The 56607-nt window shown below is 55.3% G+C and carries 55 protein-coding genes (1 of these 55 only partly in view); 29 read left to right on the plus strand and 26 right to left on the minus strand.

Features of this window, described 5'->3' with window-relative positions:
- Positions 1–194: 194 nt before the first annotated feature.
- A complete protein-coding gene (gene mobB / locus ABLU73_RS24015) occupies positions 195–701 on the minus strand; it encodes a molybdopterin-guanine dinucleotide biosynthesis protein MobB (RefSeq protein ID WP_032455444.1) in 507 nt (168 codons plus the stop codon).
- The gene (mobA, locus tag ABLU73_RS24020; protein WP_264924727.1) at positions 698–1279 is read right to left on the minus strand and encodes a molybdenum cofactor guanylyltransferase MobA; all 582 of its coding nucleotides are present in this window, start codon (positions 1277–1279) and stop codon (positions 698–700) included. The genes mobB and mobA overlap by 4 nt, the downstream gene beginning before the upstream one ends.
- A gap of 71 nt (positions 1280–1350) precedes the next feature.
- On the opposite strand from mobA, the gene ABLU73_RS24025 reads away from it, so the two are divergent.
- From ABLU73_RS24025 to dsbA, 3 genes are all read left to right on the plus strand, one after another.
- The gene (locus tag ABLU73_RS24025) at positions 1351–1620 is read left to right on the plus strand and encodes a YihD family protein (RefSeq protein ID WP_002882612.1); all 270 of its coding nucleotides are present in this window, start codon (positions 1351–1353) and stop codon (positions 1618–1620) included.
- A gap of 75 nt (positions 1621–1695) precedes the next feature.
- Entirely contained in the window at positions 1696–2682 is a 987-nt protein-coding gene (locus ABLU73_RS24030; RefSeq protein ID WP_048326146.1) for a serine/threonine protein kinase, read from the plus strand.
- Positions 2683–2709: 27 nt separating this feature from the next.
- Positions 2710–3333, plus strand: coding sequence for a thiol:disulfide interchange protein DsbA (gene dsbA / locus ABLU73_RS24035; protein WP_004203613.1), 624 nt, complete (start codon positions 2710–2712; stop codon positions 3331–3333).
- A gap of 30 nt (positions 3334–3363) precedes the next feature.
- On the opposite strand, the gene ABLU73_RS24040 is transcribed toward dsbA, so the two are convergent.
- Complete coding sequence (locus tag ABLU73_RS24040) at positions 3364–4281, minus strand: acyltransferase (protein WP_017899843.1); 918 nt, start codon at positions 4279–4281, stop codon at positions 3364–3366.
- Between the two features lie 396 nt (positions 4282–4677).
- Here ABLU73_RS24040 and polA point away from each other — a divergent pair, with 396 nt between their 5' ends.
- A complete protein-coding gene (gene polA / locus ABLU73_RS24045) occupies positions 4678–7470 on the plus strand; it encodes a DNA polymerase I (RefSeq protein ID WP_264924726.1) in 2793 nt (930 codons plus the stop codon).
- A 359-nt stretch (positions 7471–7829) separates the two neighbouring features.
- Here polA and yihA read toward each other — a convergent pair whose 3' ends face one another.
- On the minus strand, positions 7830–8465 hold the full coding sequence (gene yihA, locus ABLU73_RS24050) for a ribosome biogenesis GTP-binding protein YihA/YsxC (RefSeq protein WP_004203619.1): 636 nt from the start codon (positions 8463–8465) through the stop codon (positions 7830–7832).
- 585 nt (positions 8466–9050) lie between these two features.
- Here yihA and yihI point away from each other — a divergent pair.
- Both yihI and hemN read left to right on the plus strand, forming a co-directional pair.
- Entirely contained in the window at positions 9051–9557 is a 507-nt protein-coding gene (yihI, locus tag ABLU73_RS24055; RefSeq protein ID WP_002882743.1) for a Der GTPase-activating protein YihI, read from the plus strand.
- A gap of 188 nt (positions 9558–9745) precedes the next feature.
- Positions 9746–11119: an oxygen-independent coproporphyrinogen III oxidase gene (hemN, locus tag ABLU73_RS24060; protein ID WP_004203620.1), complete on the plus strand. Its 1374-nt coding sequence runs from the start codon at positions 9746–9748 to the stop codon at positions 11117–11119.
- Between the two features lie 35 nt (positions 11120–11154).
- On the opposite strand, the gene ABLU73_RS24065 is transcribed toward hemN, so the two are convergent.
- From ABLU73_RS24065 to glnA, 4 genes are all read right to left on the minus strand, one after another.
- Positions 11155–11265, minus strand: a complete 111-nt coding sequence (locus ABLU73_RS24065) for a YshB family small membrane protein (RefSeq protein ID WP_004152951.1) — start codon at positions 11263–11265, stop codon at positions 11155–11157.
- A 110-nt stretch (positions 11266–11375) separates the two neighbouring features.
- Entirely contained in the window at positions 11376–12785 is a 1410-nt protein-coding gene (gene glnG, locus ABLU73_RS24070; RefSeq protein WP_002882749.1) for a nitrogen regulation protein NR(I), read from the minus strand.
- Positions 12786–12793: 8 nt separating this feature from the next.
- Positions 12794–13843, minus strand: coding sequence for a nitrogen regulation protein NR(II) (gene glnL, locus ABLU73_RS24075; protein ID WP_004203621.1), 1050 nt, complete (start codon positions 13841–13843; stop codon positions 12794–12796).
- A 188-nt stretch (positions 13844–14031) separates the two neighbouring features.
- Entirely contained in the window at positions 14032–15441 is a 1410-nt protein-coding gene (gene glnA, locus ABLU73_RS24080; RefSeq protein WP_004203622.1) for a glutamate--ammonia ligase, read from the minus strand.
- A 378-nt stretch (positions 15442–15819) separates the two neighbouring features.
- Between glnA and typA the strand changes: the two genes are divergently transcribed.
- From typA to fabY, 8 genes are all read left to right on the plus strand, one after another.
- Positions 15820–17643 carry a ribosome-dependent GTPase TypA gene (gene typA / locus ABLU73_RS24085; RefSeq protein ID WP_002882755.1) on the plus strand — a complete coding sequence of 608 codons (1824 nt, stop codon included), beginning with the start codon at positions 15820–15822 and terminating at the stop codon, positions 17641–17643.
- Positions 17644–17842: 199 nt separating this feature from the next.
- The gene (locus ABLU73_RS24090; protein WP_017899841.1) at positions 17843–18553 is read left to right on the plus strand and encodes a GntR family transcriptional regulator; all 711 of its coding nucleotides are present in this window, start codon (positions 17843–17845) and stop codon (positions 18551–18553) included.
- Positions 18554–18560: 7 nt separating this feature from the next.
- On the plus strand, positions 18561–19541 hold the full coding sequence (locus ABLU73_RS24095) for a TIM barrel protein (RefSeq protein ID WP_053810899.1): 981 nt from the start codon (positions 18561–18563) through the stop codon (positions 19539–19541).
- A gap of 100 nt (positions 19542–19641) precedes the next feature.
- Positions 19642–20904, plus strand: coding sequence for an MFS transporter (locus tag ABLU73_RS24100; protein WP_048293950.1), 1263 nt, complete (start codon positions 19642–19644; stop codon positions 20902–20904).
- A 138-nt stretch (positions 20905–21042) separates the two neighbouring features.
- Positions 21043–21642, plus strand: coding sequence for a glucose-1-phosphatase (gene yihX, locus ABLU73_RS24105; RefSeq protein ID WP_004203624.1), 600 nt, complete (start codon positions 21043–21045; stop codon positions 21640–21642).
- Positions 21636–22496: a virulence factor BrkB family protein gene (locus ABLU73_RS24110; protein ID WP_004203625.1), complete on the plus strand. Its 861-nt coding sequence runs from the start codon at positions 21636–21638 to the stop codon at positions 22494–22496. Before yihX ends, ABLU73_RS24110 begins: the two co-directional genes overlap by 7 nt.
- The gene (gene dtd / locus ABLU73_RS24115) at positions 22493–22930 is read left to right on the plus strand and encodes a D-aminoacyl-tRNA deacylase (protein WP_004203627.1); all 438 of its coding nucleotides are present in this window, start codon (positions 22493–22495) and stop codon (positions 22928–22930) included. Before ABLU73_RS24110 ends, dtd begins: the two co-directional genes overlap by 4 nt.
- Positions 22931–22974: 44 nt before the next feature.
- On the plus strand, positions 22975–23916 hold the full coding sequence (gene fabY / locus ABLU73_RS24120; protein ID WP_025999202.1) for a fatty acid biosynthesis protein FabY: 942 nt from the start codon (positions 22975–22977) through the stop codon (positions 23914–23916).
- A gap of 11 nt (positions 23917–23927) precedes the next feature.
- Here fabY and ABLU73_RS24125 read toward each other — a convergent pair whose 3' ends face one another.
- The 5 genes from ABLU73_RS24125 to fdnG all read right to left on the minus strand — a co-directional run bounded on the left by ABLU73_RS24125 (position 23928) and on the right by fdnG (position 30693).
- Positions 23928–24845 carry an alpha/beta hydrolase gene (locus ABLU73_RS24125; RefSeq protein ID WP_135730636.1) on the minus strand — a complete coding sequence of 306 codons (918 nt, stop codon included), beginning with the start codon at positions 24843–24845 and terminating at the stop codon, positions 23928–23930.
- Positions 24846–25169: 324 nt separating this feature from the next.
- The gene (gene fdhE, locus ABLU73_RS24130; RefSeq protein WP_004203631.1) at positions 25170–26099 is read right to left on the minus strand and encodes a formate dehydrogenase accessory protein FdhE; all 930 of its coding nucleotides are present in this window, start codon (positions 26097–26099) and stop codon (positions 25170–25172) included.
- Positions 26096–26731: a formate dehydrogenase cytochrome b556 subunit gene (gene fdoI / locus ABLU73_RS24135; protein WP_004203632.1), complete on the minus strand. Its 636-nt coding sequence runs from the start codon at positions 26729–26731 to the stop codon at positions 26096–26098. Before fdoI ends, fdhE begins: the two co-directional genes overlap by 4 nt.
- Positions 26728–27630, minus strand: coding sequence for a formate dehydrogenase subunit beta (gene fdxH, locus ABLU73_RS24140; RefSeq protein WP_002882822.1), 903 nt, complete (start codon positions 27628–27630; stop codon positions 26728–26730). Before fdxH ends, fdoI begins: the two co-directional genes overlap by 4 nt.
- Before the next feature lie 12 nt (positions 27631–27642).
- Positions 27643–30693 carry a formate dehydrogenase-N subunit alpha gene (fdnG, locus tag ABLU73_RS24145; protein ID WP_264924724.1) on the minus strand — a complete coding sequence of 1017 codons (3051 nt, stop codon included), beginning with the start codon at positions 30691–30693 and terminating at the stop codon, positions 27643–27645.
- 156 nt (positions 30694–30849) lie between these two features.
- Between fdnG and fdhD the strand changes: the two genes are divergently transcribed.
- From fdhD to ABLU73_RS24160, 3 genes are all read left to right on the plus strand, one after another.
- Positions 30850–31686: a formate dehydrogenase accessory sulfurtransferase FdhD gene (gene fdhD, locus ABLU73_RS24150; RefSeq protein WP_348850470.1), complete on the plus strand. Its 837-nt coding sequence runs from the start codon at positions 30850–30852 to the stop codon at positions 31684–31686.
- Positions 31687–31814: 128 nt separating this feature from the next.
- The gene (locus tag ABLU73_RS24155; RefSeq protein WP_004203637.1) at positions 31815–32027 is read left to right on the plus strand and encodes a YdgH/BhsA/McbA-like domain containing protein; all 213 of its coding nucleotides are present in this window, start codon (positions 31815–31817) and stop codon (positions 32025–32027) included.
- 144 nt (positions 32028–32171) lie between these two features.
- On the plus strand, positions 32172–33683 hold the full coding sequence (locus ABLU73_RS24160; RefSeq protein WP_060657113.1) for a glycoside hydrolase 43 family protein: 1512 nt from the start codon (positions 32172–32174) through the stop codon (positions 33681–33683).
- Positions 33684–33729: 46 nt separating this feature from the next.
- Here the strand turns inward: ABLU73_RS24160 and ABLU73_RS24165 are convergent, their stop codons facing one another.
- The 7 genes from ABLU73_RS24165 to ABLU73_RS24195 all read right to left on the minus strand — a co-directional run bounded on the left by ABLU73_RS24165 (position 33730) and on the right by ABLU73_RS24195 (position 41246).
- Positions 33730–34428 carry an oligogalacturonate-specific porin KdgM family protein gene (locus ABLU73_RS24165; RefSeq protein WP_072422463.1) on the minus strand — a complete coding sequence of 233 codons (699 nt, stop codon included), beginning with the start codon at positions 34426–34428 and terminating at the stop codon, positions 33730–33732.
- A 222-nt stretch (positions 34429–34650) separates the two neighbouring features.
- Complete coding sequence (locus tag ABLU73_RS24170; RefSeq protein ID WP_014837003.1) at positions 34651–35493, minus strand: PTS system mannose/fructose/sorbose family transporter subunit IID; 843 nt, start codon at positions 35491–35493, stop codon at positions 34651–34653.
- Positions 35486–36289 (minus strand): PTS sugar transporter subunit IIC, encoded by an 804-nt coding sequence (locus ABLU73_RS24175; RefSeq protein ID WP_101855885.1) that lies wholly within the window; start codon positions 36287–36289, stop codon positions 35486–35488. Before ABLU73_RS24175 ends, ABLU73_RS24170 begins: the two co-directional genes overlap by 8 nt.
- An 11-nt stretch (positions 36290–36300) precedes the next feature.
- Positions 36301–36798 (minus strand): PTS sugar transporter subunit IIB, encoded by a 498-nt coding sequence (locus ABLU73_RS24180; RefSeq protein ID WP_014837005.1) that lies wholly within the window; start codon positions 36796–36798, stop codon positions 36301–36303.
- Positions 36799–36811: 13 nt separating this feature from the next.
- On the minus strand, positions 36812–37990 hold the full coding sequence (locus ABLU73_RS24185) for a glycoside hydrolase family 88 protein (RefSeq protein ID WP_146410899.1): 1179 nt from the start codon (positions 37988–37990) through the stop codon (positions 36812–36814).
- The gene (locus ABLU73_RS24190) at positions 37987–38469 is read right to left on the minus strand and encodes a PTS fructose transporter subunit IIA (RefSeq protein ID WP_264924722.1); all 483 of its coding nucleotides are present in this window, start codon (positions 38467–38469) and stop codon (positions 37987–37989) included. The genes ABLU73_RS24185 and ABLU73_RS24190 overlap by 4 nt, the downstream gene beginning before the upstream one ends.
- 173 nt (positions 38470–38642) lie before the next feature.
- A complete protein-coding gene (locus ABLU73_RS24195) occupies positions 38643–41246 on the minus strand; it encodes a sigma 54-interacting transcriptional regulator (RefSeq protein WP_146410900.1) in 2604 nt (867 codons plus the stop codon).
- Positions 41247–41778: 532 nt separating this feature from the next.
- Here ABLU73_RS24195 and ABLU73_RS24200 point away from each other — a divergent pair.
- From ABLU73_RS24200 to ABLU73_RS24230, 7 genes are read left to right on the plus strand one after another with little or no spacing between them, the layout of a single operon-like run.
- Positions 41779–42759, plus strand: coding sequence for a 6-phosphofructokinase (locus tag ABLU73_RS24200; RefSeq protein WP_243827321.1), 981 nt, complete (start codon positions 41779–41781; stop codon positions 42757–42759).
- Between the two features lie 11 nt (positions 42760–42770).
- Positions 42771–43085: a PTS sugar transporter subunit IIB gene (locus ABLU73_RS24205; protein ID WP_004203640.1), complete on the plus strand. Its 315-nt coding sequence runs from the start codon at positions 42771–42773 to the stop codon at positions 43083–43085.
- Positions 43078–44445 carry a PTS sugar transporter subunit IIC gene (locus ABLU73_RS24210; RefSeq protein ID WP_108433430.1) on the plus strand — a complete coding sequence of 456 codons (1368 nt, stop codon included), beginning with the start codon at positions 43078–43080 and terminating at the stop codon, positions 44443–44445. Before ABLU73_RS24205 ends, ABLU73_RS24210 begins: the two co-directional genes overlap by 8 nt.
- On the plus strand, positions 44432–45274 hold the full coding sequence (locus tag ABLU73_RS24215; RefSeq protein ID WP_025999201.1) for a class II fructose-bisphosphate aldolase: 843 nt from the start codon (positions 44432–44434) through the stop codon (positions 45272–45274). The genes ABLU73_RS24210 and ABLU73_RS24215 overlap by 14 nt, the downstream gene beginning before the upstream one ends.
- A gap of 59 nt (positions 45275–45333) precedes the next feature.
- Positions 45334–45603, plus strand: a complete 270-nt coding sequence (locus tag ABLU73_RS24220) for a hypothetical protein (protein ID WP_004203644.1) — start codon at positions 45334–45336, stop codon at positions 45601–45603.
- A 9-nt stretch (positions 45604–45612) separates the two neighbouring features.
- A complete protein-coding gene (locus tag ABLU73_RS24225) occupies positions 45613–46050 on the plus strand; it encodes a PTS sugar transporter subunit IIA (protein ID WP_264924720.1) in 438 nt (145 codons plus the stop codon).
- Positions 46047–46640 carry an ATPase AAA gene (locus ABLU73_RS24230; RefSeq protein WP_032455454.1) on the plus strand — a complete coding sequence of 198 codons (594 nt, stop codon included), beginning with the start codon at positions 46047–46049 and terminating at the stop codon, positions 46638–46640. Before ABLU73_RS24225 ends, ABLU73_RS24230 begins: the two co-directional genes overlap by 4 nt.
- On the opposite strand, the gene ABLU73_RS24235 is transcribed toward ABLU73_RS24230, so the two are convergent.
- Positions 46637–46960, minus strand: coding sequence for an AzlD domain-containing protein (locus tag ABLU73_RS24235; RefSeq protein WP_032455455.1), 324 nt, complete (start codon positions 46958–46960; stop codon positions 46637–46639). The genes ABLU73_RS24230 and ABLU73_RS24235 overlap by 4 nt on opposite strands.
- Positions 46960–47619, minus strand: coding sequence for an AzlC family ABC transporter permease (locus tag ABLU73_RS24240; RefSeq protein WP_348850475.1), 660 nt, complete (start codon positions 47617–47619; stop codon positions 46960–46962). The genes ABLU73_RS24235 and ABLU73_RS24240 overlap by 1 nt, the downstream gene beginning before the upstream one ends.
- A gap of 99 nt (positions 47620–47718) precedes the next feature.
- Between ABLU73_RS24240 and ABLU73_RS24245 the strand changes: the two genes are divergently transcribed.
- The 5 genes from ABLU73_RS24245 (at position 47719) to ABLU73_RS24265 (ending at position 53543) form a co-directional block, all read left to right on the plus strand.
- Positions 47719–48267, plus strand: a complete 549-nt coding sequence (locus tag ABLU73_RS24245) for a helix-turn-helix domain-containing protein (RefSeq protein WP_002882865.1) — start codon at positions 47719–47721, stop codon at positions 48265–48267.
- A 90-nt stretch (positions 48268–48357) separates the two neighbouring features.
- Entirely contained in the window at positions 48358–49353 is a 996-nt protein-coding gene (locus ABLU73_RS24250; RefSeq protein WP_032455457.1) for a substrate-binding domain-containing protein, read from the plus strand.
- A 114-nt stretch (positions 49354–49467) separates the two neighbouring features.
- Positions 49468–51591 carry an alpha-galactosidase gene (locus tag ABLU73_RS24255; protein WP_049116371.1) on the plus strand — a complete coding sequence of 708 codons (2124 nt, stop codon included), beginning with the start codon at positions 49468–49470 and terminating at the stop codon, positions 51589–51591.
- A 41-nt stretch (positions 51592–51632) separates the two neighbouring features.
- A complete protein-coding gene (locus tag ABLU73_RS24260) occupies positions 51633–52898 on the plus strand; it encodes an MFS transporter (RefSeq protein WP_264924718.1) in 1266 nt (421 codons plus the stop codon).
- Positions 52899–52949: 51 nt separating this feature from the next.
- On the plus strand, positions 52950–53543 hold the full coding sequence (locus ABLU73_RS24265) for a maltose acetyltransferase domain-containing protein (RefSeq protein WP_017899831.1): 594 nt from the start codon (positions 52950–52952) through the stop codon (positions 53541–53543).
- Between the two features lie 122 nt (positions 53544–53665).
- Here ABLU73_RS24265 and rhaM read toward each other — a convergent pair whose 3' ends face one another.
- The 4 genes from rhaM to ABLU73_RS24285 form a co-directional block, all read right to left on the minus strand.
- Entirely contained in the window at positions 53666–53980 is a 315-nt protein-coding gene (gene rhaM, locus ABLU73_RS24270; RefSeq protein WP_017899830.1) for an L-rhamnose mutarotase, read from the minus strand.
- Positions 53977–55125 (minus strand): lactaldehyde reductase, encoded by a 1149-nt coding sequence (gene fucO / locus ABLU73_RS24275; protein ID WP_023319422.1) that lies wholly within the window; start codon positions 55123–55125, stop codon positions 53977–53979. The genes rhaM and fucO overlap by 4 nt, the downstream gene beginning before the upstream one ends.
- A gap of 89 nt (positions 55126–55214) precedes the next feature.
- Entirely contained in the window at positions 55215–56219 is a 1005-nt protein-coding gene (locus ABLU73_RS24280) for an ABC transporter permease (protein WP_264924717.1), read from the minus strand.
- A protein-coding gene (locus ABLU73_RS24285; protein WP_074195334.1) for an ABC transporter permease crosses the window boundary here: on the minus strand, positions 56216–56607 show its 3' portion. 616 nt of this gene lie beyond the right edge of the window; the window shows 392 of its 1008 coding nt (coding positions 617–1008); its start codon lies beyond the right edge, outside the window; it ends in the stop codon at positions 56216–56218. Before ABLU73_RS24285 ends, ABLU73_RS24280 begins: the two co-directional genes overlap by 4 nt.

Consider the following 56607-nt stretch of genomic DNA (forward strand, 5'->3'; position numbering starts at 1 on the left):
GGCATCAAATAAAGCAGAAAGCTCAGTCGGAAGGCTGAGCTTTTTTGCGTTTGTGCCATCCGGGAAGGGTGCCGGCATGCCCCCCCGGCGGCGCTGCGCTTACCGGGGCTACTGATCCGACATGGGGCTACGCCCCGGTCGCCCGGCCAGGGGGCGCAGCACCGCCTTTGGGAAAAAAATCGCCTGAATACCTGCTACTGCCTCGCTAACCAGCCGACAATAAATGACGCAATCTGCGGAATATTATTTAAATCCAGCAGCGGAAGTGAGGTCGCGATCGATACATCGCTGGCCACGGCGATCGTATGCTCATCAGTCGTTAACTCTTCCACACAATGGCCGCTGTTTTGCCGAAAAAGCAGGATCTTAGGCACTGCTTCATGCTTGAAACCCTCGACCAAAACCAGATCCAGTCTGCTGGCATCCATTCGACTAACCAGCCATGTGAGATCTAATTCCGGCTTCTCGGGCGTCTCGGTCATCAATGCCCACCGCTGTTCGCTGGCGACAATAGTTTGCGCAGCGCCCGCCTTACGCAGTTCATAGCTATCTTTGCCCGGCTTATCCACGTCCATATCATGATGGGTGTGCTTTATCAGTCCCGGGCGTAATCCTAGAGCGCAAAGCTCAGGGATAAGACGCTTTAATAATGTTGTTTTTCCGGTACCGCTCCATGCGGCGATCGCCAGTAATGGGATCATGATGGCTCCTGCATCTGCTGCAAATCTTCGAGCGTATTTACATTAGTGAAAGCAGTTTTCACATCGCTGAAATTCACCGGGCGCCCACCCATTTGTCGCATAAAAACCATCACCCTGCGCTCTCCATGTGCCAGATAAGCCTCCAGTTCCGGAATGATTTGACGATGAACTAATGCAACGGCAGGATGATCCCGTTCGCCGTCATGGGCCCAAACGACCGGTGCGTCCCCTCTCTGCTGGATAAAGCGCTCCACCAAAAAGGACGGAATGAACGGCGTGTCGCAGGGGCAAAAAACAAACCATGGGCTCGCGACCTGCTGCATCACAGCAAGCATTCCGGCCAGCGGCCCCTGATAACCCTCCTGTATGTCTCGAAAGACCGGATATCCGCTGGCACGCCACTGTTCAAGATGACGATTGGCGCTAATGACTAACTCATCTACCTGCGGAGCTAATGCTTCCGCGACGTGTCGCCAGAGAGGACGTCCATTGAGCAACTGTAATCCTTTATCAATGCCGCCCATTCGCGTGGCCCTGCCGCCCGCCAGCACGACGCCGGTTATCGCCTCGCTTTGCATATGAATATCGCCTCTTTCATTGTGGGATTGACCCTGTTAACTTGTCCCTATCAAGAGTAAGGAGCATGACCATGAAATGTAAACGTCTGAATGAAGTAATTGAACTCCTCCAGCCCGCCTGGCAGAAAGAGCCAGAACTGAACCTGATGCAATTTTTGCAGAAACTGGCGAAAGAGGCTGGCTATGATGGCGAACTGAGCGATCTTTCCGACGATATTCTGATCTATCACCTGAAGATGCGTGATTCTTCAAAAGATGCTGTCATCCCGGGTATTCAGAAGGATTATGAAGAAGACTTTAAAACCGCGCTGCTGCGCGCCCGCGGCGTAATAAAAGAGTAAAAGGTTGTAAGCGCTGCCGCGTAAAGCGCAATGAGATGATATCCTGAACTATTCGTACGATTATCGGATGTCAGGATGCACGATAAGGCTTTTACTTTTCAGACGCTTCGCCCGGATACCATTATCGATGGGTTATTCGATCTGGGTATGCGGGTGGACTCCGGTCTTACCCCGCTGAACAGCTATGAGAACCGCGTTTATCAGTTCCAGGACGAAGAGCGTCATCGTTATGTGGTGAAGTTCTATCGTCCTGAGCGCTGGTCGGCAGCACAAATCCTTGAAGAACACCAGTTTGCGCTTCAGCTTGTAGAAGATGAAGTGCCCGTTGCGGCGCCGCTGTTATTTAACGACAGTACGCTTCATCAGCACCAGGGGTTTTATTTTGCCGTTTTCCCAAGCCTTGGCGGCCGACAGTTCGAGGCGGATAACCTTGATCAGATGGAGTGGGTTGGCCGTTATCTGGGGCGCCTGCACCAGACCGGGCGCAAACAGCGCTTTTCTGCGCGTCCGGAGATTGGCGTGCAGGAATATCTGCTGGAACCACGCCAGGTATTTGAACAGTCGACGCTTATCCCCTCAGGCCTGAAGGCCGATTTCCTGAAGGCGACCGATAAACTCATCGCTGCCGTCATGACGCAATGGTACGGTGGCGGGACTACTTTGCGCCTGCATGGTGACTGTCATGCAGGCAATATCCTCTGGCGCGATGGGCCGCTGTTTGTCGATTTAGACGATGCGCGAACCGGCCCGGCGATTCAGGATCTGTGGATGCTGCTCAACGGCGATAAGGCTGAACAGCGTATGCAGCTGGAGACCATCGTCGAGGCCTATGAGGAATTCAGCCCCTTTAACAGCGATGAAATCGCGCTTATTGAACCTTTACGCGCCATGCGACTGGTTTATTATCTGGCGTGGTTGCTCAGACGCTGGGACGATCCGGCTTTCCCGGTTAATTTTCCCTGGTTAACCGGGGAGGATTACTGGCGAGGGCAGACGTCTACTTTTCTCGAGCAGGTGAAGGTTCTACAGGAACCCCCGCTTCAGTTAACGCCAATGTATTAATGTGATATATCCAGGAGAGAGTAAATCATGAAAAAAGTTTGGCTGGCGCTGGCTGGTATGATTCTGGCTTTTAGTGCATCCGCTGCCCAGATCACCGACGGCAAGCAGTACATCACCCTTGATAAGCCGGTTGCTGGCGAGCCGCAGGTGCTCGAATTCTTCTCATTCTACTGCCCGCACTGCTATCAGTTTGAAGAAGTGCTGCATGTCTCTGACAGCGTGCGCCAGAAACTGCCAGAAGGCACCAAAATGACCAAATACCATGTCGAGTTCCTGGGGCCGCTGGGCAAGGAGCTGACGCAGGCATGGGCTGTGGCCATCGCGCTGGGCGTTGAAGATAAAATTACGGCGCCGATGTTCGAAGCGGTGCAGAAAAACCAGACCGTACAGAGCCTGGCTGACATTCGTAAAGTGTTCGTCGACGCTGGCGTGAAAGGGGAAGACTACGATGCCGCATGGAACAGCTTCGTGGTGAAATCTCTGGTTGCTCAGCAGGAGAAAGCGGCAGCCGATCTGCAGCTGCAGGGGGTACCGGCTATGTACGTCAATGGTAAGTACCAGCTGAACCCGCAGGGGATGGACACCAGCAATATGGATGTCTTCGTCGCTCAGTATGCGGATACCGTGAAGCAGCTGGTTGAGAAGAAATAAAAAAAACGCCGGTCACTGACCGGCGTTTTTTTATCTACTTTGCCGTGACTTCCTTGCTTTGTCCCGCATGATGTCAGTTAACTGACGGTCTTTCTCTTCCCATAGCCCATTCAGCCAGCGCTGGAAACCACGCTTAAAGTTCTTATCGTTGACGTAATCGCCGTGTAGCTCTTCGCCAATCGGTACCAGATTGATACGAACCACAATGCGCGTCAGTCGGCCACTTAGCATGTCGTAAAACGGCCTTGCATGATTTTCCGGGTAGCACAGCGTAACGTTCAGCAGTTTATCGAACTGCGAGCCGAGAACATTGAGCGCCATGGCAATACCCGCCGCTTTCGGTGGTAACAGGTTGTGGTAAGGAGAGCGCGTCTCGCGCTTTTTTGCGTCGGTAAAACGCGAGCCTTCCACAAAATTGACGATTGTCGTTGGGTGCGAGCGGAATTTCTCACATGAACGGCGGGTGGTTTCGACATCTTTACCGCGGCGTTCCGGGTGACGAATAAGATAGCTGCGCGAATAGCGGCGCATAAAAGGCATATCCAGCGCCCAGCAGGCGAGGCCGATGAACGGTACCCACGCCAGCTGTTGTTTAAGGAAGTACTTATTCATCGGAATATGCTTGCGGAACAGCACGCATAGCACCACGATATCTGCCCAGCTGTGGTGGTTGCTGATCAGCAGATACCAGTTCTTTTTGTTCAGGCCTTCCAGACCCTGGACGTCCCATTTTAGCCAGGGATTGAGATGCAACAGCAGCGCCAGCCCCTCGCACCAGCAGTACATCATAAAATTGCAAAAAACGGATATAGAGCGCCATACCGCTGGAATGGGGACCAGCAGTTTAATCAGCCCGGCGACGATGATCGGTACAGAGCAGATAACGGTGACTAAGATGGTTAAGGCGATACTCAGCGGAAGTGTTATCGCAGCGAGTAATCTCGACATAGTTAGTTTATTCAGAAAGTTAGGCTGACAAAGAGCGCCTTTAAGCTGCGCAAGAGGCTGATTTTACCAGAAAACGCGGCAAATGACGGGTCTTACCAGAACAGAAAAAAACAAGGATCTTCTATCCACATGGAAGATTAGGTCATCAAATTCATGCCAGGATCGTTGATCTTCTTTTAAGTTATTGATAAATAATGGCTAATACTATTTATTCATTTATTTTCAGGGGCGGATAAGCTGACGTTGTAAAACTATGCACAAAGTTATCCACAAGCTAAGTTGTCGCGCGATCGCGACGATCGTTGAATCTTTTCCGCGAAATGCGGGAAAAATTCAGGATTTCATGCCCGTCTGTGGCATCCTTTATCCATAATCTGATAAACAGGCACGGAAATTATGGTTCAGATCCCAGAAAACCCTCTCATCCTCGTTGACGGCTCCTCCTATCTTTATCGGGCGTATCATGCGTTTCCGCCGCTGACTAACAGCGCAGGGGAGCCCACCGGGGCTATGTACGGCGTACTGAATATGCTGCGCAGTTTGATTCTGCAGTATCAACCGACTCATGCCGTCGTGGTCTTTGATGCGAAAGGGAAAACCTTCCGTGATGAATTGTTCGAACATTACAAATCTCACCGCCCGCCGATGCCGGACGATCTGCGCGCGCAGATTGAGCCGTTGCATAAGATGGTGAAAGCGATGGGGCTGCCGCTGATGGCGGTCCCTGGCGTCGAAGCTGACGATGTGATTGGCACCCTGGCGCGGGAAGCGGAAAGGGCAGGACGTCCGGTGCTGATCAGTACCGGCGATAAAGACATGGCCCAGCTGGTGACGCCGGGGATCACCCTGATCAATACCATGACCAACACTATCCTCGGGCCGGATGAGGTGGTTACCAAGTACGGCGTCCCGCCAGAGCTGATTATTGATTTCCTGGCGCTGATGGGCGACTCCTCAGATAACATTCCTGGCGTGCCGGGCGTGGGCGAAAAGACCGCCCAGGCGCTGCTGCAAGGCCTCGGCGGCCTCGATACGCTGTATGCGGAACCGGAGAAGATCGCTGAACTGAGCTTCCGCGGCGCGAAAACGATGGCGGCGAAGCTGGAGCAGAACAAGGAGGTGGCTTATCTCTCTTATCAGCTGGCGACCATCAAAACCGACGTCGAGCTGGAGCTCAAGTGCGAAGAGCTGGAGGTGCAGCCGCCGGCGGCAGACGATCTGCTGGCGCTGTTCAGACAGTATGAGTTTAAGCGCTGGACCACCGACGTTGAAGCCGGAAAATGGCTGCAGGCGAAGGGGGGCAAACCGGCTGCGAAACCTGCAGTGCCTGCAGCAGCGGCAGAAGCGGAAGCAGAGGTTGAGGCCGCTACTGCACTTTCAGCAGAGCACTATGTCACCATCCTTGATGAGGCTACGCTGCTCACCTGGATCGATAAGCTGAAGCAAGCGCCGCTCTTTGCCTTTGATACGGAAACCGACAGCCTGGATAACATCTCCGCCAACATGGTCGGCCTTTCATTCGCTGTTGAGCCGGGCGTGGCCGCCTATGTCCCGGTAGCGCATGATTACCTTGATGCGCCGGATCAGATCCCGCGTGAGCGCGTGCTGGCGCTGCTTAAACCGCTGCTGGAGGATGAGAAGCTGCTCAAGGTTGGGCAAAATCTCAAATACGATCGCGGCATTTTGGCTAATTACGACATTGAGCTGCGCGGGATTGCGTTCGATACCATGCTGGAATCTTACATTCTCGACAGCGTGGCGGGCCGCCATGATATGGACAGTCTTTCCGACCGCTGGCTGAAGCATAAAACGATTACCTTCGAAGAGATCGCTGGCAAGGGTAAGAATCAGCTCACCTTTAACCAGATTGCGCTGGAAGAGGCGGGTCGCTACGCGGCGGAAGACGCCGACGTCACGCTTCAGTTGCATCTGAAAATGTGGCCGAAGCTGCAGCAGCATGAAGGTCCGCTGAATATCTTCCAGCACATTGAAATGCCGCTGGTGCCGGTGCTGTCACGCGTTGAGCGCAACGGCGTTAAAATCGACCCCGCCGTGCTGCATGCGCACTCGCAGGAAATAGCCCAGCGCCTGGTTGAGGTGGAGCAGCGGGCGCATGAGATCGCCGGGGAAGCGTTTAATCTCTCCTCCACCAAACAGCTGCAAACGATCCTGTTTGAAAAACAGGGTATCAAGCCGCTGAAGAAGACGCCGGGCGGTGCGCCGTCCACCTCTGAAGAGGTACTGGAAGAGCTGGCGCTCGATTATCCGTTGCCGAAAGTGATTCTGGAGTACCGTGGGTTGGCGAAGCTGAAGTCGACCTATACCGATAAGCTGCCGCTGATGATTAATCCCAAAACGGGCCGCGTACATACCTCCTATCATCAGGCGGTTACCGCCACCGGCCGTTTGTCGTCTACCGATCCAAACCTGCAAAACATTCCGGTGCGTAACGAAGAAGGGCGCCGTATTCGCCAGGCGTTTATCGCGCCAGAAGATTACGTTATTGTCTCGGCGGACTACTCGCAAATCGAGCTGCGCATTATGGCGCACCTGTCGCGGGATAAAGGCCTGCTGACCGCCTTCGCGGAAGGGAAGGATATTCACCGGGCGACGGCGGCTGAAGTGTTTGGCTTACCGCTGGACAGCGTCAGCAGCGAACAGCGGCGCAGTGCGAAAGCTATCAACTTCGGTCTGATCTATGGCATGAGCGCCTTTGGCCTGGCCCGCCAGCTGAACATCCCGCGTAAAGAAGCGCAGAAGTACATGGATCTTTATTTCGAGCGTTATCCGGGCGTCCTGGAGTATATGGAGCGCACCCGCGCACAGGCGAAGGAGCAAGGGTATGTTGAAACGCTGGATGGCCGTCGACTCTATTTGCCGGATATCAAGTCCAGCAATGGCGCTCGTCGTGCCGGTGCGGAACGTGCGGCGATTAACGCCCCGATGCAGGGGACGGCTGCGGATATCATCAAGCGGGCGATGATTGCCGTTGATGAATGGCTGCGGAGTGAGAAACCTCGCGTGCGAATGATCATGCAGGTTCACGATGAACTGGTCTTTGAAGTGCATAAGGACGAGCTCGATGCCGTATCGAAAAAGATCCACGAACTGATGGAGAACAGCACTACGCTGGCGGTACCGTTGCTGGTGGAAGTGGGCAGCGGAGAAAACTGGGATCAAGCGCACTAAGTATACAAAGCACAACGCGATTTTCTGTAAGTAAGCAACATAACTTATAGAGTTTTGTGAGGATCATTTGAATTTGCTATGTAAATAGTGAAAAAAAACTACAAAAAATGCTTTATCCGTGAGCGAAAGAAGAGTAAAGTTATTCGCGTAGGGTACAGAGGTAAGATGTTCTATCTTTCAGACCTTTTACTTCACGTAATCGGATTTGGCTGAATATTTTAGCCGCCCCGGTCATTTATGACCGGGGCGTTTTTTATTGCGCGAAAGAAAAGTGGCAAAAAGAAGGACGCGCTTGTGCTTGACGCTGGAGAGGAACCCGGACAAGGCGCGGCACGCTCTTATCCGGCTGTTGGTGTCGATTACTCGTCTACGGCGCTCTCTGCTTCCTGCGGCGGGATTTCGTTAAACCAGCTATCCAGCTTCTGTCGCAGCTTATCCACGCCAGATTTTTTCAGCGAAGAGAAGGGTTCAACCTGAACATCGCCATTGAAGGCCAGGACTGCTTCACGCACCATATTCACTTGCGCTTTACGCGCGCCGCTGGCGAGCTTATCGGCTTTGGTCAGCAGCACCAGCACCTGAATATCGCTTTCTACCGCCCATTGGATCATCTGCTGATCGAGATCCTTAAGCGGGTGGCGAATGTCCATCAGGACCACCAGGCCCTTCAGGCACAGGCGTTTTTCCAGGTATTCTCCCAGCGCGCGCTGCCACTTGATCTTCATCTCTTCCGGGACTTGCGCATAACCGTAGCCGGGAAGGTCGACCAGGCGTTTGCCTTCGGCGACTTCGAACAGGTTAATCAGCTGTGTACGTCCGGGAGTTTTGGAGGTCCGCGCCAGGCTTTTCTGGTTGGTCAGCGTATTCAGCGCGCTGGATTTTCCCGCATTGGAGCGGCCGGCGAATGCCACTTCAATACCGGTATCGGCAGGAAGATGGCGGATATCTGGCGCGCTAGTGACAAAGTGCGTCAGTTGATAATTCCAGTTGGTCAAGACGGTCGTCTCCGTTAAAACAGGCTATGGCAGGGATTATACCTGAACAGCAGAAAAAGGCTGTTTTTACCGCACGCCGGTTCTGTAAGTAAAAACCATGCACTTTGTGAGACATTGGCTATTCTTCGTATAGGACATGCCTGAGAAAAATAAGACTAATAAAATATAACCTACTGAAAATAAATAGATTACAAGAATAGAGAAATCTGAAAAGTGGAATTTTAACGGCCAGACTGGTTGTCGATTTTTGTCAACAGGGTAAAGTAATACACAACGGCGGGGATGCTGAAAAGGATGAGGACTCAGGACGAGGGGTCAGGAAGCGCTAGGAGGCGAAGACCACAGGATTGTCAGGATGACGCGCGTTTTGGAAACGTTTCAAAGGGAAAAGGAAGAGACAGGGACCGTTGGACGCTAAGGGAAAGACAGGGTAAGTCGTTAGCGAACAGGGAAAGAAGAGCCCGTTAAGGGTGGTCAGTGAGGAAAAAGGCGACAGAGTAATCTGTCGCCTTTTTTCTTTGCTTGCTTTCTGCTAGATTCCGCCTCAATTCTATACTGAATAATACTGTCTGAAGATTACACACCATGAAAAAACCGACATCCGCCACCCGTGGCAAATCCGGCCGCAAGTCGCGTGAAGAGTTAAATCAGGAAGCTCGCGATCGCAAACGGCAGAAGAAACATCGTGGCCACGCGGCAGGAAGTCGCGCGAACGGCGGCGATGCGGCTTCAGCAGGTAAAAAACAGCGCCAGGCGCAAGATCCACGCGTGGGCAGCAAAAAACCCATCCCGCTGGGCGTGAGCGAAAGCAGCGCTCCAGCTCCCAAGCAGCATAAACCAAAGAGCGAGAAACCTATGCTTTCACCGCAGGCTGAGCTGGAGTTGCTGGAGAATGATGAGCGCCTGGACGCGCTGCTGGAACGTCTGGAAGAGGGCGGTACCCTGAATGCTGAAGAGCAGAGCTGGGTGGATGCCAAACTGGATCGCATTGATGAGCTGATGCAGCAGCTCGGCCTCTCTTACGATGACGAAGATGAAGAAGAGGAAGAGCGTCAGGAAGATATGATGCGTCTGCTGAAGGGTGGAAACTAACATTTGCATCCCATCGGATTCCCGGTACTGCTTATAACCCTTCTGGTTATATGTTATCTGCTGTGGTTATTCGTTAAACTACGACGGTTGTCGCGGCGTCTGAAATGGCTGCGCAACCGGCTCATGACCCGCGGTGCGGTGGGGCCGGGACGGCGTACCCGTCGGCGGCACCATCGGAAGGAGTGAGCATGTCTGAGCAGATAATCGACTGGGATCTGGCCCTGATCCAGAAATATAACTATTCCGGGCCGCGCTATACCTCGTATCCCACCGCGCTAGAGTTTTCACCACAATTCGGCGCGGCGGAATTCGATGCCGCTGTGGCCCGTTACCCACAGCGTCCCCTGTCGCTGTACGTGCATATCCCGTTTTGCCATAAGCTGTGTTATTTCTGCGGCTGCAATAAGATCGTCACCCGCCAGCAGCATAAGGCCGATCAGTATCTCGATCTCCTTGAACAGGAGATCATCCACCGTGCGCCGCTGTTTGCCAACCGTCAGGTTAAGCAACTGCATTGGGGAGGCGGCACGCCGACCTATCTCAACAAGGCGCAAATCAGTCGCCTGATGGATCTGTTGCGTACCCATTTTCATTTCAGCGCCGAAGCCGAGATCTCCATCGAGGTCGATCCGCGTGAAATCGAGCTGGATGTCCTCGATCATTTACGCGCTGAGGGATTCAACCGCCTGAGTATGGGCGTGCAGGACTTTAATAAAGAGGTTCAGCGTCTGGTTAACCGCGAACAGGACGAAGCGTTCATCTTTGATTTGCTCCGTCATGCGCGGGAGATTGGATTTACTTCGACAAATATCGACCTCATCTACGGCCTGCCGAAACAAACGCCGGAGAGCTTTGCCTTTACCCTGCAAAAGGTCGCCGAGCTCAATCCTGACCGCCTGAGCGTGTTTAACTACGCGCATCTGCCCACGCTCTTTGCCGCACAGCGCAAAATTAAAGATGCCGATCTGCCCTCCGCTGAACAGAAGCTGGAGATCCTCCAGGAGACCATCGGCTCGCTGACGGCGGCAGGCTATCAGTTCATCGGCATGGACCACTTCGCGCGTCCTGATGATGAATTAGCGGTCGCGCAACGTCACGGCGTACTGCATCGCAATTTCCAGGGCTACACCACTCAGGGCGATACCGATTTGCTGGGGATGGGCGTGTCCGCGATCAGCATGATTGGCGACAGCTACGCCCAGAACCAAAAAGAGCTAAAGCAGTACTACCAGCAGGTGGCAGAGCAAGGGAACGCCCTGTGGCGCGGGATCGCGTTAACCCGGGACGACTGTCTGCGTCGCGACGTAATTAAGGCGTTGATCTGTAACTTCCGTCTGGATATTGATGCAGTCGAAGCGCAGTGGGCCGTGGATTTTCAGTCTTATTTTGCTGAGGACCTGAAACTGCTGGCGCCGCTGGCGCATGACGGGCTGGTGGTGGTGGAGAGTAAGGCTATCCAGGTAACGGCGAAAGGCCGCCTGCTGATCCGCAACATCTGTATGTGCTTTGATGCCTATCTGCGGCAAAAGGCTCGGATGCAGCAGTTCTCAAGGGTGATTTAATGTTTTCCCCCTCTCCCGCAGGAGAGGGGGAACAATTAGCTGAACAGCCCGACCAGCGCAGCGCACAGAACGGCAGCGACTGCCGTTTGTGGTGTGTGACTCGCAGCGGCGCCGCTCGATATCATACTCACCAGTGATTCAAACATGATGCTCTCCCCTAATGCCGGGCACGATCATACTCAACTCATCGGAACAGTAAAGTACAAAATAGCAGCACTTTGCGCTGATCGGCTATTTTTCATCACGCCGTTTAACCCTACTCCATACCCAACTCTTTTAGCTTACGCGTCAGGGTATTACGACCCCATCCCAGCAGGCGCGCAGCCTCCTGTTTATGTCCCTGAGTATGACGCAGGGCGGTCGTCAGCAGCGTGCGTTCCATTTCGGGTTGCGCTTCTGAAAGCAAGTTTTGATGACCGGAACGCAGCGCCCGATCGGCCCACTGACCCAACAGCGTCGCCCAGCTGTCTGGCTGCATCTGCGTCGGGCTATCAGGAATGGTGGTCTCAAACAGTTCGCTCGGCAGATCCTGCGTCAGCACCTCCTGGCCGGCGGCCATGACGGTGAGCCAGCGACAGGTGTTTTCCAGCTGGCGAACGTTGCCCGGCCACGCCAGGCGGGTCAGCGCTGTCTCCGTTTCCGGATGCAGCTGTTTGGCTTCAACACCTAGCTCGCGGGCGGCAATCTGCAGAAAATGGCGGGCCAGACGTGGAATATCTTCCCGACGCTCGCGCAGCGGCGGCAAATGCACCCGGATCACGTTCAGGCGGTGGAATAAATCTTCACGGAATTTCCCCTCCTGCACCCGCTGCTCCAGATTCTGATGGGTGGCGGCGATGATCCGCACATCGACCTTCACCGGCGCGTAGCCGCCCACGCGATAAAACTGGCCATCCGCCAGAACGCGCAGCAGACGAGTCTGGACATCCAGCGGCATATCGCCAATTTCATCCAGGAACAGCGTGCCGCCGTCAGCCTGTTCAAAGCGACCCTGACGGACGGTATTGGCGCCGGTAAAGGCCCCTTTTTCATGGCCGAACAGCTCGGACTCAATCAGGTCCTTGGGGATCGCCGCCATATTCAGCGCGATAAACGGCGCTTTTGAGCGCGGGCTATGGCGATGCAGGGCATGAGCGACAAGCTCTTTACCGGTACCGGATTCGCCATTGATCAGCACGCTGATGGATGAGCGCGACAGACGGCCAATAATGCGAAAGACATCCTGCATGGCCGGCGCCTCGCCAATGATATCGGCGGTGGGGCTGCTTATCGGCGCATTTCGCGGCTGCTGCTGCTCCTGATAGTGGCTAATCGCCCGGTCGACGAGGGCGACAGCTTCATCGATATCAAAAGGTTTGGGCAGATAATCAAACGCGCCCTGCTGATAAGCGCTGACCGCGGCGTCCAGATCGGAATGCGCGGTCATTATGATGACCGGAAGCATCGGATGACGCTGCTTAATCTGTTTGAGCAGCGCCAGACCATCCATTCCCGGCATACGGATATCTGACAGCAGTACATCCGGGGTTTTGGTGGTGAGGGCATCTAGCACCTCATTGCCGCTTTCGAACGTTGTGCAGCTCAAGCCGGCTCCGGTGAGCGCGCGTTCAAGCACCCAGCGGATGGAGCTATCGTCATCAACGATCCAGGCTATCCCTCGTTGCATAAACACCTCTACTTCCGAATAGGCAGGTATACCGAAAATTCGGTATGACCCGGCCAGCTGGTGAATTCAATTTTGCCGGAGTGCTGATCGATAAGGCTGCGGGCGATAGATAAGCCCAGGCCAGTACCGCCTTCGCGGCCGCTGACCATCGGATAAAACAACGTATCCTGGAGCTGGGGCGGAATACCCGGGCCATTATCTTCGACGTCAATACGGGCGGCGAGGCGATAACGCACCCCGTGCAGCGTCAGCTGGAAAGCGGTCCGGGTGCGGAGAACAATTTCGCCCCCTTCCGGCCCCAGCGCCTGCAGCGCATTACGGACGATGTTCAGCAACACCTGTTCAATTTGATCCGGGTCGTGGGGGAGCTCCGGCAGGCTGGGGTCGTAATCACGGATCAATTTCACGTTGTCCGGCAACTCCATCGAGACCAGTTTCACTACCCGTTCGGCGACCTTGTGGATGCTTTCGGTAACGTGCATGCCCGGATGCTGTGGGCCGAGCAGGCGATCGACCAGATTTCTCAGCCGGTCGGCCTGCTCGATGATCACTTTGGTATATTCCGTTAGCGCCGGGTCGGGCAGGGCTTTGCTGAGCAGCTGTGCCGCGCCGCGCAGGCCGCCTAACGGGTTTTTAATCTCATGTGCCAGGCCGCGGACCAGATCGCGGGCGGCGACCTGCTGCGCGTGCTGCAGTTGCTCCTGGCTCAGGCGGCGCTGGTTATCCATTGGCGCCATTTCCAGCAGAATAAAGCCTTCCGGCAGCCGCTGGGCGGTCAGCGACAGGATATGCGAGCGGCCATCGATAACCAGCGTCACTTCGTTATCGGTAAAACCCTGGCCCGCCTGCAGACTCTCCTGCATCAGCCCAATATTTAATGAGAAATAGCTCAACAGCTCAGGTAACGGGGTGCCAAACAGCTTGCGCGAACTCTGCGCCAGCAGCTGCTGCGCCGCAGGGTTGGCAAAGTGCACCGCCAGGTCATCATCGACCAGTAAGATACTGTTGATAAGAGAGTTGAGGATCTGCCCAGCATCGGGCAGTGTGCCTGTTGCCATTCGACAGTCTCCTGAAAAAGAGTGCACCAATTTAGTGCAGTATAGCTTTTTATCGGTAAAAAGCTCGCGAGATCAGCGTGTTGGTGGAGAAAAAAGCCCATCCTGAGATGGGCTGAAAGTTTCCACGGCAACAAAATATCCCGGGCATCCCGCGCCACAACACGACATACCCTGGATTTACAGCAAAATTAGACGCTGTAGTACAGTTCGAACTCAACCGGATGCGGAGTCATGCGTACGCGGTCGTTCTCTTCCAGACGCAGGGCGATGTAAGCATCGATAGCGTCATTGGTGAATACGCCGCCAGCCGTCAGGAACTCGCGGTCAGCATCCAGGGCCTGCAGGGCTTCTTCCAGAGAACCGGCAACCTGCGGGATCTCTTTCGCTTCTTCCGGCGGCAGGTCGTACAGGTTTTTGTCCATTGCTTCGCCCGGATGGATTTTGTTCTTGATACCATCGAGGCCAGCCATCAGCAGCGCCGCAAAGCACAGGTACGGGTTAGCAGCCGGGTCCGGGAAGCGCACTTCGATACGACGCGCTTTCGGAGAGGTCACCACCGGAATACGGATGGAGGCAGAGCGGTTACGGGCAGAGTAAGCCAGCATAACCGGCGCTTCGTAACCCGGAACCAGACGCTTGTAGGAGTTGGTGGTCGGGTTCGCCAGGGCGTTGATGGCTTTAGCGTGTTTGATTACGCCGCCGATGTAGAACAGCGCCTGCTCAGACAGACCTGCGTATTTGTCGCCGGAGAACAGGTTAGTCCCGTTTTTCGCCAGAGACATATGGCAGTGCATGCCGGAGCCGTTGTCGCCGAACATTGGTTTCGGCATAAAGGTCGCGGTTTTACCAAAGCGGTGAGCGACGTTGTGAACAACGTATTTGTAAATCTGAATTTCGTCCGCTTTTTTGGTCATGGTGTTGAAGCGGGTTGCCACTTCGTTCTGACCTGCGGTAGCCACTTCGTGGTGGTGAGCTTCAACAACCAGGCCCATCTCTTCCATGATCATACACATGGTGGAGCGGATATCCTGAGAAGAGTCTACTGGCGGAACCGGGAAGTAACCCCCTTTCACGCCCGGACGGTGACCTTTGTTACCGCCTTCGTATTTGGTGGAGGAGTTCCACGCACCTTCGATATCATCGATCGCGACATGGGAGCCGGAGATAGAGGCGCCGAAACGGATGTCGTCGAACAGGAAGAATTCTGGTTCTGGCCCGAACAGGACGGTGTCAGCGATGCCGGTAGCGCGCAGGTACTCTTCAGCGCGTTTCGCGATGGAGCGCGGGTCACGGTCATAGCCCTGCAGGGTGCCTGGCTCGAGGATATCGCAGCGGATGATCAGGGTCGGTTCTTCGTAGAACGGGTCAATGACCGCGGTGGAAGCGTCCGGCATCAGGACCATGTCAGATTCGTTGATACCTTTCCAGCCACCAATCGAGGAGCCATCAAACATTTTGCCTTCTTCGAAGAATTCGGCATTTACCTGATGAGACGGAATCGTGACGTGCTGTTCTTTACCTTTGGTATCGGTGAAGCGCAGATCGACAAACTTCACTTCGTGCTCGTTCAGCATCGTCAAAACGTGTTCAGCGGACATACTTAAACTCTCCCGGATTGGTCATTGTCGTCGTGGTAACGAAAACTTCATACTGCTTAAAAGTGGCGTTGTTGCCTTAAAAAATATAAAGCGAAATCTGTGCCAACTTTTAAATGCCCCATAAAACGCTGTATCATGCGCACCATAGTGCAAAAGGACTGCACCATGATGGAGATAATGCACCAAAATAGTGCCTCAGTGTGAACATTGAGCACCATTTTGGTGCAATTTTTGTTACGGTGCCCTTTTATCGCTCCGTGAAAGCGGTCACAAAGAAACTCTGCAATACTTGTTTGCGGAGGATGTTTGTGATCCTGTTCAGTCCTTCGCTTAATACGTGTACAATAACGCGCTATTTCTAATGCCTGAGGCAAAGTTGTGATCGAAAATCTGCGTAATATCGCCATCATCGCGCACGTTGACCATGGTAAAACTACCCTGGTTGACAAGCTGCTACAGCAATCCGGTACGTTCGACGCACGTACTGAAGCACAAGAACGTGTGATGGACTCCAACGATTTGGAGAAAGAGCGTGGGATTACCATCCTCGCGAAAAACACCGCAATCAAATGGAATGATTACCGTATCAACATCGTTGATACCCCTGGGCACGCCGACTTCGGAGGTGAAGTTGAGCGTGTTATGTCCATGGTTGACTCTGTGCTGCTGGTGGTAGATGCCTTTGATGGCCCGATGCCGCAAACGCGCTTCGTGACCAAAAAAGCTTTTGCCCACGGTCTGAAGCCGATCGTGGTCATCAACAAAGTTGACCGCCCGGGCGCGCGTCCGGACTGGGTTGTCGATCAGGTGTTCGACCTGTTCGTTAACCTCGACGCGACCGACGAACAGCTGGACTTCCCGATCGTTTACGCGTCCGCGCTGAACGGTATCGCGGGTCTGGACCACGAAGACATGGCTGACGACATGACCCCGCTGTACCAGGCGATTGTCGATCGCGTGCCGGCGCCGGACGTTGACCTTGACGGTCCGCTGCAGATGCAGATCTCCCAGCTGGACTACAACAACTACGTTGGCGTCATCGGCATCGGCCGCATCAAACGCGGTAAAGTGAAGCCGAACCAGCAGGTCACTATCATCGATAGCGAAGGCAAAACTCGTAACGGTAAAGTCGGTAAAGTGCTGACTCACCTGGGGCTTGAGCGTATCGAGAGCGACGTAGCTGAAGCTGGCGACATCATCGCGATCACCGGTCTGGGCGAGCTGAACATCTCCGACACCATCTGCGACCCGCAGAATGTCGAAGCGCTGCCGGCCCTGTCCGTTGATGAGCCGACCGTTTCCATGTTCTTCAACGTCAACACCTCTCCGTTCTGCGGTAAAGAAGGTAAGTTCGTTACCTCTCGCCAGATTCTGGACCGCCTGAACAAAGAGCTGGTGCACAACGTGGCGCTGCGCGTTGAAGAAACCGAAGACGCTGATGCGTTCCGCGTTTCCGGCCGTGGTGAACTGCATCTGTCCGTTCTGATTGAAAACATGCGTCGCGAAGGTTTCGAGATGGCGGTTTCCCGTCCGAAAGTTATCTTCCGTGAAATCGATGGCCGTAAACAAGAGCCGTTCGAGAACGTGACGCTGGACGTCGAAGAGCAGCACCAGGGTTCTGTTATGCAGGCGCTGGGCGAGCGTAAAGGCGACCTGAAAAACATGAATCCGGACGGAAAAGGCCGCGTACGTCTCGACTACGTGATCCCAAGCCGCGGTCTGATCGGCTTCCGTTCAGAGTTCATGACCATGACCTCCGGTACCGGTCTGCTGTACTCCACCTTCAGCCACTACGACGACGTTCGTCCGGGCGAAGTGGGCCAGCGTAACAACGGCGTGCTGATCTCCAACGGTCAGGGTAAAGCGGTAGCGTTCGCGCTGTTCGGCCTGCAGGATCGCGGTAAGTTGTTCCTCGGTCACGGTGCGGAAGTTTACGAAGGCCAGATCATCGGTATTCACAGCCGTTCTAACGACCTGACGGTAAACTGCCTGACCGGTAAGAAACTGACCAACATGCGTGCGTCCGGTACTGACGAAGCCACGGTTTTGGTTCCGCCGGTTAAGATGACCCTGGAGCAGGCTCTGGAGTTCATCGATGACGACGAACTGGTAGAAGTCACTCCGACCTCTATCCGTATCCGTAAACGTCACCTGACCGAGAACGACCGTAAACGCGCAATGCGCGGTGCAAAAGAAGAGTAATTCATTCTTCTTGCTGTTCGCTAAACCCCGCCTCTCCGGCGGGGTTTTTTTATGGGTGAGATCTGACAATCGCTGCGCTAACCCGGGGCCTCCAGGAGACCCTGGTCACATTTATACCTAAAGTTTGTCCGAGGAATTGCTTTCTTTTTTTGCAGAAGAGTAAGATGAGTTATCTGGTTTAAACCAAATGGATTAAACAATGACTGAAAATCTTTCTACTGTCGAAAATGCAAAAGAGAAACTGGATCTGTGGCTTAAGCAAGGGCTGACGGCTGCGGGTGGAAAACTGCCTTCAGAGAGAGAGCTTGGCGAACTGCTGGGGATCAAACGCATGACGCTGCGTCAGGCGCTGCTCAGCCTGGAAGCGGAATCGAGGATCTTTCGTAAAGACCGGAAAGGATGGTTTGTCGCGCAGCCGCGTTTTAACTACAGTCCTGAGCTCCCCGCGAGCTTTCAGCGGGCCGCCATTGAGCAGGGAAGAGAACCCTCGTGGGGCTTTATTGAAAAACAGCGAACCCGAGACTATCCCGACGCCGCTAAACCCCTGCTGGATGTCACTCCGTCTGATGATTTATATCTGGTCACCGGCTGGGGAGCGCTGGAAGGGCATAAAGTTTTCTACCACGAGACTTTTATCAACCCTAACGTCGCGCCAGATTTTATTGACCGGTTGAAGAACCAGTCTTTTTCCTCCGTCTGGGAGCGTGAATATCATAAGCCTGTGGTGATAAAAAAACTGGCTTTTAGACCCGTCAGAATGTCGGGCGATGTGAGCAAATTCATCGGTGGCTCTGCAGGTCTGCCGGCTATTCTGATAGAAAAACACCGTGCCGATAGTGCCGGCAATATTGTGCAAATAGATCTCGAATACTGGCGATTTGAGGCTGTGGATCTGTTTATTAATTTGTAGGTAATTTATGGTCACTAAAGATAACGCCGGGAAGATCCTTTCCCGTATTGATAATATACCACTCTACCTTCATGCTTATGCCTATCATTTGAATATGCGGCTTGAACGTATTTTACCTAATGATTTACTGACCATTGCAGATAGTCTGCATTTAAAGGGGGTGAAAATACACGTTCTTGATGGTGAGCGTTATTCGCTGAGCAATATGAATGATGCCCAGTTAGCCGGGTTTGCTGACAAAGCGAAAGCGTTGCAGCTGGATATTCACATCGAAACCAGCGCCTCCGATAAACAGACCATCGATCAGGCCGCGACTATCGCTTTAAAAACAGGAGCGACCTCCGTTCGTTTTTATCCGCGTTATGAAGGCCATTTACATGACGTAATGGAAAAAATTTCATCAGATATTCAATACATTAAAAAGGCTTATAGCCATACCGGCCTGACCTTCACCCTTGAGCAACATGAAGATCTCAAAAGCGCTGAACTGGTGAATTTAATTAAACAAAGCGAGATGCCATCGCTATCGCTCCTTTTTGACTTCGCCAATATGATCAACGCTAATGAGCGACCGCTTGAGGCGTTAGCGTTGATGTCACCTTACATTACGCAGGTTCATATCAAAGACGCTTGTATTATTACTGAGAACGGTGGGCTTGGGCATCGGGCCTGTAATTCAGGCCAGGGCGATATGCCGTTTAAGGCGCTGCTGACGGAATTAATTTGTCTTGGTGATGATCATCCGCAGGTCATGGCATACGGTCTGGAAGAAGAAGTGGATTACTATGCCCCCCCGTTCCGTTTTGCCTCGGAGGGGGACAACCCGTGGATCCCCTGGCGACAAATGAGCGAAACCCCACTGCCAGACGCCGATCAGCTTGAAGCGCGACTGCTAAAAGAAAAAGAGGATGCGATAGCGCAGCTCCATTATGTCAAAGAGACGTTGCAGAGAATAAAAGACGAAGCGCTTACGGCGCTGACACACTAAATTTACTAATAATTCGTTATGCCGGGACATCATTTTTAATAAATGATGATGGTCTGTTATTTTCCTTAAACCAAATGATGTTCAATCATTAGGGGAACTTATGCTCACAAAAAAGAAATGGGCTATATTCAGTTTATTAACCCTGTGCGGTGGCACCATTTATAAACTGCCTTCTCTGAAAGATGCTTTTTATATTCCGATGCAGGACTATTTCCATCTGACTAATGGCCAGATAGGCAATGCCATGTCGGTGAACTCCGTGGTGACCACGATTGGTTTTTTCCTGTCAATTTACTTTGCCGATAAACTGCCTCGCCGCTACACCATGTCGCTATCGCTGATTGCGACAGGCTTGTTGGGGATCTATCTGACGACTATGCCAGGCTACTGGGGAATTCTCTTTGTTTGGGCTCTCTTTGGCGTTACCTGCGACATGATGAACTGGCCGGTGCTATTAAAGTCGGTAAGCCGGTTGGGCAACAGCGAACAGCAGGGGCGTTTGTTTGGTTTCTTTGAGACCGGGCGGGGGATTGTCGACACGATTATTGCTTTCTCTGCCCTGGCTATTTTCACCTGGTTTGGCAGCGGTTTGCTGGGGTTTAAAGCCGGGATCTGGTTCTACGCTCTGATCGTGATTGTTGTCGGGATCATGCTGTTTTTTATGCTGAAAGAAAAGGATGAGGATGCGCCTGAGAAAGCTACCGTCGACAGCGCCACAGAGAAAAGTAGCATCTCTTCGGTCTTAAAAGATAAAACCATCTGGCTTATCGCATTCAACGTCTTCTTTGTTTATGCGGTTTACTGTGGGCTCACTTTCTTTATTCCCTTCCTGAAAAATATCTACCTGTTGCCGGTGGCGCTGGTGGGCGCCTACGGCATCATTAACCAGTATTGTTTGAAAATGGTGGGTGGGCCGATTGGCGGCCTGATAGCCGATAAAATCCTCAAGTCGCCAAGCAAATATCTCTTCTATACCTTTTGTGCCAGCACCGTAGCCCTGGTGGCGTTAATATTGCTGCCCCACGAAAGCATGCCAGTCTACCTCGGCATGATCTGCACCCTGGGATTTGGCGCAATTGTGTTTACCCAGCGAGCGGTCTTCTTTGCCCCGATCGGTGAAGCCAACATCGCGGAGAACCGGACCGGCGCCGCCATGGCGCTGGGGAGTTTCATTGGCTACGCACCGGCCATGTTCTGCTACAGCCTGTATGGCTACATTCTCGATCTCAACCCTGGTCTGACAGGCTACAAGATAGTCTTTGGCATCATGGCGTGCTTTGCGCTCTGTGGCGCGTTCGTTTCGGTCATGCTGGTTAAACGCATTCGCGGTGGCAGGAAAACGCTGCGCGCTGCGACAGAATAACCGCCAGCCTGATTCTGCTTATTCAAAGCCGCATTATGCGGCTTTGTTCGCGAGTGGCTTGTTGTTTCAGGTTTATGCATAGTCAAACCTCATCTTTCCCGCTAAAGTTAATTTTCCACGGCGCGGAAGGAGACGAAAATGCTCTATATCTTTGATTTAGGTAATGTGATTGTCGACATTGACTTCAACCGGGTATTGGGGGCCTGGAGCGATTTAACCCGCATCCCGCTGGCGACGCTGAAGCAGCATTTCACCATGGGAGAGGCTTTCCATCAGCATGAGCGCGGCGAGCTCAGCGATGAAGACTTTGCCGCCGCCATGTGTCATGAAATGAATATGTCCCTCAGCTATGAGCAGTTTGCTCACGGCTGGCAGGCGGTGTTTGTCGCGCTGCGTCCGGAAGTGATTGCGATCATGCAAAAACTGCGTGCCCAGGGCCATCGCGTGGTGGTGCTCTCCAATACCAATCGTCTTCACACCACGTTCTGGCCGGATGAATACCCGGAAGTGCGCGCTGCCGCCGATCGCATCTATCTGTCACAGGAGATGGGAATGCGTAAGCCTGAAGCGCAAATTTATCAGCGAGTACTGGACGAAGAGGGCTTTTCCGCCGCAGATACGGTCTTTTTTGATGATAACGTCGATAATATAGCAGGGGCTAACCGGTTGGGGATCACCAGCATTCTGGTGACCGGGAAGAAGACCATCCCTGACTATTTCGCGAAACAGCTATGCTAAGAACCGTTCATCAAAAATTACTCCACCATACCCGGCCGCTGCTGGCGTGGCTAAAGCTGCTGTGGCGGCGTATTGATGAAGACCATATGACGACCCTGGCGGGGAACCTCGCCTATGTGTCATTACTGTCCCTGGTGCCGCTGATTGCCGTCGTGTTCGCGCTGTTTGCGGCCTTCCCCATGTTCTCCGAAGTCAGCGTGCAGATCCGCCATTTTATCTTCGCCAATTTCATTCCGGCGACCGGGGATGTGATCCAGGGATATATCGAGCAGTTCGTCGCCAATTCCAGCCGCATGACCGCCGTAGGCGCCTTTGGCCTGATCGTCACCTCGCTGCTGCTGATGTACTCGATCGACAGCGCGCTAAACACCATCTGGCGCAGCACGCGCAGTCGCCCCAAAGTTTACTCCTTTGCCGTTTACTGGATGATCCTGACCCTTGGTCCGCTGCTGGCGGGTGCCAGCCTGGCGATCAGTTCCTATCTGCTGTCGCTGCGCTGGGCAAGCGACCTGGACGGCGTAATTGATAATCTGCTCCGCCTTTTCCCGCTGATCCTCTCCTGGGCGGCATTCTGGCTGCTCTACAGTATTGTACCCACCACCCAGGTACGTAACCGCGACGCGGTGATCGGGGCGCTGGTGGCGGCGCTGCTGTTTGAGGCAGGTAAAAAAGCGTTTGCCCTCTATATCACCACCTTTCCGTCCTATCAGCTCATTTATGGCGTGATTTCGGTGGTGCCGATTTTGTTCGTCTGGGTGTACTGGACCTGGTGTATCGTCTTGCTTGGCGCTGAAATTACTGTCACTCTCGGTGAATACCGCAAACTTAAAACAGAAGAAACAGAACAACCATGATTGCATTAATTCAACGCGTATCCCGTGCAAGCGTTACCGTGGCGGACGAAGTGACGGGCGAAATTGGCCCGGGGCTTCTGGTGCTGCTGGGAGTCGAAAAAGACGATGATGAACAAAAAGCGAATCGCCTCTGCGAGCGCGTGCTGGGCTACCGCATCTTCAGCGATGCGGAGGGGAAAATGAACCTGAACGTTCAGCAGGCGGGCGGCAGCGTGCTGGTGGTTTCGCAATTTACGCTGGCGGCGGATACCGAGCGGGGAATGCGGCCAAGCTTCTCGAAAGGCGCCGCTCCTGACCGCGCTGAGGCGCTGTATGAGTATTTCGTCGCCCGCTGTCGCCAGCAGGAAATGAACACCCAGACCGGAAGATTCGCTGCGGATATGCAGGTTTCTTTGGTCAATGATGGTCCCGTGACCTTTTGGTTGCAAGTATGACCCAGCTTCCGGGCAGGCTGCGGGTAACAAAAGAGAGTACGACTATGTATCACCTTCGTGTACCGCAAACAGCAGAAGAGTTAGAGAGCTACTATCAGTTCCGCTGGGAGATGCTGCGTAAGCCGCTGCATCAGCCTAAGGGTTCGGAACGTGACGCCTGGGATGCGATGGCGCATCATCAGATGGTGGTGGATGAAGAGGGCAACCTGGTGGCTGTCGGCCGGCTATATATCAATGCAGAGAATGAAGCCTCCATTCGCTTTATGGCCGTTCATCCCTCGGTGCAGGATAAAGGGCTGGGTACGCTGATGGCGATGACCCTGGAGTCCGTCGCGCGTCAGGAAGGGGTTAAGCGGGTCACCTGTAGCGCTCGCGAAGATGCGGTGGAGTTTTTCGCCAAGCTCGGCTTTATCAATCAGGGGGAGATCACCACCCCGACCACCACGCCGATCCGTCATTTCCTGATGATTAAGCCGGTCGCATCGCTGGACGACATTCTCCACCGTGGCGACTGGTGCGCGCAACTACAGCAGGCGTGGTATCAGCATATCCCGCTGAGTGAAAAAATGGGCGTGCGCATCCAGCAGTACACCGGGCAGAAATTTATTACCACCATGCCGGAAGCGGGAAATCAGAATCCGCACCACACGCTGTTTGCCGGCAGTTTGTTCTCGCTCGCTACCTTAACCGGATGGGGGCTTATCTGGCTGATGCTGCGCGAGCGGCACCTGGGGGGCACCATCATTCTGGCGGATGCGCATATCCGCTACAGTCAGCCCATTAGCGGCCGCCCCAGCGCCATCGCCGACCTCGGTTCGCTGAGCGGCGATCTCGACCGTCTGGCGCGTGGGCGTAAAGCCCGCGTGCAAATGCAGGTGGAGCTTTTTGGCGACGATAAACAGGGCGCCGTTTTCGAGGGGATCTACATCGTGCTGCCGGCGAAGCCCTTTGGCTCTTACGAAGAGGGCGGCAACGAGGAAGAGTAAGCCGCGGGCGGTTATCGTCCTGGCGATGCTAAGCGCCAGGCGATATCCCGCATGGCATCTCGCGCGGCGCGGCTGATCCCACCCAGCTGAAAGAAGCCGTGGATCACCCCCAGATAGCGCTGACAGGAACTCTCCACCCCTTGCGCCATCAGCCTTCGATGCAGCGCTTCGCCCTCGTCGCGTAAAGGATCGAACTCCGCCGTCAGAATATGCACCGGCGGCAGACCGTGAAAATCGTCGCGCCAGAGTGGACTGGCATCCGGATGGTTCGCTGGCGTCGAGGCGAGGTACATTTCATAGCCGCTCAACAACGTGTCCCGGGTAATCACATAGTCAGCGCCGTTGCTGACGTAGCTCGCCATGCTGGCGGTGGGGTCGAGCATGGGATAAATCAGAATCAGTTGCGCGGGTTGCCACGCCGCATTCGCTTTCAGGCGCAGGGCCGTTACCAGAGCGAGGTGCCCGCCGGCGCTGTCGCCAGCCAGTGTGATGCGTGAGGCGTCAACGCCAAGCTGCTCCGCGTGCCGGTGGATGATCATGACACCTTGTTCTGCGTCATCGTGCGCCGCCGGAAAGGTATGCTCCGGCGCCAGGCGGTACTGCACGGCGATCACCCGGCAACCGCTGAACCAGGCTAGCTGGCGGAGCTGATTGTCGTGGGTGGCAAAGCCGCCGCTGACAAAACAGCCGCCGTGATAATACACAATGGTGGGTAGTAAGCCGTTGCTTTTTGGCGGCGAGACGACGCGCAAGGTCATGCCATCGAGCGCGATGTCTTCAACCTGCACCCGCATTTCTGTTTCCCCTGCGAGAACGGCGCTGGCGAGATAGCCGTTTCTCCGGTCATCAATACTCTGTTCTCGCGATGATGGCCGCCCCGCAGCAATAAACTCCTCAACCAGCGAAGCAATCCCTTTTTCCAACGTCATGGCAAGTCCCTTTTACTGGGTTAATATCCAGTGTTATAGCCTGGTTATTGCGAAAAAGATATACCGAATAAAGCCGCGATCGCATTGTGGAAAGCGGCTCGCAGAAGCGTATTTCTCAGCAAAGATCTGCTTTTTCTTCGTTTTTATCAGGTGTAATTTGCTCGTTATCCGGTGCGCCGTAATACCTTGTCCTTCTGAACAGCACCCTAAAAGTTGAACAATATCTGGAGAAGCAGAAACGGGCTAAGGAGAGCATTTCCGGCGTGTTCACACCGTATGAATGATAACGAGCGACCTGAGTCGCCCGTTATAGGAGCGCAGAACTTATTCCCCTTCGCCGGGGAACATGAACGGGTTAATTGAGCTTCTGGCGAAGCCTTCCTGCTCCATGCGGGCGTCAAGCACCAGGGATGCCAAATCGTCGGCGACGGCTTCGACTTTCGGATCCTTCTCCTGATACATAATCTTCAGGTAAGTTCCGCAGTCGCCACAGCTTTCGGCTTTCACCGCAGCCTGCTCGTTGTCCAGCGACCAGTAGTGCAGATCGCGGCTCTGTTCGCAGTTGCTACATTTGACGCGTACCACGTGCCACTCGGTTTCGCACAGATTGCAGTGCAGATAGCGCAGCCCCTGGGTGGTGCCGATCTGCACGATGCTGGAGACCGGCATCGAGCCGCACACCGGGCAGAACTGGCGCTGTTCGCCGTATTCAGCGCGCGCTTTCCCCGGAATCAGGCTGGCCATCTGCGCCCAGTAGAGCGACAGTGCGGCCCAGATGAACGGCGCTTTATCGCTGCTGACCGAGGCGAAGTCGGAAGCAAACAGCGCGCTGGCCATCTGCTCCAGCTCCTGCTCAGAGGCTTTTTCCAGATTCTCAATGACCGCCAGTGCTGGGCCGCTCATCTCCGGCTTCAGCTCGGCAATCAGCGAGTGCAGCAGCTTGTGCCAGTGTTTGTCGCGCGGCAGGACGTGGATATCCAGCGGCGGCTTGCCCTGTTCGCTGGCCGCTTTAATACGGGCGGTGAGATCCATCTGCAGCGGATGGTCGTACAGCACCACTTCCTGGGCATGGGCGATCAGCGCGGCAAAGCGCAGGTAATCGCCCAGCGGGTTATTGGCGGCCAGCTCGCGCAGACGTTCAGCGCGGCGGTTATACAGATTTTTCAGCCTGGGGAACAGTAGCGGCGGAATTGCTTCCGCCGTGCGTTTCTCGCTCGAACCCAGCTCGTCTTGCGGGATTATGCGAATACTCATTCAGATGACTTTTCCTGTTTCTGGCGGACCTCTCGGTACCAGCGCGGGTGATGTTTCTTCGCCCACGTACTGGTGACCCAGCCTTCCACCATCGCGGTAATGGTGCCTTTCACCCAGAGGGCGGCGTAGATATGCACCATGATAACCACAATTAACGCCACTGCGGCAAATGAATGCAGCATCAGCGCAAATCGGATCACCGGGATTGAGAAAGCCGGCGCAAAATACGGACGCCAGATGATCACACCGCTCACCAGCAGCAGTACCAGGAAGATAATCGCCGCCCAGAATACGCATTTCTGGCCGAAGTTATAGCGTCCGGTATCGCCCACCTCCTCGTTGACGACGATCTTACGAATATTCTTCGCCCAAAAGATATCATCCCGATTGATTAGGTTGTGGTGCCAGTAACGGAAAAACATGATGATGAACGACGCGAACATCACCACCCCGACGAACGGGTGGAGAATTCGCGCCAGCTGCGGCGTGCCGAGGATATGCATCAGCCAGTTAAAGGACGGGAAGAAAAAGCCTAACCCGCTTACCGCCGCCAGGATGAAGCAGAAGGCGGTGACCCAGTGGTTGATGCGTTCCGGCGCCGTGTAGCGCACGATGGTGTCACGTCTTTTCATTTGCGCACCTCGTCTTTCTCTTCATGCAGGTTGTCCTCTTCCTCTTCCGCGCGGTTCGGACCGACGCCGACGTAGTGGAAGATACTGGCTGCGAAGGTCGCGGCGAAGCCGACGGCCGCCAGCGGTTTCCAGATGCCTTTCCAGAACTTGACGGTCTGGCTGATCTCCGGGTTTTCCGGCAGGCCGTGGTACAGATTCGGCTTATCGGCATGGTGCAGCACGTACATGACGTGGGTACCGCCGACGCCGGCCGGATCGTACAGGCCCGCATTGTCGTAACCGCGGGTTTTCAGTTCAGCTACGCGCTCGCCGGCCAGCGTTTTCATATCCTCTTTGGAGCCAAAGTGGATGGCGCCGGTCGGGCAGGTTTTCACGCAGGCCGGTTCCTGGCCGACGGTGACGCGGTCTACGCACAGGGTACATTTGTAGACGCGGTTGTCTTCCGGGTTCAGACGCGGTACATCGAACGGACAGCCGGCGATACAGTAACCGCAGCCGATGCACTGCTCGGACTGGAAATCGACGATGCCGTTGGCGTACTGAATGATCGCGCCTTCTGACGGGCAGGCCTTCAGGCAGCCCGGATCGGCGCAATGCATGCAACCATCCTTGCGGATGAGCCATTCAAGCTTGTCGTTTTGCTCCACTTCCGAGAAGCGCATCACCGTCCATGACTTGGCGGTCAGGTCCGCCGGGTTGTCATACACCCCAACGTTGTGACCGACTTCATCACGAATATCGTTCCATTCGGAGCAGGCCACCTGACAGGCTTTGCAGCCGATACAGGTGGTGACGTCGATAAGCTTCGCCACCTCCTGCTGGTGGTCCCGCGCCTGAGGCGCGGGGGTGAAACCGTTAGTCGCGGAACGACGAATAATATCTTGCGATTGATAAGCCATAAGTCGTCTCCGTTACACCTTTTCCACGTTCACGAGGAAAGCTTTGAACTCCGGCGTCTGCGTATTCGCATCACCGACGAACGGCGTCAGGGTATTGGCAATAAAGCCTTTTTTCGCCACGCCCTCATAGCCCCAGTGAATAGGAATGCCGATGGTATCGATATCCTTACCGTCAACTTTTAGCGTGCGAATACGTTTGGTCACCACCGCCTTGGCCTTAATGTAGCCGCGGTTGGAGGAGACCTTGACGGTATCGCCATGGCTGATGCCGAGTTTATTCGCCAGTTTTTCACCGATCTCCACAAACTGCTCCGGCTGCGCGATGGCGTTAAGCAGCGCGTGCTTGGTCCAGTAGTGGAAGTGCTCAGTCAGGCGATAAGTGGTGCCGACGTACGGGAATTTCTCCGCTTTGCCCATCTGCTCGAGATCGCCTTTGAAGACGCGAGCGGCCGGGTTAGAGACCACGTTCGGGTGCAGCGGGTTAGTCCCGAGCGGCGTTTCAAACGGCTCGTAGTGTTCCGGGAACGGTCCTTCCGCCATCTTATCGATAGCGAACAGACGGCCCATCCCTTCCGGCTGCATGATAAACGGACCGACGTCGCTGCCAGGCGCAGCGGCGCTGTAGTCCGGAATATCCACGCCGCCCCATTTCGCGCCGTCCCACTTCAGCAACTGACGCTTCGGATCCCACGGTTTACCCTGCGGGTCCGCGGAGGCGCGGTTATACAGGATGCGGCGGTTGAGTGGCCATGCCCATGCCCAGCCCAGCGTATTGCCGAGGCCTGACGGATCGGCGTTATCCCGGCGCGCCATCTGGTTACCTTCCGGCGTCCAGCTTCCGGCGAAGATCCAGCAGCCGCTGGAAGTCGTGCCGTCGTCGCGTAGCTGTGCGAAGGAGCTCAGCTGCTGGCCTTTCTTGACGATCACCGCGCCGGTCGCCGGGTCGGTAATATCCGCCAGCGCTTTACCGTTGCTCTCCATCGCCACTTCTTCTGACGCCGGCTCGTGTGGCGTGGAGTAGTTCCACGTCATGTTGAGCACTGGCTCTGGCGCCGGGCCACCCTCTTCGGCATACATCTTACGCAGGCGCGTAAAGATACCGGCGAGGATTTCACCATCGGTGACAGCGATCCCCGGGGCGTCCGCGCCTTTCCAGTGCCACTGCAACCAGCGGCCGGAGTTGACGATAGACCCATTCTCTTCGGCGAAGCAGGTAGACGGCAGACGGAACACTTCGGTCTGGATTTTCGACGGGTCAACATCGTTCGACTCACCGTGGTTTTGCCAGAAGGTGGACGTTTCGGTATTGAGCGGGTCGATGGTCACGAGGAACTTCAGCTTCGACAGGGAAGCGACGACCTTGTTTTTGTTCGGGAACGAGGCGACCGGGTTAAAGCCCTGGCAAATATAGCCATTCACTTTGCCCTGATTCATCATCTCGAAGTACTGCAGAACGTCGTAGCTCTTATCCCACTTCGGCAGCCAGTCAAAGCCCCAGCTGTTTTCTGCTGTCGCTTTATCGCCGAAAAAGGCTTTCATCATGGAGACGAAGAACTTCGGATAGTTGCCCCAGTAGTTGACCTGGTCTTTCAGCAGCGGCTTCGGCGTGTTAGCCGTCAGGTAGGTCTGCAGGTCGGCCTGTTTTTCGTTCGGCAGCGACATGTAGCCTGGCAGGCTGGTGGAGAGCAGGCCGAGGTCGGTCAGACCCTGGATATTGGAGTGGCCGCGCAGGGCGTTGACGCCGCCGCCCGCCATCCCCATGTTGCCCAGCAGCAGCTGGATCATCGCCATGGTGCGGATGTTCTGCGCGCCGATGGAGTGCTGGGTCCAGCCGAGAGCGTACAGGAACGACGCGGTCTTATCCGGCGCGCTGGTTTCAGCAATGTATTCACAGACTTTGAGGAAGTCGGCCTTCGGCGTACCACAGATGTTTTCGACCACATCCGGGGTATAACGGGAAACGTGCTGCTTCAGCAGGTTCCAGACGCAGCGCGGATGCTGCAGCGTAGTATCGCGTTTGGCGAAGCCGTTTTCGTCCAGCTCATAGTTCCAGCTGGTTTTGTCGTACTGGCGTTTTTCTGCGTTATAGCCGCTGAACAGCCCGTCGTCGAAGCTGTAGTCCTCACGCACGATCAGGCTGGCGTTGGTGTAGGCTTCGGTGTATTCGCGGTTGAATTTTTCGTTATTCAGCAGATACAGGATCACGCCCGACAGGAAGGTAATGTCGGTACCGGAACGAATCGGGGTATAGAAATCAGCCACCGACGCTGTACGCGTGAAGCGCGGATCGATAACGATGAGTTTGGCACCGTTATGGATTTTGGCTTCCATCGCCCAGCGGAATCCCACCGGATGCGCTTCAGCGGCGTTACCGCCCATCACCACGATCAGGTTGGCGTTCTTAATATCCACCCAGTGGTTGGTCATCGCACCGCGACCAAATGTTGGAGCAAGACTTGCTACCGTTGGTCCGTGTCAGACACGCGCCTGGTTATCCACCGCCAGCATCCCGAGGGCGCGGGTGAATTTTTGCGTTAAATAGCCGGTTTCGTTACTGGAGGCGGAGGCGCACAGCATCCCGGTGGTCAACCAGCGGTTGACGGTGGTGCCAGCGTCGTTTTGCGCGATAAAGTTGGCGTCGCGGTCCTCTTTCATCAGCTTGGCGATGCGATCGAACGCTTCGTCCCAGCTGATTTGCTGCCATTTATCGGAGCCTGGCGCGCGATATTCCGGGAATTTCAGGCGGCTTTCAGAATGGATAAAGTCCACCAGACCAGCCCCTTTCGGACAGAGCGCACCACGGTTGACCGGATGATCCGGATCGCCTTCGATATGGAAAATGGATGCTTTGGCGTTTTTCGCGCCGTCGCCGAGGCTATACATCAACAGCCCACAGCCGACAGAACAGTATGTGCAGGTGTTACGGGTTTCGCGCGAGCGCAGCAATTTGTACTGCCGTGTCTCCGCGAGCGCAGTCGCCGGGGCAAAGCCCAGCGCTGCTGCCGTGGTTCCCGCCATACCGCCAGCGCAGATCTTAAAGAACTGCCTTCTGCTGACCTGCATGGTTCGCTCCTTGTTTCGACATTGTCACATGTAGTTATTTGCTTTGCGGTGAGAGCCGCAAAGGTTCAGAATTAGGGCATATTTCCCTCATTCCTGAAGGGATAAAAACAGAATACCACATTGTGTGTATGCCTGTTCCAATACGGTTAAAGCAAAGTGAACAAGAAGCCTCTCGAACAAATCGAAAATGTGACGAATGTCACAGGATATCGCCAGGTCTCCCTCTGGAAGCGCGAGGATCTGCAACATCCTCAGCCAGATGAGTTAGCGGAAGAGGTACCGGTCGCGCTGGTCTACAACGGTATCTCCCACGTGGTGATGATGGCCACGCCGAAAGACCTGGAGCAGTTCGCCGTCGGCTTCTCCTTATCCGAAGGGATTATTGAGCATCGGCGGGAGATTTTCGGCATGGACGTGGTGTCGGTATGCAACGGCCTTGAGGTGCAGATTGAACTCTCCAGCCGGCGTTTTATGGGGCTCAAAGCCCGGCGTCGCGCGCTGGCCGGGCGCACCGGCTGCGGGGTCTGCGGCGTCGAGCAGCTCAATGATATTGGTAAGCCGGTTCAACCGCTGCCGTTCACTCAGACGTTCGATATCGCCAATCTCGACCAGGCCCTGGCGCATCTTAACGACTTTCAACCGGTCGGCCGACTCACCGGCTGTACCCACGCGGCCGCCTGGGTCCGGTCGACGGGCGAACTGGCGGGAGGTTTTGAAGACGTCGGCCGGCATGTGGCGCTGGATAAACTGCTGGGCCGGCGGGCGGAAATCGGTGAGGGCTGGCAGCAGGGCGCCGCGCTGGTCTCCAGCCGCGCCAGCTATGAAATGGTGCAGAAAGCCGCGATGTGCGGGGTCGAGATCCTGTTCGCGGTATCAGCAGCCACCACCTTAGCGGTGGAGGTCGCCGAGCGCTGCAACCTGACGCTGGTGGGCTTTTGCAAGCCGGGCAGGGCGACGATCTACACCCACCCGCAGCGTTTGATCTCGGGTTAAAAGTTAATCAGTAAATTTGAATAATGACAGCAAATCCTTCCGCTTTTTGTTTGGTGATGTGCGGGCTACTATTTAACACATCAAGGCACAACGCCTTATCTAAACAACTAAATGCAAGGGTTTATATCATGAAAAGCATCAAAACTTTTGTCGCAGTAATCGCTATGGCCGCCTCTTTTGCTTCCTTCGCCGCTGAAACCGTCACCGCTACCGCTGCAACGATGGACGGCGCGGAAGCGAAAATCGCCGCACAGGCCCAGGCAGCAGGCGCGTCGTCATACAAAATTACCGAAGCCTTTACCGGCAACCGCGTGCATATGACTGCGGAACTGAACAAATAAGCGTAACGCTACTGTCGAAAGAGCGCCTCAGGGCGCTTTTTTTGTGTCTGAAGTTATTTTTATTTCATTGTTAATTAAGTCTTTTTATTCGGTGGTCCGCTTATTGCAACACAATGAACAGTCGACAATAAAAGGTCCCCCACTATGCCGCTGTTCTATCAAAACCCCGTGATTCATGCCGATTACGCCGATCCCGATGTCATTCGCACAGGCGATGATTTCTGGATGGTGGCTTCCAGTTTCCATCAACTGCCCGGCTTACCGCTTCTTCATTCTCGCGATCTCATCCACTGGCAAATCGTTAACCATATTATTAAACGCCTGCCTTCGCCTGAATACGACAGCGTGCAGCCGGGAAAGGGGATTTGGGCGCCTTCCATTCGTTTCCATGGGGGTCTGTTCTGGGTTTTCTACAGTTTGCCCGACGAGGGTATTTTTGTTTCCCACGCCCGGGATCCGTTAGGCGAGTGGAGCGAACCCTATTGCCTGAACGCTTCCCCCGGCTGGATAGATCCTTGTCCGTTCTGGGACGATGACGGACGAGCCTGGCTGATTCACGCTTTTGCTTTTAGCCGCAGCGGGGTGAAAAACAAGCTCCAGATTTTTGAAATGGCGGCGGATGCATCCCGGCTGTTGGATAATGGACGGATCGTTGTTGACGGAACGCCCTCCCATCCCACTCTGGAAGGCCCAAAATTATATAAGCGCAATGGCGAATACTGGATATTCGCTCCGGCCGGAGGCGTCAAGCGAGGCTGGCAAACGGTCATGCGCGCTCCGACGCTATCTGGTCCATGGCAAAGTCGCGATGTCTTGCATCAGGGAGATTCACCGATAAATGGCCCTCATCAGGGGGCGTGGGTTGAACTGGAGAACGGTGAAAACTGGTTTTTCCACTTTCAGGATAAAGGCGTGTACGGCCGCATAGTGCATCTCCAGCCGTTGAGCTGGCGGGCTGACGGCTGGCCGCAAATTGGGCAACGGCTTGACGATCACGGTAAGGGGCAGCCCGTAAGTCTGCATCGCTTACCCGCGCTGCCCCTTGCTCCATGTTGTTTGCAGACCAGTGACGATTTCCCGAGTGGCCAGCCCGGCCTTCAATGGCAATGGCAGGCAAACCCCCAGCGCCGCTGGCTAATGCCGCATGCGCAAGGGCTACGCTTGCGCTGCGCGCCGACCGCTTCCGATATCAGCCTGTATCATTTACCTCAATTGCTGCTACAAAAATTTCCCGCGGAACGTTTTCACGTGCAGACAGCGGTTCATCCGATGTTTTCTCAGGATGGCGATGAAGCGGGAGTCGCGATTTACGGCCAACGCTTTGCCGCACTGCGCGTAAGGTACTGCGCGCCGACTCTTCAGCTATCGCTGTGCCACGGATGGATAGACGATTGCGGTGAAACGCATCAAGAATCCATCGAACTTGAGGCGATCGCCGGTTGCAACGAGATTGCGCTGGGGTTCCAGGTGGACTACGACGGGATAGTCCGCTTTTGTTATCGGCTTACGCAGCGGGAATGGCAGCAGGTGACACCGTCGTTTTCCGCCGGTGCGGGAAAATGGATCGGCGCACGTATGGGCATTTACGCGCGTGGCGCGCATGAAAACGCCGGCAGCAGCGCCGTTTTCTCACCGTTTATCGTGCGTTTGCAGTAAGCCTGACGGCGATATGATAAGGGCAGCTTCGCTGCCCTTGCGGGGTTTAATCGAAGTAATAGCGAATGCCGAGGCGGAATCGCACCTGATCGTCGTGATTCTGATCCTGATCGAGCCAGGCCACTTCCGCATAGGGAAGCCAGTGTTTATCGACACGGTAACGCGCCACAATGCTTGGCTCCCAGTGGGTTTTCTGCCCGTTAGAGGCATTGAAGTCGTTTGTGTTGACGAAGAATTCCGGGTTGAACTGAAGCCACAGTTTCTCAGTCGCCTGGTAATTAAGGTACAGGTCGAACTGATGGCTGTCGTTGTAATCCATATAGCCGTTGTAATCGCGATCTTTATGGGTCATATGGTTATAGCGGTAGCGGCTGCTTAAACTTAAAGATTTACTGATTTTATAATCGAGACTGATATAAGGCGCCAGCTTCGTTCCTTTACTATCAATATCGGTTAATCCGCCCGGCGTCAGCGTCCATTTATCATTAAGCGGGATCGGATACCAGCCTTCAAACTCCTGAAAGGAGCTTTTCATTTGATTAAAATCTTGTCCGAGGTCGTACATGGCGGAGGCCAGAACACCGGCGCCATTATCAAATATATGACCCAGGCCTATTTTATACTGATTTTTCTCAGAAGCCGTAGTATGCGCGTAGCGATTATCAACCCAGGTTGCCGCAGCAAGCGTATTTAGCGTAAAACAGGACAGCGGGATGCCGATCAATAGCGTGCGTAATGTTTTCATTTTAATTCCTGTAGGATTTATTAAGTGCCATAATTTCTGGAGAGAAATAAAAGACACCTATTAAATAGCAATTGCTGTGCCAGAATATAAAACCCTTAAAATACATAACGTTGTTTTGATGTGTTGGGCGTTAATTCGACACTGACTGATTTTTTATTTGCGTCGATACTCATCACAAGTAAGAGGACGGCTCCCTTTTATTAAAGGGAGCCAGAGAATGGATTAAATTATGCCAATACCCGCAGCGGCAAAGCCGAAGACAATCAGCATAATTAACACCTTATTGGGGCTGACCTTTTTATTGAGCAGCTTCAGGCAGCCCAGAACTAAAAGCAGAGGAATTAACCCGACGCAAATTTTGTCGAGGATCTCCTGCAGTACAAAGGGCTGCCCGGCGATGGTGGTTTTAAAGGTAGTGGTAAATTTCACCATACTGGCGCTCATTGCCCCCACCATCATTAAACCCATAATTGATGAGGCTTTGGTGATACAGCTCAGCAGCCCGGACTGCGTCGCTTCGGCGATATACTTCGAGCCTAAACGGTAGCCCATGACGCCGCCGTAATAGCGCAGCAGATAGCTGGGAATATTGTAAATCAGCAGGAACAGCAGCGGTCCCAGCGGATTCCCTTGTGATGCCAGGCCAATGGCAATTCCGGTGGCGATAATACGCAACACGCCGTAGAAGAAGGAGTCACCGACCCCGGCAAATGGCCCCATTAAGGCCACTTTGATGCCGTTAATACTGGAGGTATCAAAGTTCGGGTTGGCGGCGTTCTCTTTTTCCATCGACAGCGTCAGGCCCATAATAAAGGGCGCCAGATGCTGGTTGGTATTGAAGAACTGGCTGTTTCGCTTAAGCGACTCAAGATAACGGTGCGGGTCGTTGGCGTAGATTTTCTTCAGCATTGGCGCCAGCGCCCAGCCGTAGCTTAATCCCTCCATACGGGTGAAGTTCATCGACCCCAGCAGCGGAAACTGGCGGATAAAAAGCTGACGAAAAAGCTTTTTCTCGCTTTTATCATCGGCGTAAGCGCTAACGCTTTGTGTCTGGATATCAGTCATTGAAGAACCCATCCTTATCGTCAACTGAGGCGGACGCGGCCGCCGTTGCCGTTTGTTTATTCGCTTTAAGCTGATTGAATTCGTTAAAGCACAGATAGACCGCTACCGAGGCTGCAATAATCGCAATCCCCATAATCGGCAATTGCAGATAGGCCGCCATCGCGAAACCGATAAAGAAGAAGGCGGCGATGTTACGGTTCCACAGCGCCTTCAGCAGAATGGCGAACCCGAGCGCCGGAAGTATGCCGCCAACCGCCGTCATGCCGCGCATGACCGTACCCGGAATGCTCTCGACCAGGCTGCGGATGACCTCGGTGCCGAAGAGCACGCCAAAAAAGGCGATCAGGGCGAAGGGGACGCCGTAAAAGAAGGTCATACCGAGCGTCAGACCCAGCGCCGCACGGTCACGCCCCTGTTCCAGTAGCGCATCGTATTTTTCAACCAGGGCGGTATAGACCAGCTTTAGCACCTGATAAACAAAGACCGCCAGCAGGCTGATAGGCAGCGCCAGCGCAACGGCCACCGGCGGCTCAGCGTGGGTCAGAATCGTAAAAGCGGTTGCCAGTACTGACCCCACCGCAAGGTCGGCAGGAACCGAGCCGCCGATGGTGATGGTGCCAAGGAAAATCAGCTCCAGCGTGGCGCCGATAATAATGCCCTGTTGCAGGTCTCCCAGCACCAGCCCCACCAGCGCGCCGCAGATGAGCGGACGTTCAATCAGCGGTTGACCCAGCGTATGGTCGGCGGTTTTCACCAGAAACATAATGACAGCAACAAGAATTGCGGAAGTTAACATAGCGACCTCGCTTAGCTGGCGGCGTTATCCAGCATCTCAATCAGGTTTTTCACCGGATGAGATGGCAGGACCTGATATTCAACGGCAACGCCGCGGTCGGCGATAGCGTGGAAATCCGCCACATCTTCCGGCGTCACGTAGACGGTATCGCTAATGCGCTTTTTCGCCGCCAGGTTGTCGGTGATGCGCCCGAAGTTAGCGACGTTCAGCGTTTTTATCCCCGGCGCCTGTTCGACGAGCCGACGGGCGTCGGCGGCATTGTTAACGATCACCATAATTTTCATGGCTTCCGAACGCGGGTCGTTAAGCACATCGCCCGCGTCCTTCACCGCCATAATGGCGCACTTTGCGGTATCGGGTGCCGCCATGCGCAGCGACATTTTCTGCACTTCGTTATTCACGATCTGGTCATTGGCGACCAGGATGCGGTTCACGCCCAGATGCTTGGTCCAGACCACGGCAACCTGTCCGTGGATTAAACGATCATCAATACGTACTAAAGAAATCATGGTGTAGCTCCAGTTAGCAAAAGTAGGGTGTCCAGACGCGGGAAAGGCGAACCAGGGCTTCGAAATAGAAGTAATCGCCCCAGAGGTTAGGTTCGTTAATGCCCATATTGCGGCCAAAGTTATAAACGCCTTCGCGCAGCAGGCCGTCCTGCGCGTGGGCAAAGTAGCGCTCGCGTAAATTGCGCATCATCAGTTCGATAGCGTTGCCGTAGGCCGGACGCAGCGGGTCGGTGAGCGGTAATAGCTTCAGCAGTTCCGCCAGACCGCAGGCCGCGATCGCCGCCGCAGAGGTATCCCGGTACTGATTATCTTCGGCGGTAAAAATCAGATCCCAGTAGCAGACAAAATCTTCTGGTAAGCGGTTAAGAAAATAGTGCGCCAGGCGGCGGGAGAGCTCGGGCTGCCAGGCATCGCCGGTGTGGGCGTATCCCAGCGCGAAACCATAAATTCCCCACGCCTGGCCGCGCGCCCAGCAGGAGCTGTCGCTGAATCCCTGGTGCGTATCGCCGCGCAGCGGCTGGCCGCTATGAACATCCATATAAAATGTATGGAAAGTAGAGGCGTCTTCGCGCACCAGATAGCGTGCCGCCTGCGCCAGATGACGGCTGGCGGCCTCGCGCCACCGCTGATTTCCGGTTTCGTTGGCGGCCCAAAATAGCAGCGGAACATTGAGATTGCAGTCAATGATCATCCGCCCCTGACGCGCCGGGTCGTTTAAATCTCCCCAGGCCTGAATGACGCCCGCCGTGGCGTTAAAGCGGCGATAGAGCAGCTCGGCCGCGCGCAGGGCGAGTTCGCGGGCGCGCAGGTTGCCGGTGAGCTTCCAGGCGTTAACGCAGGAGAGGAGATAGAGAAAGCCCAGGTCGTGGGTATCCACTTTAATCTGCTTATCGAGACGTTCTTCAAAGCTATCGAGCAGGCTTTCCGCCACCGCCCGATATTTATCATCGCCGGTGACCTCCCAGGCGAGCCACAGCATGCCGGTCCAGAATCCCTCGGTCCAGTCGACTTTCTCCACGCTTTCATAGCGGCCCCGTGTCGCACTGGCGGCGGGAAAGGTTGCCGTAAAGCGCGGCAGCATGGCGTCGAGCTGCGTCAGCACTTCGCCGATTGCCGCGTTAAGCCAGGCATGATTTAACCTCGGCTGCGGCGAGAGATAGCGCGCATCAAGCGCTTCGAGTGCGATAGTCACGGATTTCCCTCTTCGGCAAAAAAATCATCAATATTGTCCTGCGTTTTGTGCTGCGCAGCCTGGCGCGCCGCGATGATTTCCGGCAGCTGATTCATGTACTGCATCGCCCCGCTGGCGGCGGCGACGGCATCCTGAAGCCGCTGTGCGGTTTCGGCGTGTTCCGACATGCAAAACTCCATCAGCATAATCAGGCTGGCGCCGCTGATGACGTGCGCGTGGGGATATTTGACCATCATCTGTACGGCGGTATTGTTGACGCTCCCGCCGGGCATATCGGTAAACAGCACCAGCTCATTGCCGCGACCGGCCGCCTGCCGGGCGATAGCGTCAAAGCGGATGGCCAGTTCAGCCGTTGACTCAATTTCACCGCAGTAGGCACAGACGGGCGTGACGCCATGGCCGTCGCCAATCAGCAGATTTAATGCCGATACTATCCCTTCTGCGTAGCGGCCATGGGTTGCGATGTACATCTCTCGCATTGCATATTCCTTCATCTTTTCAGGTATCTGAAAAAGAAATAGCAATAATCGTGCCATGTTTTTATTTGTATGTTTTTAAAGGATAAAAGCGGTTTTTTGGACGCTTTTTGCAGTGTTGAATGGGCAATTTATACAGTGTCGACAGGTTTGCCAGCCGACGCTGGCAACGGGGGTTAATGGTCGGGGTCAAAGGCGATCCACGGCTCCATGATTTCATAAATCATCAGCACTTCGGTAAGCGGCAGGATGATATTGTATTTACGGTTCAGGGCCTGGAAAAAGGTGTCGTGGACGGCGACAAACGCCTGCTGCGCCAGCGTCAGCTCCGCCTCTTCGCGGTGGCGTACGCCGTTGTTAACCATTACCCGCTCGATCATCAGGGCGATATGCATAAACAGATTGATGCGCAGATAGCTTTCAAAATGGATTTTGTAGAAGGCTTCATACTGTTTAATGACCGCTTCGACTTCATCAATAATCACCACCGGATTGAGGAAGTTGAGGCGGCTGGCGACGCCTTCGACGGTAAACAGCTTGACCACTTCATCAATCATGGGCTCCAGGCCGCCTTCCATCAGCAGCCCGTTGAAGTAGTCGCGTTTTAACACCAGCGTCTTTTCTTTAATCAACTGTTCCACGCTAAGCAGAGGAATATAGCCGGCTTCCAGATCGGTCGTGGTGATGATTAGCCGCGTACCGTTTAGCGCCGGGTCGGCGTGGGCGATTTTCCATTTCAGATCGTCATACTCCATCGTAATAATGTCGATCTCATCCTGGGCCAGGAAGCGCTGGACAATATCTTTTAGCTTGCGGGAGATCCCTTCGCCGGAGATACAGGAGATAATAATTTTATTGCCCGGTAACACGCCCGCGTAGTAGCGCGTTTCCACCTCGTACGCCCCTTTGGCGCTCTCAATAATCGCCTCCATCGACAGTTTATCCTGAATTTTGGCCGCAATATCGAGCGCCATGGCCGTACTGACGTTGTTGATAACCAACAGTTCGCCGTGCAGGTGGAGCTTAATCTCTTCGTAGATCTCTTTTAGCGACCCCATATCCACCAGAATAATCAGCCCCGCGCCTTGTTTAAGGCGGGAAACGTGGGCAATCAGCAGGTCGATGATCTCTCTGGTGGACGTCGCGTTCGCCATGTCGAAGGCTTTAAAATAGTAGCCGCCGGTCAACTGGTTGGCGATCCCGGCGATGCTCGACGCCGTGGCGCGACCGTGGGACACGATAATGCCCTGAATCGGATCGTCTTCACCGGCGAGGGTGTGAAAAACGCAGCTTAACAGCGGCTGAAGCAGGGGGAGCGGCTGCTGGGTGACATGTTTGCTCAGCAAAGCGAGGCACTCTTCGGCCAGCAGCCGTGCCTTAGCGGAAACATAATCGGAAATGGTGTGCAGTTCGTCTGGGTCGAGCGCCTCCTCCGGAGCATGCAGCGCATAGCTCAGGCAGAGCCAGACCGCCTTGCGGATTTCCGGGTGACAGGAGACGCCGGTCAGGCTCTCCAGCTCCTCCAGCGCGTGAACGGTGTTCTGCCAGATATAGCCGCTGTAGAGCGACTCGGCGGCGACCGCGCCGCTGACGGTAGTCAGCAGCTGTTCAACTTTGCGATTCAGCAACAGCACGTTACCGCTGTGGCAAAAGTCGCGAAAAATCACCTCATCGCGCATCGCTTTGGGCAGCAGATGGCTGACATTCAGCGCATCTTCATGCGCGCTGGCGGCAATACGGATTATTTCGCCGCCGGACGCCGGGCCGCGTAGCGTGATGACGTCAGCCTCACGATTCTCGCTCCAGGCGCTGGCGCACATCACTTTGATCTGATTTTTTAACTCGCCAATATTGCCGCGCACCGGGGAGGTGACCAGCTGATGCATCAGCTGATTATCAAGATGGATATCCCGACGCAGGCTGCGCGCTTCCTGCTGCAAAAAGTGGCTGACCTGAGCGACGCGCTCGGTCAGCGGGCGCGAAATATAGTTGGGCAGCGTGACGCGCACCGGGATGCGGCGGCGGAAGGTGTTAAGCAGGACGGTATCGATATTTTCCGTGGTGGCGAAGATAAAGCGCAGCGACGCCGGATGGCGCGTACGGTTATCGCCAAGACGGTAGAAATACCCTTTATCCATAAACAGAAACAGCTTTTCCTGGTTCTCTGCCGAGAGACGATGCACTTCATCGAGAAACAGAAATCCGCCATCGGCATCATCAAAGGCGCCGCGTTTCTCGCGGTCAGCGCCGGTGAAAGCGCCGCGGGTATAGCCGAAAAGGGTTGCCGAAAGCAGCTCCGGATTGTTGGCGTAATCGGCGCAGTTAAGCTCAACGAATGGTTTGTCCGCTGCGATAACTCCGCGCTCGAGGGCGTACTGATAAATCAGCGTCGCCAGATGGCTTTTGCCGACGCCGCTCTCCCCGGAGAGCAGGACAGGCAAACCGTCATCGGGATAGTCCACCGCCGAGCGGCACAGCGCGACGGCGTCGGCCAGGCTCCCGTGCGCGCCAATCAGCGGCTGGAAGGCGTCGTGCTTTTTCGACACTACGCGAGATGGCTGAGTCTTATCCCCGCCGTTTTGTTGCACATAGAAGCGCACCGGACGGGTGTTTTCTTTACGCAGATAACCGTCATCGCATAGCCTGTTGAGGTAATGGCTGATAACGCTGCGGTTAACCTGCATAAAGTCCGCACAGTCCTGAGCCGTGAATCCTGCGGGTTTCCGTGCGTAGTGGGTGACTATTTTCTGGAATAATTTTTCTTTTGCCGACAGCGCCATTCTTCAATGCCCCGGATAGAGTAGAAAATAGCGTCGATTTTATTTCGACACTAGACACTACTGCTTTTGTTAGACACTGAGTACTTTCTACGGCATTAGATAAAAATGAAACCATGTTTTGATTAGAATGTGATGGAGATCGCCACAGATTTTATGGGATGTAAAAGCAGGAGACGCACTCGCGAACGACAGAAGAGCGCTATTGCCCGAACCGCGAACCTTCCTGACGCAAAAAAATGCGCTATTTATCACATTTCTGCTTTTTCATCTTCGCTGAGTTTATCGGTGAAAACGGGCGACCCGCCAGCGTCATTATCTCATTCGGCAACTTAATGATCTTAAAGAAAATAAAAAGATAATTGTTAAGTCGATCTCATTTTATAAAAGAGATATGAATCACAAAAAATGAGAAAACAAACCCACTGTCAATATTAGGTGCGGAGGAATTTATAAGCATTATGTGATCTCCATTGCAAATACAAGTCTTGCAGTCAGGGAAAAATGTCGTCAGGCAAATGAGCGAGGAGGCGTCATGAAAATTGGCATCGTTATTAGCGGCGGGGATGTTTCGGGAATGAATAATTTTATATTCCAGATTGCCAGGCAGGCTGATGCCGACATCACGCTGTTTAATGGCGGTATTCCTGGCCTGCTGGAGAAAAATCATCAGGATATCGCGTGGCGCGATCTGGTTGATTTCTCTATTACCGCTGTGCCGATCATTACCTCCGGACGCACCAGTCGCAAACTGCAGCGCAGCGAATATGAAATGATTGCTAAAAAACTTAAATCGTTGCGTATTGACGTGCTTATTATGGCCGGGGGGGACGGCAGCCTGCAGTTTCTCAATACCCTAAGTGAATTTGATATTAATTGCTTTGGCGTGGGAATGACTATCGATAATGATGTGTATGGCAGTGATTATACGATTGGTTTTTCCACGGCCTGCGAGCAGATTATTAAAGAAGTCTCCCGTTTAAGAAATACCGGAAGAGCGCTGCCGGGGCGGGTTTTTATGGTTGAGATATTAGGAGGTTATTGTGGAGAACTAACGTTACAGTCCGCCATTAAATGCAATGCGGATATTGCCCTGATCCCGGAGGCGCAGATGCCGCTGGCCATGCTTGCGGAACGGATTACCCGGAAGCTGAGCACGCAGAACAGCGTCGTTATCCTCTGCTCAGAAGGCTACACCAAAGAGTACTCTCCCGGCTTTCAGGGAGCGATTGATACCATGATCAAACAGCTGGAACCGCAAATTGGCGTCCGTATCCGTAAAACGATTGTCGGCTATGGCTTACGCAGCGGTGAACCGACCTGTGAAGAGATTTATCAGGGCACCATTATGGCCAGTGAGGTGGTTCGCTGTATTCAGTCAGGTATGAAAAATAAAGCTATAATAATTAATTCCAGTAATAAACCTATTCCGATTGATTTAGTCAGTATGAAAAAACGTCTGGTCGATACTGAAGGACATCATTATAAACTTGCCAAGCAACTCAATATTATTTGAGGAGACCCTCCATGCTGAAAATTTTATGCGTATGTGGCTGCGGCCTCGGTTCAAGCTTTGCCATTGAAATGACGGCGAAGGCAGTTTTAAAAAAGCTGGAAATTCCCGCTCATATTGAACACACCACCGTATCCGAAGCCGGAGCCTTTAAATCGGATATGATTTTGACGCAAAAAACCTTTGCCGACATCTTAACCGCCGATGCTACTGAAGAGGAAATTAAACGCGTCGTGGTGCTCAATAAGCTTACGGATAAAGAGGAAATTGAAACCAAGATCGTCGCATTCTTAAAAGAACGTCATCTGAAGGTGGCTGATTATGAATAGCTTCGTTGCGTTTATCGTTAAGGATTTACTTGGCCAGGCATCCATTCTTATTGCTTTTATTGCCATGCTTGGCCTGATCCTGCAAAAGAAATCGCCGGGCAAAACCGCGGAAGGGACGTTTAAAACGCTGCTTGGCTTCTTAATTATGATGGCGGGGATCAACATCATTGTCGCCACGCTAACCTTTCTGAACGATATCTTCACCCAGGGATTTGGCATGAAAGGCTATATTACCGATGTGGCCGCCATCGCCGGGTTAGCGAATCGGGAATTAGGTTCGGAAGTGGCGCTGACGCTGCTGGTGATCTTTGCCGTCAATATTATTATCGCCCGTCTGACGCCGCTTAAATATATTTTCCTGACCGGCCAGGCGCTGCTGTGGATGGCGACGATCGGCGCCGTGATTGGCTATAAGTCCGGGCTCACCGGCGTACCGCTGATTTTAACCGGGGGCATCTTCGGCGGCGTGATGGCGGTGTTAATGCCGGCCCTGGCGCAGCCGGTGGTCAGGCGCATTACCGGATCTGACGACGTGGCCCTGGGGCACTTCTGTACCATCGGTTATCTGGTGCAGGCCGCCGTCGCAAAGGTCGTCGGCAAAGGCTCCCGCTCCACGGAAGATCTCGAGCTGCCTGATAACTTTAAGTTTCTGCAGGATACCTATCTGGCCATGGCGGTGGTGATGGTGCCGATGTATCTCATCCCGGCTATCGCGGCGGGCCCCCATTATATCGCGCAGTTCTCCGGCGGGATTAACTACCTGATGTATGCCTTTATGCAGTCCATTCAGTTTGTCGCCGGGGTCTTTGTCCTCTATAGCGGCGTGCGTTTATTGCTCAATGAGCTGGTGCCGGCCTTTCGCGGTATTGCGATGCGTATTGTCCCGGATGCGAAGCCGGCTCTTGATTGCCCGGTACTGTTTCCTTATGCGCCGAATGCGGTGATTGTCGGATTTCTGGCGACGACCGTCGGCTCGATTATCGGCATGCTGGTTTTCCCGATGTTCGGTCTGGCGATGATCCTCCCCGGGCTGTTAACCAACTTTTTCGCCGGCGGCACGGCAGGGGTTTTTGGCAACGCGCTGGGCGGACGCCGCGGGGCGATGATCGGCGGGGTTATTCACGGTCTGTTTATCACGTTTCTGCCGGCCATTCTGGTGCCCATGCTGGAGAGCTATGGCTTTACGGGCGTCACCTTCAGCGACTCTGACGTCATCAGCTCGGGTCTGGTATTAGGCCACGCCTTCCAGAATAACTGGCTCTTTGTCGCCTTATTTATTGTGTTTGTCGCCGCACTGGCATGGTTTGTCAACGGGAAATCCGCTAAGCCGAAAGGGGAAAATGTTCATGAGTCTGTATAATTTCAATGAGATTTTAAAAATTGCCCAAGCGAGAAATTTTAAAGCGATTGGCTCGTTTAACTTGCACTGTATTGAGATGCTACCGGCGTTTTTCAAAGCCGCGCAAAACAGCCACAGCCCGTTAATGATCCAAATTTCAACCGGGACCGCGGAGTACCTCGGCTATCGTTTGCTGGTCGACGCCGTGCGTTCATTAGCGGACAGTGAAAATATTCCAGCCTGTCTGCATCTTGACCACTGCTCAGATATTAAGGCCATCGAGACGGCAATGAACGCGGGCTTTTCGTCGGTGATGTACGACGGCTCACATTTAAGCCTTGAGGAAAATATCGGTAATACGCGGATTGTGGTGGAGATGGCCCGCCCGCGCAATATTACGGTAGAAGGCGAACTGGGGGCGATCGGCGGGTCAGAGGATGGAAAAGCGGTGGCGGCGGAAGATATCTGTTTTACCACCGTCGAAGACGCGAAACGCTTTGTGGAAGAGACCCAGGTCGATATGCTGGCCGTTTCGGTAGGCACCGTGCATGGCCTCTACACCGGTAAAGCGCAGATACAGCACCAACGGCTGAAACAGATTAGCGCGGCGACCGGCGTGCCGCTGGTGCTGCATGGCGGTACCGGCGTCAGCGATGAGGATATGCGGCTGGCCGTCACCGAAGGGATTAATAAAGTGAACGTCGGGACGGAAATGAACGTGCAGTGGGTTGACCGCTGTAAAACGACGTTTGAGAAAGGGAAGGTGAATGACAGCGTGCGGAAATTCTTAATTCCCGCCAACCAGGCGGTCACTGATGTCTTAATGGAAAAAATGGCGTTATTTAAATAACGTTTTCTCCTTTACTCTCTATTTCATTGCCCTGTCTTCCGCCAAGGAGGGAACTTGCTATGTTTGAATCATTGAAAACGTTGTGGAAAAAAGAGCAAACCCCGCTGCAGGATTATGATCAACAGTCCCGTCAGTTGGCGGAGGAAATTGCCAGGCTGGAGGGCGAACTACAGCGCCAGCCTGGCAATAGCGAGGTGCAAAAAACATTGATGCTGACTTACAACCGGGCGCTATCGATATATGCCAAAAGCACCGCCCACCGGCAGGATATCGATACGCTGTTTCTGCAGATTGATAATTTACGCAATATTATTCGCCGCAATATTTAGGAATACAGAATGACCATAAAAGAACTGCTTATTGAGGCCGATGCCATTCAGGTTGGCGTTGTGGAGTCCGACTGGCAGCGGGTAATAAAGCTGGCTGCCCGCCCGCTGGAGGCAAAAGGCTTTATTTCGACGGAATATAGCCAGGCGGTGATCGACAATACCCTGAACTATGGCGCCTATTACGTCTTCGATGAAGGTATTGCTATCCCCCATGCCCGACCCGAGTGCGGCGTCAGACGCAACTGCTTTAGCCTGGTGCTGCTGGAAAAGCCGATTCCTTTTGCGGACAGTGAAAAAGCCGACATTGTCATTATGTTTGGCGCCCGGGACAGCAATGCGCATATCGAGGAGGGGATCCGCTCCATCGTCGCGCTGCTGGATAACAATGACACGATGGCCAAACTGCGGATGGCCCGCAGCCGGGAGGAGGTTGTCGCATTACTATGAACAGACATCTGACCCCAGTCTGCAAAACGGCTATTTTAATCAACGGCATTCCGGCCTCGGGGAAGAGTACCATCACCCGTTTGCTGGCGGAGACCTTCAGCCTGCCGGTATTGACGATCGACGGCATCAAAGAGCCGTTTATGGCGCGTCTGGCTCCGGTCGACCGGCCAATGAATCGCCAGCTGGGCTGTGCGGCGTATGAGGTGATCTGGTCGATTGTCGCCGCGTCGCCTGCCAGTATGGTCTGGTTGATCGACGCCTGGTTCGGCTTTCAGCCCCGGGAGACCTTGCAAAAATTGCTGCGGCAGGCGGGCGTGGAGCAGGTGATTGAGATCTGGAACCATATCTCCCCCGAGCTGGCGGTCGCGCGCTATGCCTCGCGGCTGGCGACGCGGCCGCCGGGCCACCCCGGCGAAGAGTATCTGCCGGAGCTGGCCCAGCTGGCCGGGCGCGCGCAGCCCATGTCTTTAGGGCCCCTTTTGACGATAGACCAGCAGCGCCCGCTGGAGATAACGGCGGTTATTCACTGGCTCGAAGGCACAATTAGCGGACAACGCACCGGTTTGGCGAATTACGCCTACCCGTCCTAGGACATACCCGCCAGCCGCAGCAGCGCCGTCACCACCGCCGCGGCGATAATCACGCCGATCAGCGGCACCTTGCGCCAGGCGAGAAACACAGCGACAGCCACGCCCAGAACGCGCGCCATGCCGGCGAAATGCGGGCCTTCATAGAAAGTGGTGGCCAGGGCGACGGAAAAAAGCAGCACCGTCGCCGCATCGGAAAGCAGCGCCTGCGAGCGCTCGGAAAATGCCAGCCGATTACCAAGCTTCGCTCCGCCAAGACGCATCAGATAGGTTCCCAGCGACAGGATGGCGATACCGGCGATAAACAGCGTCATATTGCCCATTATTTTTTCCTCGACAGTAAACCAAACAACGAGAGCAGCACCGGCAGCCCGGTAGGCGCAAACGGCACGGCAGCAAGCGCCAGCGCGGCGCCGCTGACGGCGCGGATCAGCGTGGTACGGTTTTTAAAGGCCGGGATCACCAGCGCTAGCAGGATTGCCGGGAAGACCGCGTCAAGCCCGATGGTTTCCGGCGCCGGCAGCAGTTTGCCGACGGCGACGCCGGTGAGCGTACCCAAAGGCCAGATCAGCGCTACGCCGGCGCCGCACAGCCAGTAGGCCGCTTTGCGCTGCGCGGGGGTGGGCTGCGACAAGCCAAAGACCACGCTCTCGTCGTTCATTATGTGGCATCCGATAAAGCTTAAGGCGCGCCGACCAACCAGTTCTCGCACAGTCACCCCGAAAGGGATATGGCGCGCGTTGACTAACAGGCCAGCGGCGGCGGCGGCCAGCGGGCTACCGCCGCTGGCGACAATACCGATAAACATAAATTCAGAGGCGCCCGCCAGCACGGACACCGAAAGTACGAGCGGCACCCATAAGGGGAAGCCGTAAGCCACCGCCAGCGACCCATAGGACATGCCTACCACCCCGACGGCGAGGCAAACTAAAACAATCGCTTTTATCGTGTCTCCGCTGAGACTGGAGAGAGTTTGTTTCATATCACTTAGCCATATCGAACGAATTTCCATTATAATGAACACATAATGATCGTTTTTCAAGGCGAACAAATCGTTCGATATAAAAAACAAGGGGCGGGTATGACACAGCCAATCAGCGTTATCGCCAAAAGTCTGGTGCGGGAGCGGGCGCGGACCGGGCTTTCGCTGGCGGAAGTCGCGCGTCGGGCGGGTATCGCAAAATCCACGCTATCGCAACTGGAGTCCGGCAACGGTAATCCGAGTCTGGAAACGCTGTGGTCGCTCTGCGTAGCGCTGGATATTCCATTTGCCAGGCTGCTTGAGCCGCAGGTGAACAAAACGCAGGTGATCCGCCGCGGCGAGGGGACAAAAGTAGTGGCGGAGCAGGCGAACTATCAGGCTATTTTGCTGGCCGCCTGTCCACCCGGCGCGCGTCGGGACATTTATTTGCTGCTCACCCAGCCCGGCGCCGACCGCATTTCGCATCCGCATCCGCCAGGCTCGGTGGAACATATTATCGTGACCCAGGGGCGGGCGCGGGTAGGGCTGACGTCGGCGCCGGAAGAGCTCGGCGAGGGCGACTATATCTGCTATCCGGCGGATCAGGAGCATGTGTTTCAGGCCCTGGAGCCGGATACGCAGGCCCTGCTGATCGCTGAGCAAAACTGACATCGCACCGGCGGGCGTCGCGCTCTCGCTGGACGCCATAGCCGTATTGCGGGACACTAGCCGCATTCTTCCGCGAAGACAGGCATACCTATGTCGCTGAAAGCCATTGCTAAAGAACTTGGGATCTCGGTAACGACCGTCAGCCGCGCGTTAAACGGCTATGATGATGTGTCGCAGGAGACCCGTGCTCGCGTGGAGGCTGAAGCGCAGCGTCGCGGATATCGGCCAAACACGTTCGCGCGTCGCCTGAAAATGGGCAAAATCGACGCCGTTGGCCTCGTTTTCCCCGTGCGCCCCGCGCCGCTGAATAACAACGTCTTTCTCGAAATGGTGGGAGAAATCAGCCACGAGCTGGCGCGCTATGAGATTGATTTACTGCTGATCGCCGATGATGAACAGGCCGATAAACACGGCTATATGCGCATGGTGCAGAGCCGTCGCGTCGATGCGCTGATCGTCGCGCATACCCTGGACGACGACCCGCGCCTGATTCAGCTGCTCTCTTCCGGCTTTCCTTTTCTCGCGCTGGGCCGTAGCCGCCTGCCGCAGCCCTACGCCTGGTTTGATTTCGATAACCAGGCGGGCACGTATCGCGCCACCCGTCATCTGATTAGCCAGGGGCACCGGCGCATCGCGCTGCTGAGCGAAAATAATAATCAGGCGTTTATTACCCAACGCCGCAACGGTTACCTGGAAGCGCTGCGCGAAGCGGGCCTGGCGGAAACCTGGCTGCGCAGCGTGCCGCCCACCCGCCGCGGCGGGTTTCAGACAACGATGGAGCTGCTGCGCTTGCCTGAACCGCCAACGGCGATTGTCACCGACTGCAATACCCATGGCGACGGCGCGGCGATGGCCCTGGCTCAGCTCGGACGTCTTACCGGCGCCGATCGCGTCTCACTGGTGGTCTACGACGGTTTGCCGCAGGATAGCATCATCGACACCCCGGTGGGCGCGGTGGTTCAATCCACCCGACAGGGGGTGGGCCGCCAGATAGCCACGATGGTCCGCCGCTTAATTGCCGGCGAAGATCTGACCTCGCTTCAGGTGCTCTGGCAGCCCGAATTCATTCCCGGCGAAACCGCCTGATAATTCTCTCCACAGATTAATTTCCTGAACTCGATCACGGATCCGAAACGTTTTGGTTGGCGTCCGAAACGTTTCGGATCAACAGTAAGACATTCCTTGATATGGAGATGTCTAATGTCAGATTCGATTATACGCCTGCAAAGCGCAACGGTTGACGTGGTGATCAAAGCCCGCCCTTTCGCCGAAATTATCTACTGGGGGCCGCATTTAAGCCACTTTTCGCCGCAGGATGCCGACAGCCTGACGCGACCGGTCGCCAATGGCCGCCTCGATGTCGATTCCCCGGTCACTTTAATGGCGGAACTGGGCCATGGTCTGTTTGGCGCGCCGGGCATTGAAGGCCATCGCCAGGGGCTGGATGCCTCGCCGATTTTCGCCACCAGCGAAGTGCGGCACGAGGGCCAGACGCTAACCCTGGTCAGCGAAGACCCGCATGCCGGCCTGCGTTTGTACAGCGAGATCGCATTGGATGCCAGCGGTGTGTTGAGCGTGCGCCATGGCGTGACCAATCTGCGCATCAGCCCATGGCAGGTGGATCGCCTGGCGGTCACGCTGCCGGTCGCCGAACGCGCTCGTGAGGTAATGGCTTTCCATGGCCGCTGGATCCGCGAGTTTCAGCCTCACCGCCTGACCCTGGAGCACGACAGCTTTGTGCTGGAGAACCGCCGCGGGCGCACCTCTCACGAACATTTCCCGGCCCTGATCACCGGCAGCCACGCCTTTAGCGAGATGCAGGGTGAAGTCTGGGGCGTGCATCTGGCCTGGAGCGGTAATCATCGCCTGCGGGCGGAGGTGAAAACCGATGGCCGCCGCTATCTGCAGGCCGAGGCGCTCTATCTGCCGGGCGAAATGGCGCTGGCAGAAGGGGAAACCTTGTGGACGCCTTACCTGTATGCCAGCTACTCGGCGAACGGGCTGAACGGCATGAGCCAGCAGTTCCATCGTTATCTGCGCGAACGGATTATTCGCTTCCCGGGCAACAAGCCGCGCCCGGTGCATCTCAACACCTGGGAGGGGATCTATTTCGACCACGATCCGGACTACATCATGCGCATGGCGGATGAAGCGGCGGCCCTGGGCGTGGAGCGTTTTATCATTGACGACGGCTGGTTTAAAGGACGCAACGACGACTGGGCGGCGCTCGGCGACTGGTATCTCGATGAGAAAAAATACCCCCACGGCCTGACGCCGGTTATCAACCACGTGAAATCGCTGGGGATGGAGTTCGGTATCTGGGTGGAGCCTGAGATGATTAACCCGGATTCCGATCTGTATCGGGCACACCCTGATTGGGTGCTGGCGCTTCCGGGCTATACGCCGCTTCCCGGGCGTCATCAGTTTGTCCTGAACCTGAATATTCCGGAAGCCTTTGATTATCTGCTGGAGCGGATGAGCTGGCTGCTGGGCGAACACGCGGTGGACTACGTGAAATGGGATATGAACCGCGAGCTGGTGCAGCCGGGCCATAACGGCAAAGCCGCCGCCGATGCGCAGACTCGCCAGTTCTACCGCCTGCTGGATACGCTGGTGGCCCGCTTCCCGCATATTGAATTTGAATCCTGCTCCTCCGGCGGCGGTCGTATCGATTATGAAGTCCTCAAGCGCAGCCATCGCTTCTGGGCTTCTGACAACAATGACGCCCTTGAGCGCAACACCATCCAGCGCGGCATGAGCTACTTCTTCCCGCCGGAGGTGATGGGCGCGCATATCGGTAATCGCCACTGTCATGCCACCTTCCGCCAGCACAGTATCGCCTTCCGCGGCCTGACGGCGCTGTTCGGTCATATGGGGCTTGAGCTGGATCCGGTGAGCGCCGATGAAGAAGAGCGCGCCGGGTATAGGAAATACGCGGCTCTGCATAAGCAGTGGCGCGACGTGATCCATCACGGCGTGCAGTGGCGGATGGATATGCCGGACGCCACCACCCTTGCTCATGGCGTCGTCAGCCCGGATAAAGCGCAGGCGATTTTCCTCGTCAGCCAGCTGGCGATGCCGGACTACACCCTGATGGCGCCGCTGCGCCTGGCGGGGTTGGAGGCGAGCGCCCGCTATCAGGTGACGCTCCTCGATCATCCGAACATTCAGATCACCGGCGAGGGCGGCCACACCATGCGGAAGCTGCCGGCATGGATGACGACGCCGCAGACGGTGAGCGGTGAGTGGCTACAGCAGGCGGGGCTGGCGCTGCCCATCCTCGACCCGGAAAGCGCCATTCTGATTGGCCTGCAACGCGTGTGATGGTATCGGGCCGCGTCGCGGCCCTTCTTGAGGAAAATATAATGAACCCGACCGTCTGTACCCACAAAAACAACCCCAACTTCTGGATTTTCGGGCTGTTCTTCTTTCTCTACTTCTTCATCATGGCCACCTGCTTTCCGTTTCTGCCGATCTGGCTGTCGGATGTTATCGGCCTGAATAAAACTGAAACCGGCCTCGTTTTCTCCAGCCTGTCGCTGTTCGCCATCTGTTTCCAGCCGGTTCTCGGGGTGATCTCTGACAAGCTGGGGCTGAAAAAACATCTGATGTGGATCGTGACCGTTCTGCTGGTGCTGATTGCTCCCTTCTTCCTCTATGTTTTCGCGCCGCTGCTGAAAACCAACATCTGGCTCGGGGCGCTGAGCGGCGGCGCCTATATCGGCTTTGTATTCTCCGCAGGCGCCGGCGCGATGGAGGCCTATATCGAACGGGTAAGCCGCAACAGCGGGTTTGAATACGGCAAGGCGCGCACCTTTGGTTGTCTGGGATGGGCGCTGTGCGCCACCACCGCCGGCATGCTGTTCAGCATTAATCCCGAATGGGTGTTCTGGATGGGGTCGGCCGCCGCGCTGCTGCTGGTGGTGCTGGTGGCTATCGCCAAACCGCAGGCCAGTCAGTCCGCGCAGGTAATGGACTCGCTCGGCGCCAATCGCCCGGCGATCGATTTAAAAACGGCGGTGCGCATGTTCCGTCAGCGGAAGATGTGGATGTTTATTCTGTATGTTATCGGCGTAGCCTGCGTGTATGACGTTTTCGATCAGCAGTTCGCCACCTTCTTCAAATCGTTCTTTGCGACCCCGGAAGCAGGCACCCGTGCCTTTGGTTTCGCCACCACCGCGGGAGAAATATGTAACGCCATCATTATGTTCAGCTCGCCGTGGATTATTAACCGCATCGGAGCGAAGAATATCCTGCTGATCGCCGGGATGGTGATGGCGGCCAGAATGATTGGCTCTTCCTTCGCCACCACCGCCGCGGAAGTGGTGGCGCTGAAGATGCTCCATGCGCTGGAAGTGCCGTTCCTGCTGGTGGGCGCCTTTAAATACATCACCGGCGTGTTTGATGTCCGGCTGTCGGCGACCATTTATCTGGTGGGCTTCCAGTTCGCCAAACAGGTGGCGGCGATCTTCCTCTCCGCCTTCGCCGGCAATATGTATGATCGGATCGGCTTCCAGGAGACCTATATGATCCTCGGCGGAATAGCCCTGACGGTCACCTTAATATCCGCGTTTACGTTAGCGGGCAAGGCGAAAAGTGAGCCGCTGCGCGATAATGCGATGACCGTTTAATTATCAACATTCCGTGGCACAGGGTGGTGCCTGACAGAGAAGGAAGATGTCATGATGGATATGAAAAAACGTATGAACAGCGGTGAGCTTTACCTGGATGCAGGATATGGCTTGCCGGAGCAGCGGCTGATGGGTAAAGCGCGGGCCTATGAATATAATCATTCGCATCCGTTTAATCAGGAATTGCGCAACGATATTATTCAGCGCATGTTCGCGAAAGTCGGCGAACAATGCTGGATAGAGCCGCCGATCAATATTGCCTATGGGATCCATACGACGATTGGTGATAATTTTTATGCCAATTTTAACCTCACGCTGGTCGACGATGCGGACATTATCATCGGCAATAACGTCATGTTTGCGCCAAATGTCACTATCTCCACCGCCGGGCATCCCATCCACCCCGCGCTGCGCCATACGCATCAACAGTTTTCATTACCGGTAGTGATTGAAGATGGGGTCTGGTTAGGCACGGGGGTGATTATTAATCCCGGGGTAACGATTGGCCAGAATTCAGTCATAGGCGCGGGCAGTGTGGTAAATCGCTCTATACCGGCGAATGTGGTTGCCGCTGGCGTACCTTGCCGGGTATTAAGAGAAATTACCGATGCGGATAAAGACAAATACGCACTTTTCCCCGGATGATGGACGAGAGAAACAGGGGAGCGTAAAGGATCGTGTCCCCTGTTTTGCATTATCGCCGTTGAACCGGCCTCCAGCCCGCATGGGGGGAGGCCGGGGAAGGTACTCTCCGGCGTCGCGGGGTTTCACGCCAGATAAAACACTTCTTTGAGCTCCGCGCTCAGCGGGCTGTTGTCCGGGTTGCTGGGCATCACCTCGCGCATGTATTTCCACCAGCGCTGGCACACTTCCGTGCTGGCGACCGCCTCCCAGCGGGCTTCCGACTCAATCTCCACCGTGGCGAACAGCAGGTTGCGCTCTTTATCGAGATAAATGGCGTAGTGGTGCGCGCCGTGCGTTTTCAGCACCGCCTCCAGCTCCGGCCAGATGGGGTTGTGGCGACGTGCATACTCCTCGTGCGCGTCAGGGTTCACCTGCATCACAAAGGCTTTGCGGATCATAATGCCTCCAGATAGAGCTCGCGTACCTCATCGCGGCTGGCGGGGCGCGGGTTACACGGCGCGCACGGGTCGGCCAGCGCTTTGTCCAGCCAGCCTTCGATATCGGCTTTGCTGACGCCAAGCTGGCTGAAGCCCTGGGGGATCCCTACGCGTTTGCTCAGCGCGCGAATGGCGTTGATGGCCTCCATGCTGGCGGCTTCATCGCTCATGCCGTGGGTATCGACACCCATCGCCTGCGCCACGCGGGCGAAGCGCGCCACCGCGTTCGGGCGGTTAAAGTTTTCGATGATCGGCAGCAGGATGGCGTTGCACACTCCGTGTGGCAGGTTGTGGGTGGCGCCAGGCTGATGGGCCAGGGCGTGTACCAGCCCGAGGCCGGCGCTGTTGAACGCCATGCCCGCCAGATACTGGCCAAACGCCATCTGCTCGCGGGCCTGCAGATCGTGTCCCTCCTCTACCGCTTTTGGCAGCCACAGGTTGATCAGGCGGATGGCCTCGAGGGCGTTGGCGTCGGTGAGGGGATGGGCGCCAACGGAGACAAAGGCCTCGATGGCGTGGGTCAGGGCGTCCATGCCGGTGGCGGCGGTAACGGCTGGTGGGATGTCGAGCATCACGCTGGCGTCGTCGACGGCGATATCCGGGATCAGGTTCGGGTCGATAATCACCTCTTTTACCTGACGCTCGCTATCGATAATCACGGCGTTGCTGGTCATCTCCGCCGCCGTGCCGGCGGTGGTGTTGATGGCCACCAGCGGCACGCCAGCGTTTTTCACTTTGCCGACGCCGGAGTAGGCGGTGGAGGGGCCTGGGTTGGCGGTGAGGATTTTTATCGCTTTGGCGGTATCAATCGGGCTGCCGCCGCCGAAGGCGATCAGGTAATCGCAGCGGGCCGCCTGGTACGCCGCATAGCCTTGCTGCACCAGCGCTTCGGTGGGGTTGGGGAACACGTCGTCAAACAGCTGATAAGCCATCTGCTGTTCATCCAGCGCGGAAAACAGACTGTCCAGCAGGCCCAGCTTCACCAGTTGACCGTCGGTGACGATCAGCGCCTTGCCCCACTGTTTGCCCGCTACCAGCTTGACCATATCACCGATAGCGCCTGCGCCGTGGAGGCTGATTTTAGGTAGTGCCAACATAAAACTCATGATAATTCTCCTTAATGTTGATTTTGGGAAATCCGTTTCCCCTCATCCCGCCCTTCTCCCTTGGGGAGAGGGCCAGGGCGAGGGGGAAATTAACATCGTCTTCGCTGCAGCATCCGCCGGGCCATAATCGGCAGGGAGATCACCACGATCAGCATCGCGCCGATAATCACCGACATCACGATGCCGGGGACGTTCAGCAGGCTCAGGCCGAAGGTCACCAGCCCCATCAGAAAGGCGGCGATGATCACCCCGGGCATGCTGCCGGAACCGCCAAGAATATTGACGCCGCCGAGCACCGCCATGGTGACAACCGCCAGCTCCCAGCCCATCGCCAAAGTGGGGCGGGTACTGCCGAGCCGTGAGGTCAACAGGACCGCCGCCAGCCCGGCCATCAGCCCGACCAGCGCGAACAGCGCGAGGTTATGTCGCTTCACGTTGATCCCGGAGTACCAGGCGCCGGTCGGGTTATTGCCGATGGCGTAGGTTCGGCGGCCAAAGTTGGTTTTATGCAGCAGGAAGGTGAAGGCAGCCGCGAGGAGGATAAACAGCGCAAACTCAAAAGAGAGCGCCCCCCACACGTACCCCTGGCCGAACCAGGCAAAGCTCTCCGGGTAGTGGTTGAGCGCCTGATCGCCCAGCAGGATATAGGTGATGCCGCGATACAGGCTCATGGTGCCGATGGTGATCACAATGGACGACAAGTTAAAGCGAGTCACCAGCAAGCCGTTGAACAGGCCGCACAGCAGACCTACGCCCAGGCCGATGACCACCAGCAGCGGGGTGCCCATCCCCGCTGCCGCGCAGAAGCCCATCCCCGTTGAGCTGAGCGCCATCGTCGAGGCCACCGACAGATCGATTTCCCGGGCGATAATCAGCATCGCCATCGGCAGGACGACGATCGCCTTCTCGGTAAAGGTAAAGGTCGCGTCCGAGAGGTTCCAGATATTGAGGAAGTACGGGGAAGCCACCGCGTTGCCGATAAATACCGCCAGGGTGACCGCCAGTAAAAACCCTTCCCAGCACAGCAGGCGGCGCAGCGGCGACGGCGCGGCCGGGGCGTTTTTCATCTCTTCAGATACCATCATCTTGCTCATGATTTTACCGCCTGTTTCTGTCGGGCTAACGCCGCGTTACGCAGGATTAACCGCCCGTGACCGCGATTGCCGCGCTCGTTAAGCAACACCGCCATGACGATCACCGCCCCGGAAATCGCCATTTGCCAGAACGGCGAGATGCCGATCACCGGCAGGGCATTATTGATGACCCCGAGGAACAGCGCGCCGCACAGGCAGCCCAGTACCCGTCCGCTTCCGCCCATGGTGCTGATACCGCCGATCACGCAGGCGGCGACCACCTGCAGCTCAAAGCCGTTCGCCACATCGACATAGGCGACGGCGAAGCGCGAGATCCACAGATAGCCGCAGAAGCCAGCCAGCGCGCCGGAGAGGCAGAAGCTGACGAACTGCATTTTCCCGGCGTTAA

It is taken from the genome of Klebsiella sp. GG_Kp175 (assembly GCF_040062325.1).
Classification (GTDB): domain Bacteria; phylum Pseudomonadota; class Gammaproteobacteria; order Enterobacterales; family Enterobacteriaceae; genus Klebsiella; species Klebsiella quasipneumoniae.

What these genes read in the sequence shown, in the direction of transcription:
- mobB (WP_032455444.1), bottom strand. Translation starts at nt 701, where the DNA reads ATGATCCCATTACTGGCGATCGCCGCATGGAGCGGTACCGGAAAAACA.
- mobA (WP_264924727.1), bottom strand. Translation starts at nt 1,279, where the DNA reads ATGCAAAGCGAGGCGATAACCGGCGTCGTGCTGGCGGGCGGCAGGGCC.
- ABLU73_RS24025 (WP_002882612.1), top strand. Translation starts at nt 1,351, where the DNA reads ATGAAATGTAAACGTCTGAATGAAGTAATTGAACTCCTCCAGCCCGCC.
- ABLU73_RS24030 (WP_048326146.1), top strand. Translation starts at nt 1,696, where the DNA reads ATGCACGATAAGGCTTTTACTTTTCAGACGCTTCGCCCGGATACCATT.
- dsbA (WP_004203613.1), top strand. Translation starts at nt 2,710, where the DNA reads ATGAAAAAAGTTTGGCTGGCGCTGGCTGGTATGATTCTGGCTTTTAGT.
- ABLU73_RS24040 (WP_017899843.1), bottom strand. Translation starts at nt 4,281, where the DNA reads ATGTCGAGATTACTCGCTGCGATAACACTTCCGCTGAGTATCGCCTTA.
- polA (WP_264924726.1), top strand. Translation starts at nt 4,678, where the DNA reads ATGGTTCAGATCCCAGAAAACCCTCTCATCCTCGTTGACGGCTCCTCC.
- yihI (WP_002882743.1), top strand. Translation starts at nt 9,051, where the DNA reads ATGAAAAAACCGACATCCGCCACCCGTGGCAAATCCGGCCGCAAGTCG.
- hemN (WP_004203620.1), top strand. Translation starts at nt 9,746, where the DNA reads ATGTCTGAGCAGATAATCGACTGGGATCTGGCCCTGATCCAGAAATAT.
- ABLU73_RS24065 (WP_004152951.1), bottom strand. Translation starts at nt 11,265, where the DNA reads ATGTTTGAATCACTGGTGAGTATGATATCGAGCGGCGCCGCTGCGAGT.
- glnG (WP_002882749.1), bottom strand. Translation starts at nt 12,785, where the DNA reads ATGCAACGAGGGATAGCCTGGATCGTTGATGACGATAGCTCCATCCGC.
- glnL (WP_004203621.1), bottom strand. Translation starts at nt 13,843, where the DNA reads ATGGCAACAGGCACACTGCCCGATGCTGGGCAGATCCTCAACTCTCTT.
- glnA (WP_004203622.1), bottom strand. Translation starts at nt 15,441, where the DNA reads ATGTCCGCTGAACACGTTTTGACGATGCTGAACGAGCACGAAGTGAAG.
- ABLU73_RS24090 (WP_017899841.1), top strand. Translation starts at nt 17,843, where the DNA reads ATGACTGAAAATCTTTCTACTGTCGAAAATGCAAAAGAGAAACTGGAT.
- ABLU73_RS24095 (WP_053810899.1), top strand. Translation starts at nt 18,561, where the DNA reads ATGGTCACTAAAGATAACGCCGGGAAGATCCTTTCCCGTATTGATAAT.
- ABLU73_RS24100 (WP_048293950.1), top strand. Translation starts at nt 19,642, where the DNA reads ATGCTCACAAAAAAGAAATGGGCTATATTCAGTTTATTAACCCTGTGC.
- yihX (WP_004203624.1), top strand. Translation starts at nt 21,043, where the DNA reads ATGCTCTATATCTTTGATTTAGGTAATGTGATTGTCGACATTGACTTC.
- ABLU73_RS24110 (WP_004203625.1), top strand. Translation starts at nt 21,636, where the DNA reads ATGCTAAGAACCGTTCATCAAAAATTACTCCACCATACCCGGCCGCTG.
- dtd (WP_004203627.1), top strand. Translation starts at nt 22,493, where the DNA reads ATGATTGCATTAATTCAACGCGTATCCCGTGCAAGCGTTACCGTGGCG.
- fabY (WP_025999202.1), top strand. Translation starts at nt 22,975, where the DNA reads ATGTATCACCTTCGTGTACCGCAAACAGCAGAAGAGTTAGAGAGCTAC.
- ABLU73_RS24125 (WP_135730636.1), bottom strand. Translation starts at nt 24,845, where the DNA reads ATGACGTTGGAAAAAGGGATTGCTTCGCTGGTTGAGGAGTTTATTGCT.
- fdhE (WP_004203631.1), bottom strand. Translation starts at nt 26,099, where the DNA reads ATGAGTATTCGCATAATCCCGCAAGACGAGCTGGGTTCGAGCGAGAAA.
- fdoI (WP_004203632.1), bottom strand. Translation starts at nt 26,731, where the DNA reads ATGAAAAGACGTGACACCATCGTGCGCTACACGGCGCCGGAACGCATC.
- fdxH (WP_002882822.1), bottom strand. Translation starts at nt 27,630, where the DNA reads ATGGCTTATCAATCGCAAGATATTATTCGTCGTTCCGCGACTAACGGT.
- ABLU73_RS24155 (WP_004203637.1), top strand. Translation starts at nt 31,815, where the DNA reads ATGAAAAGCATCAAAACTTTTGTCGCAGTAATCGCTATGGCCGCCTCT.
- ABLU73_RS24160 (WP_060657113.1), top strand. Translation starts at nt 32,172, where the DNA reads ATGCCGCTGTTCTATCAAAACCCCGTGATTCATGCCGATTACGCCGAT.
- ABLU73_RS24165 (WP_072422463.1), bottom strand. Translation starts at nt 34,428, where the DNA reads ATGAAAACATTACGCACGCTATTGATCGGCATCCCGCTGTCCTGTTTT.
- ABLU73_RS24170 (WP_014837003.1), bottom strand. Translation starts at nt 35,493, where the DNA reads ATGACTGATATCCAGACACAAAGCGTTAGCGCTTACGCCGATGATAAA.
- ABLU73_RS24175 (WP_101855885.1), bottom strand. Translation starts at nt 36,289, where the DNA reads ATGTTAACTTCCGCAATTCTTGTTGCTGTCATTATGTTTCTGGTGAAA.
- ABLU73_RS24180 (WP_014837005.1), bottom strand. Translation starts at nt 36,798, where the DNA reads ATGATTTCTTTAGTACGTATTGATGATCGTTTAATCCACGGACAGGTT.
- ABLU73_RS24190 (WP_264924722.1), bottom strand. Translation starts at nt 38,469, where the DNA reads ATGCGAGAGATGTACATCGCAACCCATGGCCGCTACGCAGAAGGGATA.
- ABLU73_RS24195 (WP_146410900.1), bottom strand. Translation starts at nt 41,246, where the DNA reads ATGGCGCTGTCGGCAAAAGAAAAATTATTCCAGAAAATAGTCACCCAC.
- ABLU73_RS24200 (WP_243827321.1), top strand. Translation starts at nt 41,779, where the DNA reads ATGAAAATTGGCATCGTTATTAGCGGCGGGGATGTTTCGGGAATGAAT.
- ABLU73_RS24205 (WP_004203640.1), top strand. Translation starts at nt 42,771, where the DNA reads ATGCTGAAAATTTTATGCGTATGTGGCTGCGGCCTCGGTTCAAGCTTT.
- ABLU73_RS24210 (WP_108433430.1), top strand. Translation starts at nt 43,078, where the DNA reads ATGAATAGCTTCGTTGCGTTTATCGTTAAGGATTTACTTGGCCAGGCA.
- ABLU73_RS24215 (WP_025999201.1), top strand. Translation starts at nt 44,432, where the DNA reads ATGAGTCTGTATAATTTCAATGAGATTTTAAAAATTGCCCAAGCGAGA.
- ABLU73_RS24220 (WP_004203644.1), top strand. Translation starts at nt 45,334, where the DNA reads ATGTTTGAATCATTGAAAACGTTGTGGAAAAAAGAGCAAACCCCGCTG.
- ABLU73_RS24225 (WP_264924720.1), top strand. Translation starts at nt 45,613, where the DNA reads ATGACCATAAAAGAACTGCTTATTGAGGCCGATGCCATTCAGGTTGGC.
- ABLU73_RS24230 (WP_032455454.1), top strand. Translation starts at nt 46,047, where the DNA reads ATGAACAGACATCTGACCCCAGTCTGCAAAACGGCTATTTTAATCAAC.
- ABLU73_RS24235 (WP_032455455.1), bottom strand. Translation starts at nt 46,960, where the DNA reads ATGGGCAATATGACGCTGTTTATCGCCGGTATCGCCATCCTGTCGCTG.
- ABLU73_RS24240 (WP_348850475.1), bottom strand. Translation starts at nt 47,619, where the DNA reads ATGAAACAAACTCTCTCCAGTCTCAGCGGAGACACGATAAAAGCGATT.
- ABLU73_RS24245 (WP_002882865.1), top strand. Translation starts at nt 47,719, where the DNA reads ATGACACAGCCAATCAGCGTTATCGCCAAAAGTCTGGTGCGGGAGCGG.
- ABLU73_RS24250 (WP_032455457.1), top strand. Translation starts at nt 48,358, where the DNA reads ATGTCGCTGAAAGCCATTGCTAAAGAACTTGGGATCTCGGTAACGACC.
- ABLU73_RS24255 (WP_049116371.1), top strand. Translation starts at nt 49,468, where the DNA reads ATGTCAGATTCGATTATACGCCTGCAAAGCGCAACGGTTGACGTGGTG.
- ABLU73_RS24260 (WP_264924718.1), top strand. Translation starts at nt 51,633, where the DNA reads ATGAACCCGACCGTCTGTACCCACAAAAACAACCCCAACTTCTGGATT.
- ABLU73_RS24265 (WP_017899831.1), top strand. Translation starts at nt 52,950, where the DNA reads ATGATGGATATGAAAAAACGTATGAACAGCGGTGAGCTTTACCTGGAT.
- rhaM (WP_017899830.1), bottom strand. Translation starts at nt 53,980, where the DNA reads ATGATCCGCAAAGCCTTTGTGATGCAGGTGAACCCTGACGCGCACGAG.
- fucO (WP_023319422.1), bottom strand. Translation starts at nt 55,125, where the DNA reads ATGAGTTTTATGTTGGCACTACCTAAAATCAGCCTCCACGGCGCAGGC.
- ABLU73_RS24280 (WP_264924717.1), bottom strand. Translation starts at nt 56,219, where the DNA reads ATGAGCAAGATGATGGTATCTGAAGAGATGAAAAACGCCCCGGCCGCG.